Origin of the sequence: Modicisalibacter sp. 'Wilcox' (assembly GCF_010993675.1) — a bacterium.
In the GTDB taxonomy this organism is placed as follows: Bacteria; Pseudomonadota; Gammaproteobacteria; order Pseudomonadales; family Halomonadaceae; genus Modicisalibacter; species Modicisalibacter tunisiensis.
Genome location: NZ_WNXF01000001.1, coordinates 57,337 through 114,281, shown reverse-complemented (window position 1 = coordinate 114,281; position 56,945 = coordinate 57,337). Strand labels below are relative to the sequence as shown.

The 56,945-nt window shown below is 67.7% G+C and carries 49 protein-coding genes and 1 tRNA gene (1 of these 50 running past the window's edge); 27 read left to right on the top strand and 23 right to left on the bottom strand.

Annotation, left to right across the window (positions count from 1 at the left end; translation table 11 throughout):
- The 3 genes from G7A98_RS00500 to leuA form a co-directional block, all read left to right on the top strand.
- Positions 1–1,294: the 3' portion of an HD domain-containing phosphohydrolase gene (locus G7A98_RS00500; protein WP_163647532.1), read on the top strand. The gene continues 419 nt to the left of window position 1, outside the view; 1,294 of the gene's 1,713 nt are visible here — the last part of the coding sequence; its start codon lies beyond the left edge, outside the window; it ends in the stop codon at positions 1,292–1,294.
- Positions 1,295–1,371: 77 nt separating this feature from the next.
- A complete protein-coding gene (locus tag G7A98_RS00495; RefSeq protein WP_163647531.1) occupies positions 1,372–1,623 on the top strand; it encodes a TIGR02647 family protein in 252 nt (83 codons plus the stop codon).
- A gap of 419 nt (positions 1,624–2,042) precedes the next feature.
- Positions 2,043–3,752, top strand: a complete 1,710-nt coding sequence (gene leuA, locus G7A98_RS00490) for a 2-isopropylmalate synthase (RefSeq protein WP_163647530.1) — start codon at positions 2,043–2,045, stop codon at positions 3,750–3,752.
- A gap of 90 nt (positions 3,753–3,842) precedes the next feature.
- Here leuA and epmB read toward each other — a convergent pair whose 3' ends face one another.
- Positions 3,843–4,883, bottom strand: a complete 1,041-nt coding sequence (gene epmB / locus G7A98_RS00485; protein ID WP_163647529.1) for an EF-P beta-lysylation protein EpmB — start codon at positions 4,881–4,883, stop codon at positions 3,843–3,845.
- Between the two features lie 97 nt (positions 4,884–4,980).
- Between epmB and efp the strand changes: the two genes are divergently transcribed.
- Both efp and epmA read left to right on the top strand, forming a co-directional pair.
- Entirely contained in the window at positions 4,981–5,547 is a 567-nt protein-coding gene (efp, locus tag G7A98_RS00480; RefSeq protein WP_163647528.1) for an elongation factor P, read from the top strand.
- A gap of 226 nt (positions 5,548–5,773) precedes the next feature.
- Complete coding sequence (epmA, locus tag G7A98_RS00475; RefSeq protein WP_163647527.1) at positions 5,774–6,742, top strand: EF-P lysine aminoacylase EpmA; 969 nt, start codon at positions 5,774–5,776, stop codon at positions 6,740–6,742.
- A 136-nt stretch (positions 6,743–6,878) separates the two neighbouring features.
- Here epmA and G7A98_RS00470 read toward each other — a convergent pair whose 3' ends face one another.
- The 5 genes from G7A98_RS00470 to rsgA form a co-directional block, all read right to left on the bottom strand.
- Entirely contained in the window at positions 6,879–7,991 is a 1,113-nt protein-coding gene (locus G7A98_RS00470) for an FAD-dependent oxidoreductase (RefSeq protein WP_163647526.1), read from the bottom strand.
- Positions 7,973–8,752 (bottom strand): cupin domain-containing protein, encoded by a 780-nt coding sequence (locus G7A98_RS00465; protein WP_240464638.1) that lies wholly within the window; start codon positions 8,750–8,752, stop codon positions 7,973–7,975. Before G7A98_RS00465 ends, G7A98_RS00470 begins: the two co-directional genes overlap by 19 nt.
- 195 nt (positions 8,753–8,947) lie before the next feature.
- Positions 8,948–9,838 (bottom strand): archaetidylserine decarboxylase, encoded by an 891-nt coding sequence (gene asd, locus G7A98_RS00460; RefSeq protein WP_240464637.1) that lies wholly within the window; start codon positions 9,836–9,838, stop codon positions 8,948–8,950.
- A gap of 78 nt (positions 9,839–9,916) precedes the next feature.
- Positions 9,917–10,750, bottom strand: a complete 834-nt coding sequence (locus G7A98_RS00455) for a rhodanese-like domain-containing protein (RefSeq protein ID WP_163647524.1) — start codon at positions 10,748–10,750, stop codon at positions 9,917–9,919.
- Between the two features lie 88 nt (positions 10,751–10,838).
- Complete coding sequence (gene rsgA / locus G7A98_RS00450; RefSeq protein ID WP_163647523.1) at positions 10,839–11,852, bottom strand: small ribosomal subunit biogenesis GTPase RsgA; 1,014 nt, start codon at positions 11,850–11,852, stop codon at positions 10,839–10,841.
- A 107-nt stretch (positions 11,853–11,959) separates the two neighbouring features.
- Between rsgA and orn the strand changes: the two genes are divergently transcribed.
- Entirely contained in the window at positions 11,960–12,544 is a 585-nt protein-coding gene (orn, locus tag G7A98_RS00445) for an oligoribonuclease (protein WP_163647522.1), read from the top strand.
- Between the two features lie 158 nt (positions 12,545–12,702).
- On the opposite strand, the gene queG is transcribed toward orn, so the two are convergent.
- Positions 12,703–13,818: a tRNA epoxyqueuosine(34) reductase QueG gene (gene queG, locus G7A98_RS00440; protein WP_163647521.1), complete on the bottom strand. Its 1,116-nt coding sequence runs from the start codon at positions 13,816–13,818 to the stop codon at positions 12,703–12,705.
- Positions 13,819–13,932: 114 nt separating this feature from the next.
- On the opposite strand from queG, the gene G7A98_RS00435 reads away from it, so the two are divergent.
- The 11 genes from G7A98_RS00435 to G7A98_RS00385 all read left to right on the top strand — a co-directional run bounded on the left by G7A98_RS00435 (position 13,933) and on the right by G7A98_RS00385 (position 26,871).
- Positions 13,933–15,435, top strand: coding sequence for an NAD(P)H-hydrate dehydratase (locus tag G7A98_RS00435; protein ID WP_163647520.1), 1,503 nt, complete (start codon positions 13,933–13,935; stop codon positions 15,433–15,435).
- A 13-nt stretch (positions 15,436–15,448) separates the two neighbouring features.
- On the top strand, positions 15,449–15,928 hold the full coding sequence (gene tsaE, locus G7A98_RS00430) for a tRNA (adenosine(37)-N6)-threonylcarbamoyltransferase complex ATPase subunit type 1 TsaE (protein WP_163647519.1): 480 nt from the start codon (positions 15,449–15,451) through the stop codon (positions 15,926–15,928).
- A gap of 44 nt (positions 15,929–15,972) precedes the next feature.
- A complete protein-coding gene (locus G7A98_RS00425) occupies positions 15,973–17,394 on the top strand; it encodes an N-acetylmuramoyl-L-alanine amidase (protein ID WP_163647801.1) in 1,422 nt (473 codons plus the stop codon).
- A complete protein-coding gene (gene mutL, locus G7A98_RS00420; RefSeq protein ID WP_163647518.1) occupies positions 17,394–19,352 on the top strand; it encodes a DNA mismatch repair endonuclease MutL in 1,959 nt (652 codons plus the stop codon). Before G7A98_RS00425 ends, mutL begins: the two co-directional genes overlap by 1 nt.
- A gap of 5 nt (positions 19,353–19,357) precedes the next feature.
- Positions 19,358–20,314, top strand: a complete 957-nt coding sequence (gene miaA / locus G7A98_RS00415; RefSeq protein WP_163647517.1) for a tRNA (adenosine(37)-N6)-dimethylallyltransferase MiaA — start codon at positions 19,358–19,360, stop codon at positions 20,312–20,314.
- Between the two features lie 109 nt (positions 20,315–20,423).
- Positions 20,424–20,669: an RNA chaperone Hfq gene (gene hfq / locus G7A98_RS00410; RefSeq protein WP_129141100.1), complete on the top strand. Its 246-nt coding sequence runs from the start codon at positions 20,424–20,426 to the stop codon at positions 20,667–20,669.
- A 14-nt stretch (positions 20,670–20,683) separates the two neighbouring features.
- A complete protein-coding gene (gene hflX / locus G7A98_RS00405; RefSeq protein WP_163647516.1) occupies positions 20,684–22,012 on the top strand; it encodes a ribosome rescue GTPase HflX in 1,329 nt (442 codons plus the stop codon).
- 68 nt (positions 22,013–22,080) lie between these two features.
- Positions 22,081–23,304 carry an FtsH protease activity modulator HflK gene (gene hflK, locus G7A98_RS00400; RefSeq protein ID WP_163647515.1) on the top strand — a complete coding sequence of 408 codons (1,224 nt, stop codon included), beginning with the start codon at positions 22,081–22,083 and terminating at the stop codon, positions 23,302–23,304.
- Positions 23,304–24,203 carry a protease modulator HflC gene (hflC, locus tag G7A98_RS00395; protein ID WP_163647514.1) on the top strand — a complete coding sequence of 300 codons (900 nt, stop codon included), beginning with the start codon at positions 23,304–23,306 and terminating at the stop codon, positions 24,201–24,203. The genes hflK and hflC overlap by 1 nt, the downstream gene beginning before the upstream one ends.
- A gap of 108 nt (positions 24,204–24,311) precedes the next feature.
- Positions 24,312–25,511 carry an ATP phosphoribosyltransferase regulatory subunit gene (locus G7A98_RS00390; RefSeq protein WP_163647513.1) on the top strand — a complete coding sequence of 400 codons (1,200 nt, stop codon included), beginning with the start codon at positions 24,312–24,314 and terminating at the stop codon, positions 25,509–25,511.
- Positions 25,512–25,575: 64 nt separating this feature from the next.
- Entirely contained in the window at positions 25,576–26,871 is a 1,296-nt protein-coding gene (locus G7A98_RS00385; RefSeq protein ID WP_163647512.1) for an adenylosuccinate synthase, read from the top strand.
- 127 nt (positions 26,872–26,998) lie between these two features.
- Here G7A98_RS00385 and G7A98_RS00380 read toward each other — a convergent pair whose 3' ends face one another.
- From G7A98_RS00380 to G7A98_RS00355, 6 genes are all read right to left on the bottom strand, one after another.
- Entirely contained in the window at positions 26,999–29,782 is a 2,784-nt protein-coding gene (locus tag G7A98_RS00380) for a tetratricopeptide repeat protein (protein ID WP_163647511.1), read from the bottom strand.
- A gap of 45 nt (positions 29,783–29,827) precedes the next feature.
- Positions 29,828–31,075: an alginate lyase family protein gene (locus G7A98_RS00375; RefSeq protein ID WP_240464636.1), complete on the bottom strand. Its 1,248-nt coding sequence runs from the start codon at positions 31,073–31,075 to the stop codon at positions 29,828–29,830.
- A gap of 43 nt (positions 31,076–31,118) precedes the next feature.
- Positions 31,119–32,012, bottom strand: a complete 894-nt coding sequence (locus G7A98_RS00370; protein WP_205596177.1) for a polysaccharide lyase — start codon at positions 32,010–32,012, stop codon at positions 31,119–31,121.
- A gap of 61 nt (positions 32,013–32,073) precedes the next feature.
- Positions 32,074–33,654: a PilZ domain-containing protein gene (locus G7A98_RS00365; RefSeq protein WP_163647510.1), complete on the bottom strand. Its 1,581-nt coding sequence runs from the start codon at positions 33,652–33,654 to the stop codon at positions 32,074–32,076.
- A 36-nt stretch (positions 33,655–33,690) separates the two neighbouring features.
- A complete protein-coding gene (locus G7A98_RS00360; protein WP_163647509.1) occupies positions 33,691–35,634 on the bottom strand; it encodes a glycosyltransferase in 1,944 nt (647 codons plus the stop codon).
- A 203-nt stretch (positions 35,635–35,837) separates the two neighbouring features.
- Positions 35,838–37,199, bottom strand: a complete 1,362-nt coding sequence (locus G7A98_RS00355) for a UDP-glucose/GDP-mannose dehydrogenase family protein (protein WP_163647508.1) — start codon at positions 37,197–37,199, stop codon at positions 35,838–35,840.
- A gap of 420 nt (positions 37,200–37,619) precedes the next feature.
- Between G7A98_RS00355 and G7A98_RS00350 the strand changes: the two genes are divergently transcribed.
- From G7A98_RS00350 to G7A98_RS00320, 7 genes are all read left to right on the top strand, one after another.
- The gene (locus tag G7A98_RS00350) at positions 37,620–38,087 is read left to right on the top strand and encodes an SUF system Fe-S cluster assembly regulator (protein ID WP_163647507.1); all 468 of its coding nucleotides are present in this window, start codon (positions 37,620–37,622) and stop codon (positions 38,085–38,087) included.
- Between the two features lie 55 nt (positions 38,088–38,142).
- Positions 38,143–39,585, top strand: coding sequence for a Fe-S cluster assembly protein SufB (gene sufB / locus G7A98_RS00345; RefSeq protein WP_163647506.1), 1,443 nt, complete (start codon positions 38,143–38,145; stop codon positions 39,583–39,585).
- Positions 39,586–39,783: 198 nt separating this feature from the next.
- Positions 39,784–40,536 carry a Fe-S cluster assembly ATPase SufC gene (gene sufC, locus G7A98_RS00340; RefSeq protein ID WP_163647505.1) on the top strand — a complete coding sequence of 251 codons (753 nt, stop codon included), beginning with the start codon at positions 39,784–39,786 and terminating at the stop codon, positions 40,534–40,536.
- The gene (gene sufD, locus G7A98_RS00335) at positions 40,533–41,930 is read left to right on the top strand and encodes a Fe-S cluster assembly protein SufD (protein ID WP_240464635.1); all 1,398 of its coding nucleotides are present in this window, start codon (positions 40,533–40,535) and stop codon (positions 41,928–41,930) included. Before sufC ends, sufD begins: the two co-directional genes overlap by 4 nt.
- A complete protein-coding gene (locus G7A98_RS00330; RefSeq protein WP_163647503.1) occupies positions 41,914–43,155 on the top strand; it encodes a cysteine desulfurase in 1,242 nt (413 codons plus the stop codon). Before sufD ends, G7A98_RS00330 begins: the two co-directional genes overlap by 17 nt.
- Before the next feature lie 14 nt (positions 43,156–43,169).
- A complete protein-coding gene (gene sufT, locus G7A98_RS00325) occupies positions 43,170–43,739 on the top strand; it encodes a putative Fe-S cluster assembly protein SufT (RefSeq protein WP_163647502.1) in 570 nt (189 codons plus the stop codon).
- A gap of 112 nt (positions 43,740–43,851) precedes the next feature.
- Entirely contained in the window at positions 43,852–44,511 is a 660-nt protein-coding gene (locus G7A98_RS00320) for an ElyC/SanA/YdcF family protein (RefSeq protein ID WP_240464634.1), read from the top strand.
- A 3-nt stretch (positions 44,512–44,514) separates the two neighbouring features.
- Here the strand turns inward: G7A98_RS00320 and G7A98_RS00315 are convergent, their stop codons facing one another.
- From G7A98_RS00315 to G7A98_RS00300, 4 genes are all read right to left on the bottom strand, one after another.
- On the bottom strand, positions 44,515–44,961 hold the full coding sequence (locus tag G7A98_RS00315) for a hypothetical protein (protein ID WP_163647500.1): 447 nt from the start codon (positions 44,959–44,961) through the stop codon (positions 44,515–44,517).
- A 140-nt stretch (positions 44,962–45,101) separates the two neighbouring features.
- Positions 45,102–46,010, bottom strand: a complete 909-nt coding sequence (rimK, locus tag G7A98_RS00310; RefSeq protein ID WP_163647499.1) for a 30S ribosomal protein S6--L-glutamate ligase — start codon at positions 46,008–46,010, stop codon at positions 45,102–45,104.
- Positions 46,011–46,051: 41 nt separating this feature from the next.
- Positions 46,052–46,489 carry a RimK/LysX family protein gene (locus G7A98_RS00305; RefSeq protein ID WP_163647498.1) on the bottom strand — a complete coding sequence of 146 codons (438 nt, stop codon included), beginning with the start codon at positions 46,487–46,489 and terminating at the stop codon, positions 46,052–46,054.
- A gap of 16 nt (positions 46,490–46,505) precedes the next feature.
- Complete coding sequence (locus G7A98_RS00300) at positions 46,506–47,546, bottom strand: DUF3549 family protein (RefSeq protein ID WP_163647497.1); 1,041 nt, start codon at positions 47,544–47,546, stop codon at positions 46,506–46,508.
- Between the two features lie 246 nt (positions 47,547–47,792).
- On the opposite strand from G7A98_RS00300, the gene G7A98_RS00295 reads away from it, so the two are divergent.
- Both G7A98_RS00295 and G7A98_RS00290 read left to right on the top strand, forming a co-directional pair.
- The gene (locus G7A98_RS00295) at positions 47,793–48,119 is read left to right on the top strand and encodes a YqcC family protein (RefSeq protein WP_163647496.1); all 327 of its coding nucleotides are present in this window, start codon (positions 47,793–47,795) and stop codon (positions 48,117–48,119) included.
- A 1-nt stretch (position 48,120) separates the two neighbouring features.
- On the top strand, positions 48,121–48,621 hold the full coding sequence (locus G7A98_RS00290) for a gamma-glutamylcyclotransferase family protein (protein WP_163647495.1): 501 nt from the start codon (positions 48,121–48,123) through the stop codon (positions 48,619–48,621).
- A gap of 82 nt (positions 48,622–48,703) precedes the next feature.
- Here the strand turns inward: G7A98_RS00290 and G7A98_RS00285 are convergent, their stop codons facing one another.
- Complete coding sequence (locus G7A98_RS00285; protein WP_163647494.1) at positions 48,704–49,288, bottom strand: OmpW family outer membrane protein; 585 nt, start codon at positions 49,286–49,288, stop codon at positions 48,704–48,706.
- Between the two features lie 247 nt (positions 49,289–49,535).
- On the opposite strand from G7A98_RS00285, the gene G7A98_RS00280 reads away from it, so the two are divergent.
- Positions 49,536–49,814 (top strand): hypothetical protein, encoded by a 279-nt coding sequence (locus tag G7A98_RS00280; RefSeq protein ID WP_163647493.1) that lies wholly within the window; start codon positions 49,536–49,538, stop codon positions 49,812–49,814.
- Positions 49,815–49,914: 100 nt separating this feature from the next.
- On the opposite strand, the gene putP is transcribed toward G7A98_RS00280, so the two are convergent.
- The 5 genes from putP to G7A98_RS00255 all read right to left on the bottom strand — a co-directional run bounded on the left by putP (position 49,915) and on the right by G7A98_RS00255 (position 56,769).
- Positions 49,915–51,405, bottom strand: coding sequence for a sodium/proline symporter PutP (putP, locus tag G7A98_RS00275; protein ID WP_163647492.1), 1,491 nt, complete (start codon positions 51,403–51,405; stop codon positions 49,915–49,917).
- Between the two features lie 328 nt (positions 51,406–51,733).
- Positions 51,734–54,925, bottom strand: coding sequence for a bifunctional proline dehydrogenase/L-glutamate gamma-semialdehyde dehydrogenase PutA (gene putA, locus G7A98_RS00270; protein ID WP_163647491.1), 3,192 nt, complete (start codon positions 54,923–54,925; stop codon positions 51,734–51,736).
- Between the two features lie 332 nt (positions 54,926–55,257).
- Positions 55,258–56,058: an AraC family transcriptional regulator gene (locus tag G7A98_RS00265; protein ID WP_163647490.1), complete on the bottom strand. Its 801-nt coding sequence runs from the start codon at positions 56,056–56,058 to the stop codon at positions 55,258–55,260.
- Between the two features lie 60 nt (positions 56,059–56,118).
- Positions 56,119–56,490: a hypothetical protein gene (locus G7A98_RS00260; protein WP_163647489.1), complete on the bottom strand. Its 372-nt coding sequence runs from the start codon at positions 56,488–56,490 to the stop codon at positions 56,119–56,121.
- Between the two features lie 203 nt (positions 56,491–56,693).
- Positions 56,694–56,769, bottom strand: a tRNA-Gly gene (locus G7A98_RS00255).
- Positions 56,770–56,945: the final 176 nt, after the last annotated feature.

Here is a 56,945-nt window from a genome sequence, read left to right as displayed (position 1 = left end):
CACCGGCGAGACGACGCGCACGATCCGCGGTGAACTGCTGAATCTCTCGCTGGGCGGCTGCCTGCTGCAGCTGCCCCTCGGCGAGGCGGTGCACCTGGAGCAGGGCCAGACGCTCGATCAGGTCGTGGCGATCTTCCCCAGCGGCCAGCGCCTCGAGGCACGCGGCGAGGTGCGTCACGTCACCTCGGATGATCGCTGGCAGCGGGCGCTGGTCGGCTTTGCCTTCGACGACACGGCGCCGCGTTTCGAGCGTCTGGTGTGGTATCTGGTCAAGGAGATCGAGCGCGAGAGCGCCCGGGACGCCGTCAACGGCCGCAACCTGGCGCCGTCGCCGCTGTTCCAGGCGCCCGCCGACAAGGCGTCGCTGGCGGCCCAGACCGCCACCGAGACACGCTATGCCACGCCCATGGCGCGCCGTCTGGCCAAGGTGGCCGACCTGATCAATGCCCAGGTGCTCGAGCTCAAGCAGGGCCAGCGCGTGGACAGCGCCCGGCTGTCGAAGGCCAGCGACCTGCTGCTGAGCCTGCTGGAGCAGGACCGCGAGGCGGTACTGTTCGCGACCGGCTGCCTGCATCGCGAGCCGGTGATCGTGCAGCACGGCATCGCCGTGGCCGCGCGACTGGCCGACCTGGTGGCCAGCCGCCAGGTCCCGCGCGAGCTGCTCAAGGCGGTCGTGGCCACGGCGCTGGTGCACGACCTGGGCAAGGCGCTGCTGCCCGATGCGCTGCTGGCCGCCCGGCAGCTCGACGAGGCGCAGTACCGGCAGCTGACGGAACACGTCGAGACGCTGCGCGAGCGCCTCGGCGAGTGTCGCTGGCTGGCGCCGGACGTCATCAGGAGCGTGGTCGTCGAGATCAACGAGCGCCTCGACGGCAGCGGCTATCCGCGGGGGCTGTCGGGCGAGGCGCTGTCGACGCTGGGCCGGGCCGCCGCGGTGGTCGACGTCATGGATGCCATGGCGCGGCGCCGCCCGGACCGCCCCGCCCGGGGCATCGAGGCCATCTATCGCCACCTGCTGACCCACGGCGAGCAGTTCGATTCCCAGTGGGCGCAGCGCTATATCCGCCGCTTCGGCCTGCAGCCGATCGGCAGCCTGGTGGCCTATACCAGCGGCGCGGTCGGCTGGGTCCATCGGCTCGACGAGAAGGGCAACCCGGCGCTGGTGCACGTGGTGCGCAACCGCTTCACGCCTGACCGGCGCCTGGACCAGTGGGCCCGGGGGCGCGAGATCGAGCGCCTGGGGCGCTTCGAGCAGCTGCTCGACCCGGAGGGCGAAGGCTTGACCCCCTGCTAAGGCGCGGTCGCGATGGGCGAACCGGGGACGAGCAGGCTACAGTGAAGGCATCGCCACAGACTTTCCAAGAGGCTGCCATGACCTATTCGCCCGATGTTCTCGATGCGCTCAATCTGCTCTGCCTGTTCAATCTCGACACGCGCCAGGAGGGCCTCAAGGTCCACGGCTCGGCGGATCCGGACCGGGTGGCGGCGGCGTGTCGCCTGTACGATCAGGGGCTGGTGACCCAGGCCGACGGCGGTTACCTGACCGAGAGAGGGCGCGAGGCGGCGGAACAGGCGCAGGCGCTGTGGCGGTTGCTGGTGGCAGAGCCGGTGACCACGGGGTGAGGCCGGGCTGCCCCCCGACGCCCTCGTCAGGGCCGGCCGCGATTGCCTTGGCTGGGCGGGGTGGAGTTGACAAGCCCCGCGGGAATTGATTTCTTGAGGCCATGACACACGGTATTGCGACTTTCTCACTAGCGTCACGACTACGCCTGCGCGCCGGCCTCTGAAGCCGAAGCGAGGCGTGTTGCCGTCCGGACGTTCAGCCAATCACGAGAAAGCCCCATGCCGCTCCATCCTTTCCGATACCCCATGACGACCGTCACCCCGACGCCGAGCGCGGCCCCTGTCGCGCGCGTCGCCGGCCGGTGCGCGGAACGTGTCGAGCCCGCCAGCCACGCCCCGCCGACGATGCCGTCGGCGGGGCGTTGCCGTTGTGGCCCGGCTCGCGCGTCCCGTCGTCGTCACGCCGAGGAGACTACGCCATGATGTTGCCCGATCCGTCCGTCAAGTACCGTCCCTTCGAGGCCGTCGATCTGCCCGATCGCCAGTGGCCCAATCGCCGGCTGACGCAGCCGCCGCAGTGGTGCAGCGTCGACATGCGCGACGGCAATCAGGCACTGATCGATCCCATGGACCTGGAACGCAAGCGGCGCTTCTTCGAGCTGCTGGTGGATGTCGGCTTCAAGCAGATCGAGGTGGGCTTCCCGTCGGCCTCGCAGATCGACTTCGACTACGTGCGCGAGCTGATCGAGAACGACCGGGTGCCTGACGACGTGACCATCCAGGTGCTGACCCAGGCGCGTCCGCACCTGATCGATCGCACCTTCGAGGCGCTCAAGGGCGCCAGGCGGGCCATCGTCCACGTCTACAACGCCACCGACCCGGTGTTCCGGCGGGTGGTGTTCGGCGTCGACAAGGCCGAGTGCATCCAGATCGCCACCGACGCCACCACACTGATCAAGCAGCGCATGGCCGAGCATCCGGAGACCGAGTGGACCTTCCAGTACTCGCCGGAACTGTTCACTTCCACGGAGCTGGACTTCGCCGTGCAGATCGTCGACGCGGTCAGTGCCACCTACGGCCCGACCCCCGAGACGCCGATGATCGTCAACCTGCCGGCCACCGTGGAGATCGCCACGCCCAACCATTACGCCGACCAGATCGAGTGGTTCTGCCGGCATGTGGCGCGGCGCGACAGCCTGATCGTCAGCCTGCACCCGCACAACGACCGCGGCACCGGCGTCGCCGCGGCGGAGCTGGGGGTGATGGCCGGCGCCGATCGGGTCGAGGGTACGCTGTTCGGCAATGGCGAGCGGACCGGCAACGTCGACATCGTCACCCTGGCGATGAACCTCTACACCCAGGGCGTACACCCGGAGCTCGACTTCTCGAATATCACGCCGATCATGCGTGAGGTGGAGCACTGCAACCAGCTGCCGGTACACCCGCGTCACCCCTATGTGGGCGATCTGGTGTTCACCGCGTTCTCCGGTTCGCACCAGGACGCCATCAAGAAGGGCATGGCCGAGCGCCGCGACAACCCCGAGGGCATCTGGGCCGTGCCCTATCTGCCCATCGACCCGCTCGACGTGGGCCGCACCTACGAGGCGGTGATCCGCGTCAACAGCCAGTCGGGCAAGGGCGGCGTGGCCTATCTGCTCGAGGAGGAGTACGGCATCGAGCTGCCGCGCCGGCTGTCCATCGAGTTCAGCCAGGTGGTGCAGGCGGTGGCCGAGCGTACCGGCCGCGAGATCACCGCGGAGATGATCCACCAGGCCTTCGCCGACGAGTACCTGGCGGCGGATTCCCACTACCGCCTGCTGCATCATCGCCTGAGCTCCGAGGACGACGGGCCGCGCCTGCAGCTCGAGGCGACGCTGGCCGTCGACGGCGCCCCCCGCGAGGTGCGGGGCATCGCCAACGGGCCGCTGGATGCCTTCGTCAAGGCGCTGGCCGCCGACGGCCGCGACATCGAGATCATCGACTACCACGAGCACGCCCGCGGCCAGGGCTCCGACGCCGAGGCGATCGCCTACGTGGAAGTGCGCATCGCGGACCAGTCGGTGTTCGGCGTGGGCATCGACGAGAGCATCACCAGCGCCTCGATGAAGGCCGTGCTGGGGGCGATCAACCGCCACCTGACCGCCGACCGGGCCGTGGCCCCCAACGTCACCGCCGAGACGCTGGCCTGAGCCGAGTTCAGGCAGCGGTAAGCGGTAAGCGGTAAGCTGAAAGTAATGACCCCCAAGGCCTTGCCTGGGGGTTTTCTTGTCGCTCACGGCTTACAGGGGCGTCTTGCTTGCCTCGCCGGGGATCTCGCGCACCAGCCGCGGCAGCAGGAAGCCGGCCAGGCGATCGCGCAGGGCCCGGTGCAGGGCGCGCGCCTCGGCGTCGGGCACGTCGAAGTGTGCCGCGCCGGCCACCGGGTCCAGCACGTGCAGGTAGTAGGGCAGGATGCCGGCGGCGAACAGCGCCTCCGACAGCTCGGCAAGCACGGCCACGTCATCGTTGACGCCACGCAGCAGCACGCTCTGGTTGAGCAGGGTCACGCCGGCGTCCTTCAGCCGTGCGCAGGCGGCGATCACCGCGTCGTCGATCTCGGCGGGGTGGTTGATGTGCAGCACCATCACCGTCTGCAGGCGCGTGGCGGCCAGCCAGTCCAGCAGGGCGTCGTCGATCCGGTCGGGAATCACCACCGGCAGCCGGGTATGGAGGCGCAGCCGCTGCAGGTGCGGGATCGCCGCCAGCTGATCGACCAGCCACGCCAGGCGGGCATCGCTGGAGGCGAGCGGATCGCCACCCGAGAGGATCGCCTCGCGAATGCTCGGGTCCGCACGCAGGTAGTCGAGGCTTTCCTGCCACTGCGCGCGGGACGGCGAATTCTCGGCATACGGGAAGTGGCGGCGGAAGCAGTAGCGGCAGTTGATCGCGCAGGTCGGGCTGGTGATCAGCAGCACGCGCCCGGCATACTTGTGGATCAGCCCGCGCCGCGGGGTGTGCTCGGCCTCGGCCAGCGGGTCGGTGACGAAGCCCGGTGGTGTGCGGGTCTCGTCCGTCACCGGCAGCACCTGGCGCAGCAGCGGATCGGTGGGGTCATTGGGCCGGATGCGCCGCAGGTAGGCCTCGGGCACGCGCACCGCGAACAGCTCGTCACCGGCCTCGGCGCCGGGCAGCCAGCCGGCCTCGAGGCCGAGACGCGCGAGCAGTTCGCGCGGGTCGCGCACGGCATGGCTCAACTGGGTCTGCCAGGATCCGGTCCGGTGAATCGGGGCGGCGGGCACGGCGTCCGTGCGCTGCAAAAGACGCGGGCTTCGGGTTATCATTCGGGGCACCATTCGATGGGGCGAGGCCGTGCGGCCTGGCCGAAAACATTACGTGCGTGGCCGCCAGGCGGCGCGCCGAGATCATCAGCGAGGAATCATGGCGAGCTATTCTACCAACGAATTCAAGGGCGGTCTGAAGGTGATGCTGGACGGCGATCCCTGTGCCATCGTCGACAATGAATTCGTCAAGCCGGGCAAGGGCCAGGCCTTCAACCGCGTCAAGCTGCGCAACCTGATGACCGGCCGTGTCTGGGAGCGCACCTTCAAGTCCGGGGAATCGCTGGAAGCCGCCGACGTCCTCGAGCTGGAGATGGAGTACCTCTACAACGACGGCGAGATGTGGCACTTCATGAAGACCGACGGCTCCTTCGAGCAGTATGCGGTCGACAAGCGGGCGCTGGGCGACACCGAGAAGTGGCTCAAGGAACAGGTGGCCTACACGGTGACGCTGTGGAACGACAACCCGATCAGCGTCTCGGCGCCGAACTTCATCGAGCTGGAAGTCACCGAGACCGACCCCGGCCTGAAGGGCGACACCGCCCAGGGCGGCTCCAAGCCGGCGACGCTGTCCTCCGGCGCGGTGGTGCGGGTGCCGCTGTTCATCAACGAGGGCGAGGTGCTGAAGGTGGATACGCGCTCCGGCGAGTATGTCTCTAGAGCGTAATCGGCGCTATTGCGCTCGATGATACGGCGTTGAAGCCGGGCTCGGGCGCGAGTCCGATCGGCTTGCTCATTTACTGGAGTAAATTCCGCCGACTCGCCCGGCTTCGCCTTGTCTCATCGTCGCTCATGACGCGCCTGCCCAGGGGCTCTTCTCTGGGATGAGTTCTCCCGGTCATGAACAGTTATTGCCACGCTTACGGGCGTGGCTTTTGCGTTAGAGGAAGAGTATGGCAAGCGATTGGCAGCCCACGGCAGAGATCGCGACGCTGCGCGAGCGGGCGCGGCTGCTGGCTCGGGTACGGGCGTTCTTCGCCGAGCGCGACGTGCTGGAGGTGGAGACGCCGGTGCTGGGCCACGGCGGCAGCACCGAAGTGCATCTGGATTCGCTGTGCACCGAGGCGAGGACGCCGGCGGGGCGTGAGCGACTGTGGCTGCAGACCTCACCGGAGTTCGCCATGAAGCGCCTGCTGGCGGCGGGCAGCGGGCCGATCTTCCAGCTGGCGCGCTGCTTCCGCGACGGCGAGACGGGAGCGCGGCACAATCTCGAGTTCACCATGCTCGAGTGGTACCGGCCGGGCTTCTCGCTGGCGGCGCTGATCGACGAGACCGAGGCGTTGGTGAGAGCCCTGCTGCCCGGGCGCGGCGCCTGTCGCCGGCATCGCTACCGCTCGCTGTTTCGCGAGATGCTGACTGTCGATCCATTCACCACGCCACTCGAAGACCTGCGCCAGTTGGCCGGGGAGCGGGGCGGTCTGGACATGCGTGACGCCGATCGCGACGGCTGTCTGGACCTGCTGATGAGCTTCTGCATCGAGCCGTATCTGGGGCGCGAGGGTATCGACGTGGTGGTGGACTACCCGGCCAGCCAGGCGGCGCTGGCGCGCCACGGCGTCGATGACGAGGGCGACGCTGTGGCCGCGCGCTTCGAGCTCTACGTCGACGGCCTGGAGCTGGCCAACGGTTACGATGAACTCGTTGATGCCGACGAGCAGGCCGCCCGCTTCGCCGCCGACAACGCCGCCCGTGAGGCCGCCGGCAAGCCCGCGGTGGACGTCGACCAGCGCCTGATCGCCGCGCTCGAGGCGGGCATGCCCGAAGGCAGCGGGGTGGCACTGGGCATCGATCGGCTGATCCAGCTGGTGCTGGGCCACCGCGAGCTGGCCGAGGTGCTGGCTTTTCCCGCGTCGCGCTGCTGAGTCTGATTCAGAACGCTTCTCGCTCCGGCAACAAGACCTGGCGCGGCCTGGGCGCTACCCTTGCCATCTGACCGCCATGAAGGGTGGACGTGCCGGAATGGAAGGAAGTGCTTTAGCCCGAGACTGCCGGGTTGGCTCACTTGCGGAACTCGGGCAATGCCTGTACGCCCAGATCGGCAGCCTCAATGGCGCCGGCGAGGTAGCCCGGGAACCGGGGTGACCACTCGCTGGCGATACCGGTCAGGCGTTCATGCCAGGGCCCGGTCGTGGCCGTGGCGTCGGGTGCTGCGGCGTGCTGGGCGGTCGGTTGCCGGTCGGCGACGGTGGCCGTGCAGGAATCCTGAGCCCAGTCCTTGATGAAGTCGACTGCCGGTGTCGCGGCCCGAGGGCCGAACAGGCGCGCCATCTGAACGCGACAGTGCAGGCGGAGTTGATCATCGGGAACGCTTTTTCGGGTCTGTGCAGGCACGCCAAGGAAGCCGAACAGCGCCGCATGGCCGCCTGGCACGGATGCGTCGTGGATCTCGCCCAGCGGGCCGAGGGCGCTGCGGGCCTCGCCGGAGAGTCCCTGTTCGCGCCAGAACGGCTGATCATCGTAGAGGGCGATGTATTTGGCGTGGGGCGCCATCCAGGTGGGCGTCCCGCGCCACTGCCGGGCAAGTGCCCGCGGCAGGGAGGGGGAGAAGGTGATGCTGTCCTCGGCCAGTCGCGGCGGCACTGCCAGCAGCACCCTCTCGGCACGCTGGATCATGGTTCGCCCGGATGCGTCTTCGCTGTCCAGCTCGATGTGCGATGCTGTCGCGCGCAGGTGATGAACCCTCTGGCCGGTGAGGATACGTGCCGTATCCAGTCGCCGGTGGAGGGCATCGGCCAGCGCGCCCATCCCACCGATCAGGCGCATCGAGGGGGGTGAGTTCGCGAAGCCTTGCAGCCGCGTGGGAGGCTCGTCGGGCGAGCGCTCCATCAGCATGTCTCCGGTCTCGAACTGCGCGAAACGCTCCAGGCCCAGCTCCTCGACGAGACAGCCCAGCCGATGCTGGAAGCCGGGCCAGAACCAGGTCGGTCCGAGATCGAAGTGGTCGACCGTTTCCGGCGATGTCCCTGATGCGGACGCCGATTCAATGCGGCCTCCGAGGCGGTCACGGGCCTCGAGGAGCAGGTAGTCTCGAATGCCTGATTTCTCGAGCAGGAAAGCGGCATACAGGCCCGCCAGTCCCGCCCCGACGATGGCTATACGCGTGGTGCGCATTCAGAGGCCTCTGCTGTTATCCGGCTCAGATGACCGGTCTTCAGATAGAAGGTGGCACCCTCCGGGCCGGCAATTAGCCGTGGCTGATCGCCGACGGGCAGGCGGATCCAGCTATCCGGCGGATGGCCTTGCCCCCCGATGACCAGTTCACCTTTCAGTACCAGCAGTTCGGCGCCGCCCGCTGTCTCGTCGGGAAAGGCAGCGTTCGGCGCCAGGCGCTGCAGGCTGACGCGCTCGGTGCCACGGGAGAACAGAGGGCAGACGTCGCGACCCTCTTGACGGTGCCAGTTCGTCGAATCGCCAGTATCGATGCGCACCTGGCTGTCATCATCCGGCGACATCTGCCGCAGCTTGACGAAGATAGTGGCTCCCTCGTGGCTGAAGGGCTGGTGGGATGAGCCTGGCGGATTGCGTATATACCAGCCGGATGGATAGTCGCCACCCTCATCGGAGAAGATGCCGGAAAGCACCAGGATTTCTTCGCCACCGGGGTGCCGGTGAGCCGGGAAGTGGGAGCTGGCGGCGTAACGCACGAGGCTGGTGGCACGGGCCTGTTCGGCCCCGATGCGGTCGAGCATCACCCGCTCGACACCGCCCTGGGGCGAGGTGACCCACCGGTGCTGGTCCGGAGTCACGTTGACGCGACGCGTGAAGTCGGCATTGACGAGCATGATCGTTCCTCCAGGCATGGGAAGAGGGGCGGCCCCCGGCGATTCGGGAAGCCGGTCGCAGTACCACTGGCTTTTGGTGGCGGCGGCCATGACGCCGCCATCCACGTTTCAGGTAGCTTCGGCGGTTCAACCTGTCCAGCCTGACAGCAGGCAGGCGATCCCCTCGGCGACGTCCTGCGGGGTGCCGATGCGGCCGACCGGAAGACGGGGCGGGCTTTCCCGGCGTCAAGCCCCGAGGGATCTACGCGCTGACTTCTCGTGCCGCCCCTGGCCTGGTACAGGCTCTCAGTCCGCGGTGCCGGGCAGGCGCTCGGCTTGATCGGCGGCGGCCGGCGTGCCCGGCAGCTCGCCCAGCGACTGGCCCATGCGCACCAGGCTGGCATTGGCCTGCAGGTCCTGGCGGAATGCCACCGGCTCGGCGGTGCACAGGATGACCGTCGAGCCCAGCTTGAAGCGGCCCATCTCCGCGCCGCGGGCCAGCTCCACCGGGGTGTCGAAGCGGGTGCTCTGGATGCGTCCGGCCAGGGGCGTGATCTGCCCGGCCCACACGGTCTCGATCGCCGCCACGATCATCGCCCCGACCAGCACCATCGCCAGCGGCCCCTGGGGCGTGTCGAAGAAGCACACCAGGCGCTCGTTGCGGGCGAACAGGTCGGGGACATGCTCGGCGGTGGCCAGATTGACCGAGAACAGCCGGCCGGGGACGTAGACCATCTCGCGCAGGGTGGCGTCCAGCGGCATGTGCACGCGGTGGTAGTCGCGCGGCGAGAGGTAGATGGTGGCGAAGCTGCCGCCGCGGAAGGCCGCCGCCCGGTCGGCGTCGCCGCCGAGCAGCGTGGTCAGCGAGTAGTGCCGTCCCTTGGCCTGGACCAGGGTGCCGTCCTCGAGGCGCCCGGACTGCGAGAGCAGGCCGTCGGCGGGCGAGACCAGCCCCTCGCCGAGCGGCCGGGCATCGTCGCGCAGCGCACGGGTGAAGAAGTCGTTGAAGCACGGGTAGGCGCGCGGATCGGGTTCGCGGGCCTGGCTCATGTCGACGTCGAAGGTGCGGATGAAGCGCCGGATCAGCCGGTCCTTCAGCCACGGCGTGCGGCATTCGGCGACGCGGCCGATCAGGCGCGACAGCCCGTGATGGGGCAGAGGGTACTGGCTCAGGGCGAACAGCTGGGCGCGATCCACGGCAGGCATCCACGGCTGGAAAACGAAGCCGCCACGATAGTCGTGGCGGCCGGGGAGCGCAATATGCGGGCTTCGGGCTCAGGGTGTCTCGACCGGGGTGTCGTCGCGGTTCCCCCATTCCTTCCAGGAGCCGGCGTAGCCGCGCATGTGCTCGAAGCCCAGCGCCTTGCCGACCAGCCAGGTGAAGCCGCTGCGGTGATGGCTCTGGCAGTGGGTCGCCACTTCCATGTCCGGGGTCAGCCCCAGGGCCTCGAGCTCGGTGACCAGCTCGGCGTAGTCGCGGATGCGCAGACCACGCTCGGGGTCCATGGCGCGGGTCCACTCCAGGTTGACGGCGCCGGGGATATGCCCGAGGCGGCGGTTCTGGCCCTTCTCGCCACGGTACTCCTCGGGAGAGCGGGCGTCCCAGACGGCCAGCGTCCGGTCGTCGAAGCGCTCGAGCAGCTCGTCGCGGGTGATCAGTGCCTCGGGGTGGCGGATCTCGGCCTGATAGTCGCTGGGGTGCGGCAGGCTCGGTTCGCGGCTGGTCTCGAGCCCGTCGGCGCGCCAGGCCCGGATGCCGCCGTTGAGGTAGGAGTAGCGGGTGTGGCCGATCAGCTCGAGGGTCCACAGCAGGCGTCCGGCCCAGCCGCCGCCCTCGTCGTCGTAGGCCACGACATGGGTGTCGCGGGTCAGGCCCAGCGACGCGAACAGCTCGGACAGCGCGGCCTCGTCGGGCACGTCGTTGGGCACGTCGCCGCTGCCGGCCATCAGCCGGCGGTGATCGAGGAAGACCGCGCCGGGCACGTGTCCCTCGTCGTAGCTCTCGGCCTTGAGCGGCACGTCGATGATCAGCAGCTGGGGGGCGTCGAGCTGCTCGGCGAGCCGGGCAGGCTCCACGATCAGCGGCAGCAGGTTGTCTTCAGAGCTCATCGGCGACTCCTTTCGGTCAGCGGATGTCCGGATGATGTCACAGCCGCCGGCGGCTGGCGACCGCCGTGGCGCGGCGTGCCGTCGCGGCTCAGCGACCGGCCTGTTCGTCGAGGATGCGGCGGTAGCTGGCGAAGCGCTCGGCGCTGATCTCGCCGGCGTCGATCGCCGCCTGCAGGGCGCAGCCGGGTTCGTCGCGATGGCGGCAGTCGCGGAACCGGCAGCGGCCCAGGTAGTCGCGAAACTCGACGAAGCCGTCGGTGATCTGTGCGGCGTCGAGGTGGCCGAGACCGAACTCGCGGATGCCCGGCGAGTCGATCAGCTCGCCGCCGGCGGGCAGGGCGTAGAGCCGGGCGGTGGTGGTGGTATGGGTGCCCTTGCGCGAGTCCTCGGAGAGCGCGCCGATGCGCAGCGCCTGGTCCGGCAGCAGGCGGTCGATGAGCGAGGACTTGCCCACGCCGCTCTGGCCGACGAACACCGAGGTGCGTCCGGTGAGCTGAGCGTGCAGGGCGTCGAGGCCGGTGTCGCCCCGGGTAGTGGCGCGTACCACCGTGTAGCCGAGGCTGCGGTAGCGCTCGAGCAGGTGCGCGAGGGCGCCGCCGTCCTCGGGCAGCAGGTCGGTCTTGTTGAGCACCAGCACCGGCGTGATGCCGGTGGCCTCGGCGGCCACCAGGTAGCGGTCGATCAGGTTGGCGAAGGGCGCGGGCTCGACCGCGAAGACGATCAGGATCTGGTCGATGTTGGCCGCCACCGGCTTGAGCAGGCCGCGGGCGTCGGGGCGCTCGAGGACGTTGTCGCGTGAGTCGCGGGCCACCACCACGCCGCTGTCGTCGGCGGCCCGGCGCCAGACCACCCGGTCGCCGGTGACCAGGCCCTCGAGGTTGGCGCGCAGGTGACAGCGATGCAGGCTCGCCCCGGTGTCGCCGCGAACGTCCAGCGTGCGGCCGAAGTGGGCGATCACGCGCCCGGGCTGTTCCGGACCGTATTCGCCGGCCTCCAGCGACCGGGTCTCGCGCTCGGCCTGGCGCTCGGCACGGGCCGCGCGTTCGGCCTGGATCTTCTCGACGCGCCAGCGCTGCTGACGGGATAGCTTGCGTTTGCTCATGGGGCCTCGGCGAAGCGTACAATGGCAGGCATTGTAACCAGCCACGCCGCCGCTGTCCGACCCCTTCGCCGGATCGGGCAGCGCCGCCACCGATCAAGGAGTCCCCGATGGCCGACGCCGCCGCCCCGCGCAACGATTGCCTGGTATGGATCGATCTCGAGATGACCGGGCTCGACCCCGATCGGGAGCGCATCATCGAGATCGCCACCCTGATCACCGACAACGAGCTGAACCCGATCGCCGAGGGGCCGGTGATCGCCGTCAGGCAGTCCGATGCCCTGCTGGCGGGCATGGATGACTGGAATACCAAGACCCACGGCGACTCGGGGCTGATCGACCGGGTCAAGGCCAGCACGGTGGATACCGCCGAGGCCGAACGCCAGACGCTGGCCTTTCTCAAGCAGCACGTGGAAGCCAGCTCCTCGCCGATGTGCGGCAACAGCATCCATCAGGACCGGCGCTTCCTGGAGCGGGAGATGCCCGAACTGCTGGCGTTCTTCCACTATCGCAACCTCGACGTCTCGACCCTCAAGGAACTGGCCAAGCGCTGGAATCCGGCGGCGCTCAAGGGCTTCGAGAAGCGCGCCAGCCATCAGGCTATGGACGACATTCGCGAGTCGGTCGCCGAGCTGCGCCACTATCGGCGCACCTTCCTCAACCTCGAGGCGCCGAGGCACGACGAGGAGGAGTGAGGGCTCAGGTGTCGCGGGAGTGCGTTTATTCGCGATGAGTCGACGGCGGAAACGCCGTTGTCGGGAATGAATCCCCTCCCACAAGGGCAAGGTGGCTACTGGCTGTCTCGGAGAGTCGATCCTTGTGTGGGAGCGACTTCAGTCGCGACTGAGTGGAATCAGCCGCTGGCGATCCGTGCCTGCCGCTTGTCGCGCTGGCGCGCGAGGGCCCAGCGCACATGCTCGCGAACCAGCTCCGAGGGGTAGGCGAGCCGGGCGCGCAGCGCGGCCTCGACGGCGCGGCTCCAGGGCGCGTTGCCCAGCCCCACGGCGAGGTTGCGCAGCCAGCGTTCATAGCCGATGCGGCGAATCGCGCTGCCCGCGGTCCTGTCGAGGAACTCCGCCTCGCTCCAGGCGAACAGGGTCAGCAGGTCGGCGCGGTCCAGGTCGTGGCGGGGGGCGAAGTCGCCCTCGCGGCTGACCCGGGTGAAGCGGGTGAAGGGGCAGACCAGCTGGCAGTCGTCGCAGCCGTAGACGCGATTGCCGATCGCCTCGCGGTACTGCTCGGGAATGCTGCCATGCAGTTCGATGGTCAGGTACGAGATGCAGCGCCGCGAGTCGACCACCTTGTCGTCGACGATCGCCCCGGTGGGGCAGGCCGTACGGCAGGCGCTGCAACTGCCGCAGTGCTCGCCCTCGAAGGGCGCATCCACCGGCAGCGGCAGGTCGGTGTAGAGCTCGCCGAGGAAGAACAGTGAGCCGGCCCGGGGGTTGAGCAGCATGGCGTTCTTGCCGAACCAGCCCAGCCCGGCCTTCTGGGCCAGGGCGCGCTCCATTACCGGCGCCGAGTCGACGAAGGCACGGTAGCCGAAGGCGCCGACCTCGGCCTCGATGCGTCTTGCCAGCTCGGCCAGGCGCTTGCGAATCAGCTTGTGGTAGTCGCGACCCAGCGCATAGCGCGAGACATAGGCCTTCTCGGGTCGGCCGAGCATCTTCGTCGTCTCGACCTCGGGCGGCAGGTAGTCCATGCGCGCGCTGATCACCCGCAGCGTGCCGGGCACCAGTTCGGCCGGGCGAGTGCGCTTGGTGCCGTGCCGGGCCATGTAGTCCATCTCGCCGTGATGGCCGGCGGCCAGCCAGCGCTCGAGATGGTGCTCGTGGCTTTCCAGGTCGGTGTCGGTGATACCGACCTGCTGGAAACCCAGTTCGCGGCCCCATTGCTTGATGCGTGCGGCCAGATCGCTCGGGTCGGCCAGGTCGCGGGCGTCGGGCTGTCGGGGATGGCTGACGGTCATGAGTCCACGTCGGGTCGCTGGTGCTGCAGGAAGGCTGCAGGTGCAGGAAGAAAGAGCCGCAGCCTACACTATTCGCCAGATTCGCCAAACCATGGTCCTACCGCGGAGGAGACAATGTCGAGCCATTCCTGTCGTTCGCTCTATCTGGCCGATCAGGTGCGTGAAATCGATCGGCGGGTGATCGCTGCCAGCGCCGAGCCCGGTGATGACGCGGCGGGCTTCGCGTTGATGCGCCGGGCGGGGCAGGCCGCCTATGCCGAGCTGCGTCGCCGCTGGCCCGAGGCGCGACGGTTGAGCGTCCTCTGTGGTTCCGGCAACAACGCCGGCGACGGCTACGTGATCGCCGCGCTCGCCGCCTGCGAGGGGCTTTCGGTGCAGCTGCTCGCGGTGCGCGAGCCCGAGGCGCTCAAGGGCGAGGCGGCCCGCGCCCACGAGATGGCGGTGCTGGCCGGGCTGCGCGCCGAGCCGTGGCAGGCCGATACCTCGCTGGACGGCGAGGTGGTGGTCGATGCCCTGCTCGGCACCGGGCTGGGCGGCGAGGTGCGCGAGCCCTATGCCGGGGTGATCGAAGCCATCAACGCCAGCGGCCGGGCGGTGATGGCCGTCGACATCCCCTCGGGGCTGGCGGCGGATAGCGGGGCGGTGCTGGGCTGCGCGGTGCGGGCCGATCTCACGGTCACCTTCATCGCCGACAAGCTGGGGCTGCACACCGGCCAGGCCGCGGATCAGGTCGGCGAGCTGGCCTTCCGCGATCTGGGCGTGCCGGCCGAGGCCCACGAGAATCTGACGCCGGCCGCCGAGTATCTGGGCGCCGGGATCGTCGGCGAGGCGCTGCCGCCGCGCGCGCGAGGCAGCCACAAGGGCGATTTCGGCCATGTGCTGGTCGTCGGCGGGGCGCCGGGCTTCGGCGGTGCCGCCCTGCTGGCCAGCCAGGCCGCGGCCCGGCTGGGGGCCGGCAAGGTCAGCCTGGCCACCGCGCCCGAGCATGTCAGCGCCAGCCTGACGCGCACGCCGGAGGTGATGGCTCGCGGCGTGCGCGGCGTCGGAGACGCGACGGCACTGCTCGACGGCGCGGATGTGATCGTCGTCGGCCCCGGGCTGGGGCAGGGCGCCTGGGGGCAGGGGCTGCTGCAGGCGGCGCTGGAGGCGGGCAAGCCGCTGGTGGTGGATGCCGATGCCCTCAATCTGCTGGTGACGTGCTGGCCCGGCACGCGCCGCGACGACTGGCTGCTCACGCCGCACCCGGGCGAGGCCGGGCGACTGCTGGGCTGCTCGGGGCGTGAAATCCAGATCGACCGGCTGGCGGCGGTGAAGCGCCTGCAGGCCGAGCGCGGCGGCACGGTGATCCTCAAGGGCGCCGGCAGCCTGGTGGCCGGCCCGGAGGGGGTCGGGCTCTGCCCTTTCGGCAACCCCGGCATGGCCAGCGGCGGCATGGGCGATGTGCTCTCGGGGTTGCTGGGGGCGCTGGTCGCCCAGGGACTGACGCTGGAGGTAGCAGGGCGGGTCGGCGTGGTGCTGCATGCCCGCGCCGCCGACCGGGCGGTGGCCGAGCGGGGTGAGCGTGGCCTGCTGGCGGGTGATCTGGCATCCTATGCGCGAATCTTGGCGAATGGCTGATCCCGTGACGACGATGGATATCTCACTGCCCGACGAAGCCGCCCAGGTAGCCTTCGGCGAGGCCCTGGGGCGGGCCCTGGCCGGCCGGGGGCGCCTCTACCTGGAGGGCGAGCTGGGCGCCGGCAAGACCACCCTGACGCGCGGTATCCTGCGGGCCTACGGTCATCAGGGAGCGGTCAAGAGCCCCACCTATACCCTGGTGGAGCCCTACACCCTGCCCACGGCCCGGGTGAATCACTTCGACCTCTATCGCCTGGGCGATCCCGAGGAGCTGGAGTTCATCGGCGGGCGCGAGCTGCTCGACGACGAGGGGGTGAGCGTGGTCGAGTGGCCGAGCCGTGGCGAGGGTTTCCTGCCCGCGGCGGATCTCATCGTCACCCTGCGGGTGGCCGCGACGGGGCGCAGTGCCCGGTTGCAGGCGGGTACCGAGCGTGGGCGAGCGGTGCTTGCCCGGCTTGGGGATGACGAGGTCGAGGGCCGGCAATCGCCATGAGGGAGCGTGTCGCCACATTCCGTGCCCGCCTGTCTCGTCTGGCCATGACGCTGCTCGTCGGCGCCGTGGTGCTGGGTGCCATGCCCGCCGAGGCCAACACGCTCGACAACCTGCGTTTGTGGGCGGCGCCCGACCACGTGCGTCTGGTGTTCGACCTCAGTGCGGCGCCCGACGCCAACATCTTCTCGCTCGACAACCCGCGGCGACTGGTCGTCGATCTGGATGACACCCGGCTGGCCTCGGGGGCGGGCACGCCCGACGTCAGCGACAGCGCCATCGACGACATCCGTACCGGCGTACGCCATGGCAAGGACCTGCGGGTCGTGCTGGATCTCAATCGTCGGGTCGAGCAGCGTCACTTCACCCTGCCGCCCAACGAGCAGTACGGCCACCGTCTGGTGGTGGATCTCGAGTATCCCGGCGAGAGCGCGGTCAAGGATCCGATCGACCCCATCGAGGCGATGATCCGTGACCAGGAAATCTCCGCCGGGCTGGCCAAGACCCAGGCGAAGGCGGGCGGCAAGGCCGAACCGGCCACGGTCGGCGCCCGGGAGAAGGCCAAGCCGCATCCCAAGCGCGATATCATCATCGCCGTGGATGCCGGTCACGGCGGCGAGGACCCGGGGGCCATCGGTTCAGGGGGCGTGCGCGAGAAGACCGTCACGCTGGCCATCGCCCGTCGGCTCAAGCAGATCATCGATGCCGCGCCGGGCTTCAAGGCGGTACTGATTCGTGACGGCGACTATTACGTGGGGCTGCGCCAGCGCACCCTGCTGGCCCGCGACCAGAAGGCGGATTTCTTCGTCTCGATTCACGCCGATGCCTTCAAGAGCCCGCGCCCCCACGGCAGCTCGGTCTTCGCCCTATCGCAAAGCGGCGCGACCTCCGAGACCGCCAAGTGGCTGGCCGCCAGCGAGAACCGTTCCGACCTGATTGGCGGGGTCGACGGCAACCTCAACCTGGCCGACAAGGATCGCGTGCTGCGCGGGGTGCTGCTGGACCTGACGATGACCGCCACGCTCAACGACTCGCTGGCTGCCGGCAGCCAGGTGCTCGACCGGCTCGACCGCATCAACGACCTGCACAAGTCGCGGGTCGAGCAGGCCGGCTTCGTGGTGCTCAAGTCGCCGGACATTCCCTCGCTGCTGGTGGAGACCGGCTTCATCTCCAATCCGAACGAGGCGCGGCGGCTGACCAGCAGCGCCTATCAGCGCAAGCTGGCGCAGGCGATCTTCGCCGGGCTCGACGCGCACTTCCACCAGAATCCGCCGCCCAACAGCCTGCTGGCCTGGCAGCGTGATCAGCAGCGTGGCCGACAGGCCAACGAGTATCGCATTCAGCCCGGCGATACCCTCTCCGAGATCGCCTCGCGCCACCAGGTGTCGCTCAGCGCCCTGCGCGAGGCCAACTCGCTGAAGGGCGACGCGATCCGGGTGGGGCAGGTACTGCGGATTCCCCGGGGGTGATGAGCGTGATGACTGTCGAAACGCCGCGACGCATACGGGTTCTCGACCCGCGTCTGGCCAACCAGATCGCCGCCGGCGAGGTGGTCGAGCGGCCCGCCTCGGTGCTCAAGGAGCTGGTCGAGAACGCCATCGACGCCGGCAGCCGGCGCATCGAGATCGAGCTCGAGGCCGGCGGCGCGCGGCTGATCAAGGTGCGCGACGATGGCGGCGGCATTACCGAGGATGACCTGCCGCTGGCGCTGTCGCGGCATGCCACCAGCAAGATCCTCTCCCTCGAGGAGCTCGAGGGGGTGGCCAGCCTCGGCTTTCGCGGCGAGGCGCTGGCCTCGATCAGTTCGGTGGCGCGTCTCGAGCTGGTGTCCAATGCCACCGACGATCCGCGCGGCGGCTGGCGTGTAGTCGCCGAAGGGCGGCAGATGGAGCCGCGAGTGTCGCCGGCGCCCCATCCCCGGGGTACCTCGGTGACGGTCCGCGACCTGTTCTTCAACACCCCCGCACGGCGCAAGTTCCTGCGTACCGAGAAGACCGAGTTCGGCCATCTCGAGGAAGCGTTCCGGCGCCTGGCGCTGTCGCGCTACGATATCGGCTGGGTGCTGCGCCACAACCAGAAGACCGTGCATCAGCTGCGACCCGCCGCTGGCGGCGAGGCCGGCGAGCGGCGGGTGTCGGCGCTGCTGGGCGGCAAGTTTCTCGACAACGCCCTGCACCTGGATATCGAGGCTTCGGGGATGCGGCTGTGGGGCTGGGTCGGCCTGCCCACCCATTCGCGGGCCCAGGCCGATCAGCAGTATTTCTTCGTCAACGGTCGGGTGGTGCGCGACCGGCTGGTGGCCCATGCCATACGCCAGGCCTATCGGGACGTGCTCTTTCATGGTCGCCACCCGGTGTTCGTGCTCTATCTGGAGCTCGATCCCGCGGTGGTCGACGTCAATGTCCACCCGACCAAGCATGAAGTGCGCTTCCGCGACGGCCGCCTGGTTCACGATTTCCTGTTCTCGAGCCTGCACCGGGCGCTGGGCGAGGTGCGTCCCGAGGCACAGGACGAGGCGGGTGGCGAGCCGTCATCGACGGCAGCCGGCGCGCCGGATCCGGCGGCCGAGGCCGCCGAGCAGCCGTCCGTGTCACCGGCCTGGCGCCAGCAGCCCATGGCGCTGCGGGGCGTTGGCGAGCATGCCCGGGAATCGCGCCCCGGGGCCGATCGGGTGCGCGAGTTCATGGCCGGTTATCGGGCGTTGCATCCCGATCACGAGACGCAGTTGCTGACCCCCCAGACCGAGCCGGAAGTGGGCGGGGCGGCGGCCGGTGTGGCGCTCGACGAGCGGCGGCAGGCCGCGGATGCCCGGCAGGCACTGCCCGAGGACGATCCGACCGGGACGCCGCCGCTGGGCTATGCCGTCGCCCAGCTGCACGGGGTCTATATCCTCTCGCAGACCACGCGCGGACTGGTGGTGGTCGACATGCACGCCGCCCACGAGCGGATCACCTACGAGCACATGAAGACCCAGGTGCATGGCGGGGCCCTCGACGCCCAGCCCTTGCTGGTGCCGGTGTCGCTGGCGGTGAGCGCCAATGCGGTGGAAACCGCCGAGCAGTGCCACGACGCCTTCCGGCGATTGGGCGTGGAGCTCGATGTGGCCGGACCGGAGACCCTGCTGGTGCGCCAGGTGCCGGCCCTGCTGGCCCAGGCCGACGTCGAGCCGCTGGTTCGCGACATGCTCGGCGACCTGGAACGCTACGGCCGTTCCGACCGGCTCGAGGCCCACATCAACGAGCTGCTGGCGACCATGGCCTGCCATGGCAGCGTACGCGCCAACCGCCGGCTGACGATCCCCGAGATGAACGCGCTGCTGCGCGACATGGAGCGCACCGAGCGCAGCGGCCAGTGCAATCACGGTCGGCCGACCTGGACCGAGATGTCGATGCACGACCTGGACAAACTGTTCTTGCGGGGACAATGACACACATGCACGAGCACCCCCCGGCGGCGGCGCGCCGCCCGACCATCCTGCTGCTGATGGGCCCTACCGCCTCCGGCAAGACCGACCTGGCGATGGCGCTGCGCGAGCGGCTCGATGCCGAGTTGATCAGCGTCGACTCGGCGATGGTCTATCGCGGCATGGACATCGGCACCGCCAAGCCGTCGCCGGCCGAGCTGGCCCGCGCTCCGCACCGGCTGATCGATATCCGCGACCCGGCCGAACCCTATTCGGCCGCCGAGTTCCGCGATGACGCCCGTCGCGCCATCGACGAGATCCTGGCCGCCGGCCGGTTGCCGCTGCTGGTCGGCGGAACCATGCTCTATTTCCGCAGCTTGCTCGGTGGGGTGGGTGAGCTGCCCGCCGCCGATCCGGCGGTGCGTGCCGAACTGGAGGAATGGGCGGCGCGCGACGGACTCGGGGCGCTGCACGCCGAGCTGGCGCGTGTCGATGCCGAGTCGGCGGCGCGCATCCACCCCAACGACCCGCAGCGTCTGCTGCGCGCCCTCGAGGTCCAGCGCCTGAGCGGGCGGCCGATGAGCGTGCTGTGGCGTGAGCAGCAGGCCGAGCCATTGCCCTGGCGCGTCATTCCCATCGGCCTGGCGCCGGCCGAGCGGGCGGTGCTGCATCGCCGCATCGCCGTACGCTTCGAGGCGATGCTCGAGGCCGGGTTCCTCGACGAGGTACGTGCGCTGAAATGTCGCAGTGACCTGCATGCCGATCTTCCGGCGATCAAGAGTGTCGGCTATCGTCAGGCATGGATGCATCTCGACGGCCGCCTGAGCGCCGAGGAGCTGCATCACCGCGGGGTCGTGGCCACCCGTCAGCTGGCCAAGCGACAGCTGACCTGGCTGCGTTCCTGGGCGGGGTTGCACTGGGTCGATGCCCTGTCCGCCGACCCGCTCGGCGAGACCTTGAAAATCGTGCGCCGGTGCAGCACTTAGCGTAGTATGGAGCCTTGTTCTGACGCTGGCGGCGTGCCCGGCGTGAGGGCGGGCCATGCAAGGCCAACCATTAAAATGACATTAACGAGAGACAGTTAGGGAGAGCAAAATGTCCAAAGGGCAGTCCCTCCAGGACCCGTACCTGAACATCCTGCGCAAGGAGCGCATTCCGGTGTCCATCTTCCTGGTCAACGGCATCAAGCTGCAGGGTCAGATCGAGTCCTTCGACCAGTTCGTCATCCTGCTGCGCAACACGGTCAGCCAGATGGTCTACAAGCATGCCATCTCTACCGTGGTGCCGTCGCGCAACGTGCGCTTGCCGGCCCAGGATCCCAACGCGGCCCAGGAAAGCTGATCGCGAGGCATTGATTGTTTTTCGAACGTCCCGACGCCGGTGAAACGGCGGTACTCGTCCATATCGACTTCCAGGACGAACAGGAGCGCGAAGACCCGGGTGAGTTCCTGGAGCTTGTGCGTTCCGCCGGGGCCGAGCCGGCGACCCTCATGCAGGGGAGCCGGCGGCGTCCCGATCCACGTACCTTCATCGGCAGCGGCAAGGTGGAGGAGCTGCGCGAGTTGCTCGCGATCCATCACGCCGAGCTGGTGATCTTCAATCATGGCCTGAGTCCGTCCCAGGAGCGCAACCTCGAGCGCGCCCTGAAATGTCGCGTGCTCGACCGAACCGGGCTGATTCTGGATATCTTCGCCCAGCGGGCGCGCACCCACGAGGGCAAGCTGCAGGTCGAACTGGCCCAGCTGGAATACATGTCCACCCGCCTGGTGCGCGGCTGGACCCACCTCGAGCGCCAGAAGGGCGGCATCGGCCTGCGCGGGCCGGGCGAGACCCAGCTCGAGACCGACCGCCGCCTGCTGCGCGGTCGCATCAAGGCGATCCACAAGCGCCTGGACAAGGTGCGCAGCCAGCGCGAGCAGAACCGTCGTGCCCGCGCGCGTGCCGAGATTCCCAGTGTCTCGCTGGTGGGCTACACCAACGCCGGGAAGTCGACGCTGTTCAACGCCCTGACCGCCTCCGAGGTCTATGCCGCCGACCAGCTGTTCGCGACCCTGGACCCGACCCTGCGCCGGCTGGAGATTCCCGACGTGGGCCCGGTGGTGATGGCCGATACCGTGGGCTTCATCCGTCATCTGCCGCACAAGCTGGTCGAGGCCTTCCAGGCCACCCTGCAGGAGGCGGCCGAGGCGACGCTGCTGGTGCATGTCATCGACTGTGCCGATCCCGACCGCGAGCAGAACGTGGCCGAGGTCAACAAGGTGCTCGCCGAGATCGGCGCCGACCAGGTGCCCTGCCTGCGTGTCATGAACAAGGTCGACCTGTTCGACAGCGCGCCGCGCATCGAGCGCGACGGCCACGGCATGCCCGAGGAGGTCTGGCTGTCCGCCCGCGACGGCCAGGGCCTCGAGCTGTTTGCCCAGGCGCTGTCCGAACGCCTGGCCGAGGATCTGCTCGAGCTGGACCTGACGCTGGCGCCCGAACAGGGTAGGCTACGGGCGGGGCTGCACGCACTGGACGCGGTCCGGGAAGAGCGCTTCGACGAGCGGGGACACACCCTGCTGTCGGTGCGTCTGCCCCGGCGCGAGTTCCTGCAGCTGCTCGCCCGCCAGGGCGAGAACGCCGAGGATTACCTGCCACCGGAGGAGCTCGCGCCGCCGGCCTGGGCCGACGGCATCCGGGACTGATTCGATTGGGCGGCCGGAGCCGACCGACCATCGATGCCTATCGCAACCTTGCTTAGTGGAGACGACGTATGGCTTGGAACGAGCCAGGTGGGGGCGGCAATCAGCATGACCCCTGGAGCGGTGGCGGCCGACGCGGAGGCGGCGGCGGCAACGGCAATGGCGGCAACAACCAGGGGCCGCCCGACCTCGACGAGGCGCTGAAGAAGTTTCAGGACAAGCTCAACCGCATGCTCGGCGGTCGCGGCAAGCGCGGTGGCAGTGGCAGTGGCGGGGGGGGCGGCGGCAAGCGCAGCACCTTCGCCCTGCCGGGCCTGCTGGCGGTGGTCGCACTGGCGATCTGGGCGGCCTCCGGCTTCTATCTGGTCGACCAGTCCGAACGTGGCGTGGTGCTGCGCTTCGGCAAGTTCCAGGACGTGGTCAATCCCGGCCTGCACTGGAACGCGCCGATCGTCGATGACGTGCGCATGGTCAACGTGACCCGGGTCCGCTCGATCTCCCAGACCAAGTCGATGCTCACCAAGGACGAGAACATCGTCCAGGTCGAGATCTCCGCCCAGTACCAGGTAGCCAACCCGCGCGACTACCTCCTCAATGTGCGCACGCCGGAGCTGTCCATCGAGAACGCCCTCGATTCGGCGCTGCGCCATGTGGTCGGCGGCACCGAGATGGACGACATCCTGACCTCGGGTCGCGAGCTGCTGGCGGACACCGTCTCCAGCCGGCTGCAGTCGTACCTCAACAACTACGGCATCGGTGTGCGCATCCAGGCGATCAACGTCGAGTCCACCTCGGCGCCGGATGCTGTGCAGGATGCCTTCGACGATGTGATCAAGGCGCGCGAGGACCGTCAGCGCATGATCAACGACGCCATCGGCTACGCCAACGCCATCATCCCCGAGGCCCAGGGTCAGGCTCAGCGCATGATCGAGCAGGCCCAGGGGTATCGCGAATCGGTGGTGGCCAAGTCGCAGGGTCAGACCAACCGCTTCAACTCGCTGCTCGGCGAATACCGCCAGGCACCGCAGGTCATGCGCGACCGCATGTATCTGGACACCATGTCCGAGGTGCTGTCGAAGACCAGCAAGGTGCTGTTGGACATCGACAAGGGCAGCCCGCTGATGGTGCTGCCGCTGGACAAGCTGGGGCTGAATGGCGACAAGGCGGCATCCTCGGATGCCAAGGTCGATGTCTCGCCGTCGCTGCTCGAGCAGATGCGCAATGACGACACCGGCAGCCGTTCGAGCCGCAGCACCACCACGCAGTCGCAGGGTATCCGCAGGGAGGGCCGCTGATGATCAATAACCGTTCCCTGCTCATCGTCGCCGGCGTCGCCGTACTCGCCTGGGTGGGCAGCAACAGCCTCTACATCGTCGACGAGACCCAGCGGGCCATCAAGCTGCGCTTCGGCGAGATCGTCGAGGCCAACATCCAGCCGGGGCTGCATTTCAAGGTGCCGGTCACCAACACGGTGCGCACCTTCGACGCCCGGGTGCTGACGCTGGACACCGACACCAGCCGCTACCTGACGCTGGAGAAGAAGGCGGTGATCGTCGACTCCTACGTCAAGTGGAAGATCGTCGACCCGGCCCGCTACTATGAGGCGACCTCCGGCAACGAGCAGAGTGCCGAACGGCTGATTTCGCCGCGGGTCGACGAGGCGCTGCGCAACCAGTTCGGCAAGCTCGAGCTCCAGGAGATTATCGCCGAGAAGCGCGACCAGCTGATGTCGGAGCCCACCCACGAGCTTGACCAGATCATGCGCAAGGAGCTCGGGGTGGCGATCCTCGACATCCGTATCAAGCGCATCGACCTGCCCGACGAGGTGACCCAGGCGGTCTACGAGCGGATGCGTACCGAGCGCCACCGCGAGGCGCGCGAGTACCGCGCCCAGGGACAGGAGCAGGCCGAGAAGATCCGTGCCAATGCCGAGCGTCGCCGTCAGGTGTTGCTCGCCGAGGCACAGTCCAAGGCCGAGACGCTGCGCGGTCAGGGCGATGCCGAGGCGGCGTCGATCTACGCCAAGGCCTATCAGCAGGACACCGAGTTCTTCCGCTTCTATCGCAGCCTCAACGCCTACAAGGACAGCTTCGATGGCAAGCAGGACCTGCTGGTGCTCGATCCGAACAGCGACTTCTTCCGCTACCTGAACAGCCCGACCCCGTCCGGGGCCGGGCAGGCCGGCGGTTCCTGAGGCCGCGGCCGCCCCCCGGGGTACACCCGGGGGGCAAACATGGTAGAATCCATCAACCGGGCGTGGCCCGGTTTTTTTGTGGCCATTCATCTCTGGCAGGACAGGCAAATGACCATCGCAGATCGCTGGCTGCTACCTGACGGCATGGACGAAGTGCTCCCGCCGCAGGCGAGTCGCATGGAGGAGTTGCGCCGGGCGCTGCTCGACCTCTACCACCGCTGGGGCTATGACCTGGTGGTACCGCCTCCCGTCGAGTTCCTCGACTCGCTGCTGACCGGCACGGGCACCGACCTGGATCTGCAGACCTTCAAGCTCACCGATCAGCTCACCGGCCGCATGATGGGCGCCAGCGCCGACGTCACGCCCCAGGTGGCGCGCATGGACGCCCACTCCCTGAAGCGTCGCGGCCCCGCCCGGCTGTGCTACTGCAGCCATGTGCTGCGCGCCAAGGCGGACCCGTATCAGGGCGGGCGCAGTCCGGTGCAGGTCGGCGTCGAGCTGTTCGGCCACGCCGGGCTCGAGGCGGATCTGGAGATCCTGCGCCTGGCGCTGGACAGCCTGGCGACGGCCGGCGCCGACGAGGTGCACCTGGCACTGGGGCATATCGGCATCTATCGCGCCCTGGTGCAGGCGGCGGACCTGTCGCGCGAGGCCGAGGCGGCGCTGTTCGAGGCGATCGAGCGCAAGTCGCCCGCGGAAACCGAGGCGCTGGTCGCCGCCCAGATTCACGATGGCGCGGTCGCCCGCATGCTGCGGGCACTGCCGCAGCTGCACGGCGACGTCGAGATGCTCGGCGAGGCCCGCCGGGTCTTCGCCGAGTCGCCGGCGGCGGTCGGTGACGCCCTCGACCAGCTCGAGGCGCTGTGCCGGGGTGTCGCCGATGCGCATCCGGATGTCACCCTGTACCTGGACCTGGCCGACCTGCGCGGTTACCAGTACCACACCGGCATGATGTTCGCCGCCTACGTGCCCGGTTACGGCCAGGCCCTGGCCAAGGGTGGGCGCTACGACGACACCGGTCAGGCCTTCGGTCGGGCGCGGCCGGCCACCGGCTTCTCGATGGACCTCAAGCTGCTGGCTACGCTGGTCACCGACGAGCCGGCGGTGGACGGCATCTGGGCGCCGGCGGTGGCCATCGACGATGCCGTGGCGCGCAGCCGGCTCGATGCCGTGGTGGCCCGCCTGCGGGCCGACGGCGAGCGCGTGGTGCGAGCCCTGCCGGGGCAGGCGACGGGTCCGGCCGAGCATCGCTGCAACCGGCAGCTGGTACGCATGGGCGACGACTGGCAGGTATCGCCCCTGGCGTGACGAGGGCCGGGGAGGGCATCGCCACGCCACGGCCAGCGGATTCTTCGATCAAGAGACGAGAGCAATGGGCAAGAACGTAGTCGTACTAGGTACCCAATGGGGTGACGAGGGCAAGGGCAAGGTCGTCGACCTGCTCACCGAGTCGGCGTCCGCGGTGGTGCGCTTCCAGGGCGGTCATAACGCCGGCCACACCCTGGTCATCGACGGCGAGAAGACCGTCCTGCACCTGATCCCCTCGGGGATCCTGCGTGACGACAAGACCTGTGTGATCGGCAACGGGGTGGTGCTGTCCCCGGAGGCCCTGATCAGCGAGATTCGCGAGCTGGAGGCCAAGGGCGTGCCGGTCCGCGAGCGCCTGCGCCTGTCGCCGGCCTGCCCGCTGATCCTGTCGTATCACGTGCGCCTCGACCAGGCCCGCGAGAAGGCGCGTGGCGTGGCCAAGATCGGCACCACCGGCCGCGGCATCGGCCCGGCCTACGAGGACAAGGTCGCGCGCCGTGGCCTGCGCCTGGGCGACCTGCTGCACCGCGAGCGCTTCGCCTCCAAGCTCGGCGAGGTGCTCGACTATCACAACTTCGTGCTGCAGCACTACCACGGTGAAGCCCCCGTCGACTTCCAGCAGGTGCTCGACGAGGCCATGACCATGGCCGAGGAGCTGCGGCCGATGGTCTGCGACACGGTGAGCCTGGTTCACGAGATCCGCAAGGCCGGCGACAACATCCTCTTCGAGGGCGCCCAGGGCTCGCTGCTCGACATCGACCACGGTACCTACCCGTACGTCACCAGCTCCAACACCACCGCCGGCGGCACGGCGACCGGTTCCGGTGTCGGCCCGCTGTACCTGGACTACGTGCTGGGCATCACCAAGGCCTACACCACCCGCGTCGGTTCCGGACCCTTCCCCACCGAGCTGTTCGACGAGTTCGGCCGCCATCTGGCCGAGAAGGGCCACGAGTTCGGCGCCACCACCGGCCGTCCGCGCCGCTGCGGCTGGTTCGATGCCGTGGCCCTGCGCCACGCCGTGCAGGTCAACTCGGTCTCCGGTATCTGCCTGACCAAGCTGGACGTGCTCGACGGCCTCGAGAACATCCGCGTCTGCGTGGGCTATCGCAGCAAGGACGGCGAGAAGCTCGACACCCCGGTGGATTCCGAGGGCTACGAGGCAGTCGAGCCGATCTACCAGGACCTGCCGGGCTGGAGCGAGTCGACGCTGGGCATCAAGCGCGTCGAGGACCTGCCCGCCAATGCACGTGCCTACATCAGCTTCCTCGAGGAGCAGACCGGCACGCCGATCGACATCATCTCCACCGGCCCGGATCGCAACGAGACCATCGTGCTGCGCAACCCGTTCTCCGACTGACGCCGCCGTGGGCTGGCCAGGCCAGTCCGCAGTGAACGAAAAGGACCCCGCCATGATGGCGGGGTCCTTGCGTTTGCGCATGCCGCGCGGCGGAGGGCACCGCCGCCGAGGCGGGGCGCCCGTGCCGTCAGGGCGACGCCGTGTCGCCGGCCACCTTGCTGGCGGCGGCCTGGGCGGCCTGGTCGTTCTGCAGCAGGTCGCGCATGGTACGCAGGGCGGCCTCGCCACGGCTCTCCAGAGTCTGGTCGAGCCACAGCAGCGCCTGATCCTGGTTGGCGTCTTCCAGCCCCTGCTGCCAGAGATAGGCCTTGGCCAGGGCCAGGCGCGCCGTGGGGTGGCCCTGGCGTGCCGCGCGGAACAGGTATTCCGCGCCCTTGGCGGCATCCTTCTCGACGCCTTCGCCGCGCAGGTAGGCGCGTCCCAGGGCGGCCTGGGCGCCGGCGTGGCCTTGATCCGCGGCCCGGGTCAGCAGCTTGATGCCTTTCTGTTCATCCTGGGTGATGCCGTCACGCCCGTAGAGCAGCGCGCGTCCCAGGTTGGCCAGTGAGGAGAGGCTGCCCGCATTGGCGGCGCGGGTCAGCCACTGCTTGGCCTCGGCCGGGTCCTTGGTGACGCCGGTGCCGTTGAGGTAGGCCTCGCCGAGCACCTGAGCGGCATAGGCGTTGCCCTGGCGCGCCGAGCGCTTGAGCAGCGCGATGCCTTTCTGCGGCTGACGCGACACGCCGTTGCCCTGCAGGTAGGCCTGCCCCAGGGTCTGCATGGCGCCCAGGTTGCCGCCGCGGATGGCCCGCTGGAGCAACTGGACGCCCCGCTGCGGGTCGGCGCTGACATTCTCGCCCTTGAGCAGCATGGTGCCGAGGTCGGCCATGGCGCCGGTGTGGCCGCGGGCGACGGCGATCTTCAGGTACTTGAGCCCCTTGTCGGTATTTTTCGGGAAGGGCGAGCCGTCGATGTAGGCGCGGCCCAGGCTGGCGGCGGCACCGCCGTGGCCGGCCCGGCTGGCCTTGGTCAGCCAGCGGTAGGCCTTCTGGGCATCCATGGGCACGCCGTTGCTGCCATCGAGATAGGCGCGCCCGAGATCGGCCATGGCCGCGGGATCGCCGAGCCGGGCGGCGTGGATGATGGCATCGATGTTGCCGGCACCCTTGCCATGCTTGCGGTAGAGCCGGGCCAGCGCCAGCTCCGCGGAGTCATGACCGGCATCGCGGGCCTTTTCCAGCCAGCGCTTGGCCTGGCGGAAGTCGCGGGGCACACCGGTGCCGTCGCGGTAGGCACGCCCCAGCACCACCATGGCGTAGTCGTCGCCCTGGCTGGCGGCCCGGGTCAGCAGGGAGACCGCCTTTTCGCTCTGCCCGCGATCCGCCAGTGGACCGTCGAGATAGGCCTTGCCGAGTGCGGTCATGGCAGTGGTATCGCCGGCCTCGACGGCCTTGCGCAGCCACCGCTCGGCAGCGTCGGGATCGGCGGGCAGGGTCTTGCCTTCCAGATAGGCTTCGCCGAGCAGGCGGGCAGCATAGTCCTGCCCCTGCCGGGCGGCCTGCTTCAGCAAGGTTTCCGCCTTCCGGGCGTCCGGTGCCACCCCGGTGCCCTTGAGATAAGCTTCGCCGAGCTGCGCGGTGGCGTAGCTGCTGCCGGCCTGCTGGCCACGCTGCAGGTAGTCGATCGCCTTGGCGGGCTGTGCCGGGAAGTCCTCCTTGCCGTTCAGATACAGGTCCCCCAGCACGGCCAGGGCCAGCGGGTCGCCCTTTTGTGCGGCACCCTGCAGCAGCTGGATGCCCTGGCGACGCGCCGGGGGCAGCGCGTCACCGGCGATGTAGGCGCGCCCCAGGGCGACGGCGGCATTGGTCGAGCCCTGATCGGCGGCCTTGGCCAGCCAGGATTCGGCCTCCTTGGGGCGCAGCGTGACCCCCTTGCCGTCGAGCAGCGCCGAGCCCAGGTGGTACATGGATTCGACATCGCCGGCCTTGGCGGCCTTCTCGAGCATGGCCAGGCCACGCTGGGTCTCGCCCTGCTCGAGCAGGGCCTGGCCGACCTTGCCCAGGGCATCCGGGTCGCCCGAGTCGGCGGCCTTCATCAGCCAGCGGCGCTGCTCCTCGGGCCGATAGCCGAGCAGGCCGTCCCGGGCATACAGGCTGGCCAGGTCGGTCATCGCCCCGACATCGCCCTGTTGGGCCAGGGTCCTGGCATGCTCGGCATAGCGCTGGGCGTAGTCCTTGGCCTTGGCCGAGTCGGTCTGGTACCAGCCGCCGGGGCGGTAGGCGTCGGCCAGCTCGCGCAGGGCGCTGCCGTCGCCGGCCTCGACGGCCTTGCGGTAGAGCGCGATCGCCCGCTGGGGATTGCGCTTGATACCCTCGCCCCGCGCCAGCATACCGGCGAGCTTGGCGGCGGCCTGGTCGGCTTCGCCGGCCTCGATGGCCTGGCGATACAGATAGAAGGCGAGGGTGGGGTTGCGTTCGACGCCGTCACCGTCCAGGTAGAGATCACCCAGTTTCACGGAGGCATTGCCCAGCGACGAGTTGGGGCGGTGCAGGGCCTTGGCATAGTACTTGGCGGCCAGTGCCGGATCCCGGGGAACGCCCTGGCCCTTGTCGTAGAGCTTGCCCAGGTCGTAGTAGGCGGGCAGCATGCCCTCGCGGCCCAGGGCCTTGAAGCTGGCGATGGCCTTCTCGTACTGGCCCTGTTCGGCGGCCTGACGAGCGAAATCCATGCGCCCCCAGTCCATGCCGCCCATGTCGACGGGGCGACCGCCGTCGAACCAGTCGACGTAGGCGTCCGGCACCGGCGGCACGGCGGCGTCGTTCTGTACCTCGTGCGTGGCACAGCCGGCCATCGCGAGCAGCAGCGGCGAGACGGTCATCAGGCGTTGCCATGGGGTGGCCCGGCGGCCTCGGCGAAGCGGATGTCCAAGCATGTCAGATTCCTCCGTGATGGTGGGCGTCGCGAGTCCGTCGAGACGTCATTCCTGCCCCCGGGACGAGCGGGCCCGGCGTTTCTGGCTGGCGGTATAGGGCTGCTGCTGGGCCGCAGGATCCATGAAGTACAGGGTCACGTAGCCGCCGGCGCCGCGATTCTCGATCGGGCGCATGGTGCGCAGAAACGGCTCCAGGCGCGGCTCGTCGAAGTGGCTCAGGTAGATCTCCATCCAGGCCAGGTACTGGTCGTCCTTCAGGAAGCCCTTGTACTGCTCGTGAGGTGCCAGGTCGCCGAGCTTGTCGGGATCCTCGAGGATCTCGATGTCGAAGTTCACGGCATCCTGGATGGTATGGCCGTCGACCTCGAGGTTGAAGACGTCGTAGCCCTGCCGCGAGATGATCTGCAGGTTGGGAATCAGGTAGAGCAGGGCATAGTTCTGGTAGTGGCTGGCGCGCCGACCCCGCTTCATCTCCAGCGGCAGGGCGCCTTCCTCGGTCATGTCATGCAGGGCCGAGTAGATGGCGCTGACACCGAAGCGAAACAGTTTATCGTCGTCGGTCAGCACGCCGACCATCGAGGCGTAGAGAGCACGTCGATAGAAGTGGTTGTTGCAGCAGCTGTTGTTGGGCTGGCCCGGGATCGCCTTGTGCTTGTAGGCGAGCTTGCTGAGCCACTGGTTGACGCGCTGCTTTTCCTCTTCCATGCCCTTTACCGCCGGGCGTACCACGGAGTAGGCCTCGGCGGCCGAGAAGATCATCGACTCGGTCGAGAACCACGCCTGGGGCTGGGAGGACTCGTAGTAGAACTTCAGCAGGGCATCGTGGCGTGCCCACTTGTCGAGAAAGCGGATCAGGCACTGGCCATAGTAGACGTCGCCGCTGGTGACGTAGGCACCGGCCAGCTTGGCGACGGCCTTCTCGAACTGGAACAGCGGCCCCGAGATCTTCCGCCAGGCCTTGGGGCTGGGGTAGAACCCGGGGATGCGGATTTCGGTGTCCAGCGGGGGAATGGCCAGCAGCTGCTGGCAGCTGGGCCCGGTGGAGAGGGCTTCCACCTGGGTCAGCAGCATGGGATTCTCGGTCTGCTGCAGCAGCTTCATGCGTGCCGGGACGTCGAAATAGGAAGCATTGGGGTCGTTGACCGTGTACTTCGACAGGTCGAGCTGATTGCGTTCCTTGATCGACATGCCCATGGCCGGCAGGGCCAGGGCCGCGATCAGCAGTGCCGCGAGCACCTGGCCGACGAGGCGGCGCCGCATGAGGCCCGAGAGGATTGCGGTGATGTTGGTCATGGCGACTCGTTCGCGTGGAATGGGGCGGTCGGGCGCCGGCCGGTCACGGCCGGTCGGCGTAGAAGCGGAAGTCGGCGAAGTCGACGTGCTGGTCCCGCGGGGTGCGCCAGCTCTTGCCGTGCCCGCCGAAGAAGGTCGAGAACATCAGGCCGTCGGCGTAGACCGTCGGCAATTTGCGGTAGACGATGCCGCGCTGTTCGAGAATCGGCCGGCCGTCGACCCAGACACGGGCGATGCCGTTGCGACGCTGCGGATCGTTGAGCACGATCTCCTGCTCGATAGTGACCCACTTCCCGGTGGGGAAGTGCCAGAGACCGCGTCCCACGGACTTGCCGTAGTGTTTCTTCTTGTTGACGATGTATTCGTAAAGCTCGCCCTTCCCGTCGCGACGCCACATGAAGCGCATGGAGTAGCCGTCACCGGTGACGGCATCGCCGCCGCTGGGCGCGTTGCCGCCGTAGAGGCCGGGCAGTTTGCCGCCCTTGACGAAATCGAAGCCCTCGGGGAAGCGAACCTGGTAGCTCAGGCAGGCCCGATCGGCGCCATGCAGTGCGGGAATGGTGGCATAGAAGCCGGCGCCCCCCTCCGCCTTGTCGCCCGGCGAGGAGGTGCCCGCGGGATAGGCGACGCGCATGCCGGTTTCGCCGATGCCGGTCTGGGCGGGGGAGAGGATGGTCACGTTCTTGTCGGTGGCCCAGTCGTCATGGGTACCGAAAGCCTGGCGGATGGCTTCCTTGCTATCGGCCAGCTGCGGCGGCGCCGGGTCGGCGACCTCGGTGTAGCGCTCGGAGCAGGGCGACAGCTGGGGGATCGGCAGGTCGGGCTTGCCGGCCACGGCCTGGGCCGCGAAGACGCTCAGGGAAAGGCCGAGCGCCAGGCTCAGGCCGATGCGTTGCCGATAGTGGAATGCGGTCTTGCTGCTGTGACGTTCCAGCATTAGAGGCTCTCCTGGCCCGGGCGCGCCGTGGCGGCGGCCCGGGCGTTGGCAATGGCTCGATTCAGCTCGATGTCTGCTTGACGGGCTGGCCGTTGGCGACGCTGCTGGCCGGCTTGTCGGCCTCGGCGTCGTCGCCCGAGCCGGTCACCGCGGCGAACAGGTCCGCGAACTCCTGGTAGACTGCGCGGCCCCCCTGCCAGATCCATTCCGCCGTGGTGTCGATCACCGGGGCCTCGCTGAAGCGCACGTCCACGGGCACCCCCACGGCGCTGGCCGGCAGCGGCGACTCCGGCACCAACAGCACGCTGGCGACGTTCTGCTGCTGGCGCACCCACTTCGGGAAGCCGGCGCGCGGCTGACGCTCGACGTCCAGCGAGACGCTGCGTACCTGGGCGGCGATCGGCTCGGAGGCGTTGGGCAGGGCGATGTAGGCGCGCTGGTGCGGCTCGATGCGATCGATGTCGTCCATGTGGACCAGGGCTTCCACCATGACGTCGTTCTCACCGGTCTGTATGAGGGTCATGATGCGTTCACTCTGGTTGATGAAGGTCTCGCCGGCGCTGCTGCGGGCCCAGGCGACCAGGCAGTTGCAGGGACTGTAGATGGTGTTTTCCGACATCCTGGCTTCGAGCGCGTCGATCCGCGAACGCTGGTAGTCGTTGGCGGTCTCGAACTGCTTCATGCGCACCCGGGCGACTTCCGGCGGCACACTCTCGAAGTTGGTCGGCGTGCCGCTGGCGCCGCTGTCGCCGGACGGGATGTAGACTTCCTTGGTGCCGGGCGCCTCGATGCGCTCCTTGAGGTTCTTGATCAGCTGGCTGTTGTAGTTCAGTGAGGCCTTGGCCAGGATCAGGTCGGTCTTGAGCTCGCTGTTCTTGACACGGACCAGCTCCTGGTCGCGCTCGACGCGGTCACCGGCATGGAAGCCGTGTTCGGCGAGGATGCCGGAGCCGGGCGCGCGGATATCGATGCGCGGGGCCGTCACCGCGGCAAAGTCGGGCTCGATGAGCATGAAGTTGCGGTAGGCGGTGGCGGCGATCACGGCCAGCAGGGTGACGGCGGCCAGCGCCAGGGCGGCGTAGCGCCCCCACGGGCGGCGTGGCTTGCCTTCCGCCTGGGGAGCCGTCCTGGCGGCCCGGCGCTTGCGTGGCGTCTGCGGATCCTCGCTGCTGACCAGACCTTCCACCGTGGCGTGGTTGCCGCTCAGGTAGGCGCGGATGATCCGCCGCAGCAGTTCACGGTGGCGCCGCTCGATGCGGGTGATCTCGAAGGCCACCTCGTGCTGCTGGCCGCCGCGCTCGCCATGATCGCGCAGCACCTTGGCATCGACGGGCACGATCAGTTCGGCGGTCCCGGCCGAAAGCAGCAGGGACACCGAGATCACCTGATCGGCCGGCATCGGGGTGTCGCTGTACACCGAGAAGCCGCCCATGGAGAGATCATGGCCGACCAGGGTGGCGCCGTCGGCGAAGCGGACCTCGAAGGGCACGTCGACGCGCACGTGGCGGCGTTCGTCGCGGCGCTCGTGGTGAAGCTGGTCGCCGGTGGCGGGGCGCGAGGCATCGTCGCGTCGCTCGTCGCGCGGGTGACCGGCGAGGGTCGGTTCGGTCCGGCCCGGGTCGTGATTGTCGTCGTGGGTCATTCGGGGATCCTCCTTGTCCTGTAGATCCATGTCCGGTTACTGGCGACGCTCGGGAGAGGCGCGGCGGACGTCCATATCGTCGAGGGTGACCGTGCCGGAGGCGGTGTCCAGACGGCAGGGATTGTCGGCCCGGCAGGTCAGTGTCCGGTTGTCGCTCAGGGTGCGGCCCCGGGCGTCGTGAAGGCGGCCGGCCAGGCTGGCATTGACATACCAGGTGGTGGGCCGCTTGCCGCCGTGGCCTCGGAAGGTGCGGGCACGCACGTCGCCGACCTCGAAGAGCTTTTCGGTGAAACGCTTGCCGACCCGCATGTTGCCCGCCGGCAGCTGCACGGTGCCGCCTTCCGGCGCGTCGGCCAGGGCCAGCGCGAGCCAGTAGCCGTCATCGCGCTCGGGAGCAGGGCCGTCATCGTCGGCCAGCATGGCGCTCTGGTCCTCGAGCACGGCAAAGGCCATCCGGTCCGGCGGAGCCACCACGCCGACCGCCAGGGCCAGGATGAGCATCAGTGAGCCGACATACACGGCGTGCATGAAATGCCCCATGCGGCGCTGGCGACGCGCGGCCCTGGGGTCGCTGGGCTCGCCCGCCGAGATGCCCTGGCGCGACCAGGACTGGCGATTGAAGCGGAAGCTGACATAGGTCTTCAGCAGGGCACCGCCGACCTGGTTGTAGTACAGCATGGGAATCCACAGCAGGCTGAACCGGCCGTGCTGCAGAGCCAGCACGGTGGCGGTGACGCTGCGCGTGAACAGGATCCACAGCAGGTAGGCGAAGATGAACGAGGGACGCACGAACAGCGTCAGCATGATCGCCACCGAGGGGCCGATCAGCGTGGTCCACATCGACAGCCGCTGGTCGACCAGGCTCCACCAGGTGAAGAGGCCCATCGTCTTGGGACCCAGGGCGATGGCACGTCCGCTGGTACGCAGCATGTTGCCGTACCAGCGCTTCATCAGATCGAGGCTCGACGCAAAGAAGCGATCCTTGTCGGGCAGTTCCTCGAACCCCGAGACATAGACGTCCGGAATGTAGAGCATCTTCCAGCCGTTCTTGAGCAGCCAGAACCAGGTCGACTTGTCGTCGCCGGAGAGAAACTTGAAGTTGCCGAAGCGCCAGTGCTCGATGTGGTCGTTCTCGACCAGTTCGATGAAGCCGGGATCCGTGGCCAGCTCGGCACGGAAGGCGCTGTAGCGCCCGGTCAGCACCAGCAGGCGTTCGGAAACCGACCCCGAGCTCATCACCAGGTGACGCTGGGCATAGCGCAGGTCGTACCACTCCTTGGTGACGTCGCCGCCGTTGACGATGGCGCTGTTGTTGGTGGTCAGCGCGCCCAGGTCGTCCTTGACGAAGAAGAACGACAGCGAGCGGGCCAGCGTGCCGGGCTCGATGCGGATATCGCCGTCCATGGAGACCAGCAGCGAGCGATGGCTGGGCATGCGCCGCGAGATGGCGCGCAGCACTTCGGCCATCGCCGAGCGCTTGCCGTCGCCCTTCTGGAACATGTAGCTGATCTCGACATTGGCGGGCCAGCCGTTTTCCGCCATGACGTGGTCGATCACGTCGACATCGCTGCGATCGGAGATCGCCGCGAAGATGGTGGTGGGTACGCCGTAGTCGGCGGCGTCGCGGATCAGCGCGTCATAGACGGCAAAGCTGACCTCGGGCTCGATGCGGAACGAGGTACACAGCACATACAGCGCATCGGGCTTTTCGCGGGCGTCGGCGGCATCCGCCTGCCGGCGCAGCCGGGGAAACACGCGGCGGTTGTACCACACCGAGCGGATCGCGATGGTGAACCACCAGGAATAACGCCAGGCGCCGATGACGCCGATGGCGAGAATGAAGCTCTTGGAGCCGGGCGAGAAGACTTCCGGCGGCAGCTCGAAGACGAGGACGACGATCAGCGCCAGCAGGAACAGCAGCGTCGTCAATTCCGTGATCCGGCTGGCACGTGAGCCGCCGGTAAGCTCGTTCAGCGACATGACGAACCTTCCTCATCGAACGGTGGCGCGACGCGTGATGCCTGATGGTCTCGCGTGGCCCCGTTTTCTGATGGGGCGCCGCCGTGGCGGCGCCGTGACAACATGTGGTCATCCGCGCTGGACTGCCGGCCGTAGAGGTCGGCTATCGCGGGAAGACCGGGAGCGGCGGGCCACGCCAGGCGCGGCCCGCCGGGGACGGCGGCTCAGGCGGCCGCGCGTCTTGCCTGTTGCCGGTTCAGGGATTCGCCGCGACCGATGGCGTAGTAGAGCAGGCCGGCGTCCTTGACGATCTCGGGATCGAAGAGGTTGCGGCCGTCGACGACCACCGGGGTACGCAGGGTCTGACGCAGGTTGTCGAAGTCGATCGCGCGGAAGATCTTCCATTCCGTGCAGATCACCAGGGCGTCGGCACCTTCCAGGGCAGCATCGCGCCGGTCGACCAGCGTCAGGTCATCGCGGTCGCCGTAGATGCGGCGGCACTCGTCGATGGCTTCGGGGTCGAAGGCCTGGACCCGGGCGCCGCTGTCCCACAGCGCTTCCATCAGCTCGCGGCTGGGGGCCTCGCGCATGTCGTCGGTGTTGGGCTTGAAGGCCAGGCCCCACACGGCGATGGTCTTGCCCTTGAGGTCGCCGTCGAAGGCCTGGTCGAGCTTTTCGAAGAGGCGTGTCTTCTGGCGCAGGTTGACGGATTCGACCGCGCCCAGCAGCTGGGCATCGTAGCCGATGTCCGCGGCGGTCTGGCCGAGTGCCTTGACGTCCTTGGGGAAGCAGGAACCGCCATAGCCGCAGCCGGGGTAGATGAAGTGATAGCCGATGCGCGGATCCGAGCCGATCCCGTGGCGCACATGTTCGATATCGGCCCCCAGGCGCTCGGCCAGGTTGGCGATCTCGTTCATGAAGCTGATCTTGGTGGCGAGCATGGCGTTGGCCGCGTACTTGGTCAGCTCGGCACTCTTCACATCCATGAACATCAGCTTTTCATGGTTGCGGTTGTAGGGGGCGTAACACTCGCGCATCGCCTTGCGCACGGCGTCCGAATCGGTGCCGACGATGATGCGCGCGCCCTTCGAGAAGTCCTCGATCGCCGCGCCTTCCTTGAGGAATTCCGGGTTGGAGCAGACATCGAAGTCGATGTCGGCGCCACGGGCCTCGAGGGTGCGCCGCAGGGTGTCGCGGACCTTGTCGGCGGTGCCCACCGGCACGGTGGACTTGTCGATCACCACCTTGTACTCGCCCATGTGCTGGCCGATGGTTTCGGCGACCTTGAGGACGTACTTGAGGTCGGCGCTGCCGTCCTCGTCGGACGGGGTGCCCACGGCGATGAACTGCAGCTTGCCGAAGCGCACCGCTTCCTCGGCGTCGGTGGTGAAGCGCAGGCGCCCGGCGTCGCGGTTTTCCGCGATCATCGACTCCAGGCCGGGTTCGTAGATGGGAATCTCGCCACGGTTCAACCGCGCGATCTTGTCGGCGTCCACATCGACGCAGACGACGTCATGGCCGACATCGGCCAAACAGGTACCGGTGACCAGGCCGACATAGCCTGACCCGAAGATGGTAATTCGCATCTTGCACCTCTCCATGGTGGTTGTCTGGTGTCACGATCTGCAATGCGTCTGGCCGCTGGGCCAAATGCCACGCGAGCGTGCCGGGCTGCGACTGAAATCCATTCCTTGGGCCCGGGGCGAGAACGGCATGCCTGCCTGGCTCTCGCCGGTATTGTGTCATTGTCGGGCAGCACCGTTACCGGGGGGTGACATACTGCCGCGGCCTGGCGATCTTTTCTAAATTAGCAAGGTTAAGTTTTGTAATCGCCGGGTAACGTCAAATAGCGTAGAGGCTCCATCGACAAAGGTCAACATGGATCCGGGTGAATTTTTGCACACTGTTTTCTTACTCGGTGGCCGTGCCGGCATGCCGGGGCGCTTCACAGGGCCGTCATAGAGGACTAAAATGGTCCCCAATTGCCGACAGGCTGGAGACTCGTGATGCTCAAGCTGTCAAAGCTGACCGATTACGCCGCCGTGGTGATGGCGCAGATCGCCCGTCACCCCGAGCGGGCGCATGCGGCGGCCGACCTGGCCAGTGCCGTGCAGCTGCCGCATCCCACCGTGAGCAAGACGCTGAAGATGCTGGTGCGGGCCGGGCTGCTGACCTCGCGGCGGGGCGCGCAGGGCGGCTATCGCCTGTCGCGGGCCCCCGGCGAGATCACCGCCAGCGACATCATCGCCGCCATCGAGGGGCCGGTCGCCATGACGGAGTGCAGCCAGGCCGACGGGGACTGTGACCTGGCCAGCAGCTGCGGTGTCGCCGACAACTGGCAACGGGTCACCGTGGGCGTGCGCACCCTGCTCGACAGCGTGACCCTGGCGCATCTGGCGCGCGCCGAGCCGCTCAAGTTACCGGTGCAGTTACCCATACAGAGCGTGACCCTGGCCGCCACGGCCGAGGGCTGACGTCGACCAAGGCTTGATGACAGGGTGCAGTGCGATGCGCCCGGAGGGGAGAATCATGGCAACAGAGGAAATGGAGCGACTCGTTCGTCGCGAGTACACCCAGGGCTTCGTGACCGACATCGAGAGCGACACGGTGCCGCCGGGCCTCGACGAGAGCGTCATCGCCTTCATCTCGCAGAAGAAGGGCGAGCCGCAGTGGATGCTCGACTGGCGGCTCGAGGCCTACCACCAGTGGCTGAAGATGAAGACGCCCTCCTGGGCGCACCTCGACTACCCGCCGATCGACTACCAGGCGATCTCCTACTATAGTGCGCCCAAGAAGCCCGAGGATCGTCCCCAGAGCCTCGACGAGGTCGACCCCAAGCTGCTCGAGACCTACGAGAAGCTGGGCATTCCGCTGCACGAGCGGGCGGCACTGGCCGGTGTCGCGGTCGATGCGGTCTTCGATTCGGTGTCGGTGACCACCACCTTCAAGGAGAAGCTGGCCGAGGCGGGCGTGATCTTCTGTTCGATCTCCGAGGCGATCCGCGACTACCCGGAGCTGGTCAAGCAGTACCTGGGCAGCGTGGTTCCGCAGGGCGACAACTACTTCGCCGCGCTCAACTCGGCGGTGTTCACCGACGGCTCCTTCGTCTACGTGCCCGAGGGCGTGACCTGCCCGATGGAGCTGTCCACCTACTTCCGCATCAACGCCGCCAACACCGGCCAGTTCGAGCGCACCCTGATCGTCTGCGACAAGCGCGCCCAGGTCTCCTATCTGGAGGGCTGCACGGCGCCCCAGCGCGACGAGAACCAGCTGCACGCCGCGGTGGTCGAGCTGGTGGCGCTGGAAGACGCCTACATCAAGTACTCCACGGTGCAGAACTGGTATCCGGGGGACGAGGACGGCAAGGGCGGCATCTACAACTTCGTCACCAAGCGCGCCGACTGCCGCGGTGACCGCTCGAAGGTGTCCTGGACCCAGGTCGAGACCGGCTCGGCGATCACCTGGAAGTACCCGTCGTGCATGCTGCGCGGCAAGGACAGCGTCGGCGAGTTCTACTCCGTGGCGGTGACCAACGGCCGCCAGCAGGCCGATACCGGCACCAAGATGATCCATATCGGCGAGAACACCAAGTCGACCATCGTCTCCAAGGGCATCGCCGCCGGGCGCAGCGACCAGGCCTACCGCGGGCTGGTCAAGGTCGGCCCGCGGGCGCGCAACGCCCGCAACTTCACCCAGTGCGACTCGCTGCTGATCGGCGATCGCTGCGGCGCGCATACCTTCCCGTATCAGGAGATCGGCAACAGCACGGCGACCGTCGAGCACGAGGCGACCACCTCGAAGATCGGCGAGGATCAGCTGTTCTACTGCCGGCAGCGCGGCATCGCCGAGGAGGATGCGGTGAACATGATCGTCAACGGCTTCTGCAAGGACGTCTTCCAGGAGCTGCCGATGGAGTTCGCGGTGGAGGCCGAGGCACTGCTGAACGTGACGCTCGAAGGCGCGGTGGGGTAAGGCGCTATTGCGCTCGGTCATCCTGCGTTGGAAACCTGGCTCGTCATGCTCATTGAGCAACAGTCAACTCCGCTGACTCGCCAGGTTTCCGCCTTGACTGACCTTCGCTCATGACGCGCCTGACGCAGTGGAAAGGTGACAACGTATTCGTCGGAGGGCGCGATGGCGTCCTCGAATCCAGATTGAAGGTGGCAACACATGCTCGAAGTCAAAGATCTGCACGTGTCGGTGGACGGCAAGGAAATCCTCAAGGGGCTGAGCCTGACGGTCAACGCCGGTGAGGTGCATGCCATCATGGGGCCCAACGGCGCGGGCAAGTCGACGCTGTCCTCGGTGATCGCGGGCAAGGACGGCTACGAGGTGACGGCCGGCTCGATCACCTTCGAGGGCCGCGATGTGCTGGAGATGGAGATCGAGGACCGCGCCCGGGCGGGGCTGCTGCTGGGCTTCCAGTACCCGGTGGAGATCCCCGGCGTCAAGAACATCTACCTGCTCAAGGCGGCGCTCAATGCCCAGCGGGCGGCGCGCGGTGAGGGTGAGATTCCGGCGCCGGAATTCATGAAGCGGGTCAAGGAGAAGCTGGCGTTCATGAAGATGGACCCGAGCTTCCTGCAGCGCGCTGTCAACGAAGGGTTCTCCGGCGGCGAGAAGAAGCGCAACGAGATCCTGCAGATGCTGGTGCTCGAGCCTCGGCTGGCGATGCTCGACGAGATCGATTCCGGCCTCGACATCGACGCCCTCAAGGTGGTGGCCGACGGTGTCAACTCGCTGCGCAGCGAGGAGCGTGCCGTGCTGATGGTGACCCACTACCAGCGCCTGCTCGACTACATCGTGCCCGACAAGGTTCACGTGCTGCTCGACGGCCGCATCGTCAAGTCCGGGGACAAGAACCTCGCGCTCGAGCTCGAGTCGCGGGGCTATGAATGGGTGCAGGAGGAGTCTGCGGCGTGAGCGACAACACCCAACCGAGTGCAGAACAGCGCTTTCTCGAGAGCCTGAAGGCGCGCGAGGCGACTCGCGGCGCCGAGCCGACCTGGATCGCCGCGCGGCGCCAGGCCGCGGCGGCACGCTTCGAGGCGATCGGCTTTCCCGACAAGCGGGTCGAGCAGTGGAAGTACACTGATGTACGGCGCATTCGTGACGGCGAGTTTGCACTGGCCGATGACGCCGACTTCTCGCCGGCGCAGGCCGCCGCCCTGACCCTGCCGATCGCGGCGATCCGTTTGAGCTTCGTCGATGGCGTGTTCGCGCCCGAGCTCTCCGATACTGGCGCGCTGCCCGCAGGTGCCAGCGTCGAGCCGCTGACCCGGGCGCTGGCCGATAACCACGAGGCCGTGGGCGCCGTGCTGGGCCGCCTGACCGGCGTCGAGTTCTCGCCGTTCGCCGCGCTCAACACCGCCTTCGCCGAGGAAGGCGCCGTCATCCGCCTGGCGCCGGGCACCGTGGTCGAGACCCCGATCCTTCTGCAGTTCCTCTCCCGGGCCGGCGAGCAGCCGGTGATGAGCCACCCGCGGGTGCTGGTTCAGGCCGGGGCGCGCAGCCAGGCCACGGTGCTCGAGCATTATGTCGGCGAGCCGGCGGCCGCCAACTTCACCAACGTGGTGGCCGAGGCCATCCTCGAGCGTGGCGCCCTGCTGACCCACTACACTCTGCAGGAATCCCCGCTCGACGACCTGCTGGTGCGCAGCCTGCAGGTCGAGCAGGGGCGCGACAGCCGCTTCACCTCGTTCACCGTCAACCTGGGTGGCGCACTGGTGCGCAACGACCTGGTGGCCGACCTCAACGCCCAGGGGGCAGAGGCCAACTACTACGGACTGTTCTTCGCCCAGGGGCGCCAGCATGTCGACAACCACACCCTGGTCAACCACAACGCGCCGCTGACGTTCTCCAACGAGAACTACAAGGGGGTGCTGGGTGATCGTGCTCGTGGCGTGTTCAACGGCAAGGTGGTGGTCAAGCGCGACAGCCAGAAGATCGAGGCGCACCAGAGCAACGCCAACCTGTTGCTGTCCGATCGCGCCGAGATCGACACCAAGCCGGAGCTGGAAATCTACGCCGACGACGTCAAGTGCTCCCATGGAGCGACCACCGGACAGCTTGACGAGGATGCCGTGTTCGCGCTGCGCACGCGCGGCATCGACGAACAGACCGCGCGGGGCCTGCTGACCCTGGCCTTCGCCGGTGAGGTGATGGAGCTGGTGGGGCTGGACGCCGTGGCCGAGCGGGTCGAGCTCACGGTGGCCGGCAAGCTGCCGGAACGCTTCAACCTCGGCGGGCTGGTCGAGGCGGCGCTGCTCGACGAGCAGGCATTCGAGGAGGAGCCGGGCCATGACCGCAATGACTGACCTGACCCTGGATGTCGTCAAGGTACGTCGCGACTTCCCGATCCTCGAGCGCCGGGTTCACGGCCATCCGCTGATCTACCTGGACAACGCGGCCACCAGCCAGACGCCGCGGCAGGTGATCGAGACGCTCGATCATTACTATCGGCACTACAACGCCAACATCCATCGCGGGCTTCACACCCTGGCGGACGAGGCGACGGCGGCCTACGAGGCCACGCGCGAGACCGTGCGCGGCTTCATCGGCGCCCGCGAGACCCGCGAGATCGTCTTCACCCGCGGCACCACCGAGGCGATCAACCTGGTCGCCAACAGCTGGGGGCGGGCCAACCTGGGGCCGGGGGACGAGGTGCTGATCTCGCGACTCGAACACCACTCCAATATCGTGCCTTGGCAGCTGCTCGCCGCGGAGTGCGGCTTCACCATCCGGGTGATTCCGGTCGACGAGCGTGGTGCGCTGGACATGGCCGCCTATCGCGAGCTGGTTGGCGAGCGCACCCGGCTGGTGGCCGTCAATCACGTCTCCAACGCCTTCGGCACCATCAACCCGGTGGCCGAGATGGCACGCATCGCCCATGCGCAGGGTGCGCTGATCCTGGTCGATGGCGCCCAGGCCGCGCCGCACGAGATCGTCGATGTCACCGCCCTCGATGCCGATTTTTATGCCTTCTCGGGGCACAAGGTCTATGGCCCGACGGGCGTCGGCGTGCTCTACGGCAAGGCGGCGCTGCTCGAGGCCATGCCGCCCTGGCAGGGTGGCGGCGAGATGATCCGTACGGTGTCCTTCGAGGCCGGCACCACCTATGCCGATATCCCCCACAAGTTCGAGGCGGGCACGCCGGCCATCGCCGAAGTGATCGCGCTGGGGCGCGCCCTGGAGTGGGTCGGCGAGATCGGCATCGGCCTGATCCGCGCCTGGGAGCACCGGCTGCTCGAGCACGCTCACCACGAGTTGACCGCGATCGACGGACTGCGCCTGCTGGGTACCGCGCCGCACAAGGCCGGGGTGGTCTCGTTCGTGGTGGAGGACGCGCACGCCCAGGATATCGCGCTGCTGATCGACCAGCTGGGCGTGGCGATCCGTACCGGCAACCATTGCGCGCAGCCGCTGCTCCAGCAGTTCGGTGTCGACGCTACCTGCCGAGCCTCGTTCGCCGCCTACAACACGCCCGAGGAGATCGACATCTTCGTCGCGGCACTCAAACGCGCCATCGAGATGGTTCGCTAGGGGAGGGAGAACGCGTGTCGATGGAGCAACTGGAGAGTCTCTACAAGGGGCAGGAAATGCCCCTGCAGCGGGACGTGAACGCGATCTCGATTCCCTTCGGCAAGAGCGTCACTCTGGTCGAGGATTCAGTGGTCGGGGTGATGCAGGCCAAGGGCAGCACCGTCAGTGTCACCTACGAGGGGCGGCTGTACCTGATCGAGGGCAGTGACCTGGATGCGCTGGGCCTCGAGCCGCTGCCACGGCCGACCCTGCCCGAAGACGCCGACGATGCCGCGCTCGAGCAGTTCGTCTGGGACCAGCTACGGACCTGCTTTGACCCCGAGATCCCCGTCAACATCGTCGATCTTGGCCTGGTCTACGGGTGTCGCATCGAGCACCTGCTCACCGGCGAGCGGGTGGTCACCGTGCGCATGACCCTGACCGCCCCCGGTTGCGGCATGGGAGATGTCATCGCCGAGGACGCCCGTCGCAAGATCCTCGGCGCGCCGCAGATATCACGGGTGCATATCGAGATTGTCTTCGACCTGCCGTGGAGCCGCGAGATGATGACCGAGGAAGCCCGGCTCGAGCTGGGGCTCTTCTGAGGTGCGTCCCGGACGCCGGCGTCGTGCATGCTTGTGACGGGGAGGGCCCCCGGGTAGGATTCGTGCGCTGATGACTCCTGCGGATGGAGAGACGATGGCGCCGAGGCGTGCAATGGGCTGGCTGAAACGCGTGACGCTGCTGGGTGGAGTGCTGCTGCTGCTGGCGGCCGGCGTGGTGCTGGCCGCCAATCTGTGGGTGCTCGCCCGCACGCGCGACCGTATTCAGGATGACCTGCTGCTGTGCCGCACGGCACCCATCGGCATCGTCTTCGGGACGTCCTACTGGTCCCGCGATGGAGAGCGCAACCCGCATTATGCCGCCCGGCTGCATGCCGCGGCCCGGCTGATGCGCCTGCATCGCGTTCGGCACCTGCTGCTGTCGGGCGACAACCGCACGCGCTACTACAACGAGCCCGTGACCATGTGGCGCGACCTGCGCCGTGCCAATATTCCCGACGCGGCCATGACGCTCGACTATGCAGGGTTCAGTACCTTCGATACCCTCGTGCGGGCCCACGAGGTCTTCGGCGTCGACCGGGCGTTGCTGATCACTCAGGACTGGCATCTGCCGCGGGCGCTGTATCTGGCGCTGGCGGCGGGCATCGAGGCTCAAGGGTGCGTGGCGCCCTCGTCCCCGGTGGCGGGCGAGTGGCGGCTGCGAATCCGGGAGTGGCTGGCGCGGGTGGCGATGCTGGGCGATCTCTACCTCTGGCACCGCAAGCCGCACTTTCTCGGCCCTCGCGAGCCGATTCGCCTCGTCGGCGGCGGCTGAGGCTCAGCGCCGCGAGCGGGGCTTCTGCAGCTTGTAGAGTTCGCGGATCAGCGCCCGGCAACCCTTCCAGCAGCGCTCGATGACCGGCTCCATCTCGTCGGGCAGCGGGTGGGTGTAGAGCGTCGACAGCGACTGCATGACCACGCGCTCCTGCTCGAGCAGCTCGCCGACCAGCACCTGGCTGTCGTCGCCGACGAAACTCTTCAGGCGGCTCCATAGCCAGAGATAGTCATCGCGCTCGACATCGGCGTCGCGCGGCAGGAGGTTGAGGTGCTGCTTGGCGAGCTTCTGCAGCTCACGCATCGCCTCGCCCCGCTCCTCGTAATGGGGCTTCAGAGCATCGCGCAGCGTGGGGCGCAGGCGCTCGAGGTTGTCCTGGAAGTAATCCAGGCTGTCGGCCAGCGCTTCCAGTACGTTGTCCATCGCCACCTGGCGATTATCGAGAAACATGGGCGGTCACCTCCTCCGGTGACGCAGATTGTGCGGCTCGAAACAGTGTTTTGCTACCCCCGGGACGAAGAAATTGTGTGTTTCCATTCCGGGGGCGTGACAGGGGTATCGGCCGACTGCGGCGCGGCTTTAATTCCGTGTCAGCCCTTGGGCTTGGGCGGTGCCTTGCGCGGCGTGGCGGCGTGCTTCTCGAGGTGCTCGATGATCAGGCCGGCGATGTCGCGTCCGGTGGCCGTCTCGATCCCCTGCAGCCCCGGCGACGAGTTGACTTCCATGATCACCGGCCCGTGGTTGGAGCGCAGCAGGTCGACGCCGGCCACCCGCAGGCCCATCGCCTTGGCGGCGCGGATCGCCGTGGAGCGTTCCTCCGGGGTGATGCGGATCACGCTGGCGCTGCCGCCGCGATGCAGGTTGGAGCGGAACTCGCCGTCGGCGGCCTGGCGCTTCATGGACGCCACGACCTTGTCGCCGATCACCAGACAGCGAATGTCGGCGCCGTTGGCTTCCTTGATGTATTCCTGAACCATGATGTTGGCCTTCATGCCCATGAAGGCCTGGATCACGCTTTCCGCCGCCTGGTTGGTTTCGGCCAGCACCACGCCGATACCCTGGGTGCCTTCCAGTAGCTTGATGACCAGCGGGGCGCCCTTGACCATGGTGATCAGGTCGGGGATGTCGTCGGGAGAGTGGGCGAAGCCGGTCACCGGCAGGCCGATGCCCTTGCGTGACAGCAGCTGCAGCGAACGCAGCTTGTCGCGGGAGCGGGTGATGGCCACGGAGTCGTTGAGCACGTAGGTGCTCATCATCTCGAACTGGCGCAGTACCGCGCAGCCGTAGAAGGTGACCGACGCGCCGATGCGCGGGATCACGGCGTCGAAGCGTTCCAGCTCACCGCCCTTGTAGTGGATCGAGGGCCGATGCGAGGCGATGTTCATGTAGCAGCGCAGGGTGTCGATCACCCGCACCGAATGCCCCCGTGCCTGCGCCGCCTCGATCAGTCGGCGCGAGGAGTACAAGTTGCGATTGCGAGAAAGCAGGGCGATATGCATGTTGTGACTCCGGAGCGGACGAAAGGGCAAGCGTGACGAGTTCAGGGCTCGCCGTGGAGAAAGGCGGCACCGGGCGCGACGAGCAGGCGTCGCATGGCGCGCCGACCCAGCAGCATGGGGTGGCGCATGTCGCTGCGGTCGGTCAGGCTCAGTTCGACCGGGTATTCGAGGTCGCCGAGCCGCATGAGCGTGCGAATCACATAGCGCCATTCGGCCTGGCCGTTGGAGCTGGTCACGCGACGGCGATCATGCAGGTGCAGGCGTACCGCGTGCGGCGGACTGTCGGGGCCGCTGCCACGGGTCAGAAAGCTGATCCAGACATGGCCGTGTTCCTCGAAGGTCTCGATCTCCTCGGCATGCAGGGCGGAGGTACGCGCTCCCGTATCGGCCTTGCAGCACAGCGTCAGGCCAATCTCCGGCAGGGTGACCATCTCGCGGCGGCCGATCACGGCCTTGGCATGATAGGGCAACGCTTTCATGGGCGAACACCGGGTTTCAGCGATTGAAGGCATGCAGACGGCGCCCGACCGGCGACTCGGGGTCGGCCTGGCGCAGCGTCATCAGCAACGGTAACCGCAGTCGCGGGATCAGGGCCAGATCGCGGACCACCTTCATGAAAGGGCCCTCGCCCTGGCCGGCGAGCACGTCGAGAAAGCGTGGCAGACGCTGGGCGTCTTCCAGATGCGCCCAGCCGCGCGCAGCGATCGCGGCGAGCAGGTCCGGCCCGGCGGCGGCCGCATCGCCCAGCAGGCCATCGTACCAGCGGCCGACCCGTTGCGTCTCGCCCTGACCCACGGCGCGCACGCAGGCGCAGAAGGTTTCCAGGTCGCCCTGCGCGGCGGCGGTCTCGCCCCTGGCGATCAGGGCGTCGGTCAGCGCGGGGGCGGGCACGACATGCTCCAGAGCGTGGCACAGCGGGCGCAGTACCGCCACCGGCAGGGCGGGCAGCTGCCGGGCGAGCTGGGCCGCCTGCTCGGCATCGTGGCGCACGCAGAAGTCGGCGATGCCCTGGAGGCCCAGCGCCTGCCAGCCGTCGGCCGCCAACTGGCCGGTCAGATAGGCTTCAGCCAATTCAAGATGCTCGCTGGCGCTCCGGTCGAGATCGGCACTGGCGCGGGCGTGCAGCACGGCGCGCTGGGTGATCTCCGGCGTGAAGGCCAGCGGGTTGTCCTGCATCAGGTTGTCGATGCGTTCGCCATCCCCCGTCTCGCTCCCTTCGGCGAGCCGCTCGGCGGTACGCCCCAGGGTCTCGAGGAGACGTTGCAGGAAGGCGTCTCTCGGCACCGGGTCGATATGTCCCTGCTCGTCGAGCGGGAGAGCCAGGAACCATACCAGGGGGTCGCTTTCCGGACTCAGCTGAAACACGCAGGCCAGCTGCGCCTGGCCGAGCCAGGGCTGCGGCCAGCCCTGTTCGCCGCTCTCGAAGGCAACCAGGGTTTCGGCCGGGCAGGGGGCGACACGGCGTCCCAGCGTGTAGAAATGCGTACGCGCGCCGGTGCGGGTGAAGAAGTCGCTAAGCGTATGTATCGGCTGCATGGCGTCCTCGTGGTTGGCGGCGCACTGTAGCGCGTCGCGGCCCGGCTTTCCAGCCTTGCGCCGTGCGGTTGATCATTCTTTGAACGATGCGCCGGAAACAGCATGAATCGGGCATCGGCGCGACTTTTCCCGCGGTTGTCCACAGGGTCTTTCAGGGCTTCTGTGCATTATCGCGATGGCGGGGTTCGGTTGGCCCCTCGGGGGTACGCGGGCGATAATGAAGTCAGGTTTCACCACGGAGTTGTCATGACCACTCATCAGGAACTCGAGCAGGCGCTCGAGAATCTCGAATCGACCCTGCGCAGTGTCGACCTCTGGAACACCGCCCGCCCCGACCCCGAGGCCTTCGACAGCCGCGAGCCGTTCTGCGTGGATACCATGGTGCTGCCCCAGTGGCTGCGCTACGTGTTCATTCCGCGCCTGCAGGCGCTGGTCGACGCCCGGGCCGCCATGCCGGCGACCTGCCAGGTGGCGCCGGCCGCCGAGGCCTACCTGAAGGACTCGCGGACCAGTACCCGCGTGCTGGTCGTCTCGGCGATCGCCGAGGTGGATCGCGTGGTCACGGAGGGCTGAGATGGCGTACTACTTCGCGTACGGCAGCAACATGAACGTGGCGCGGGTGGCCGCCCGGATCGGCGAGACGCGCCGGGCCTTGCCCGCGGTGCTCGAGGCGTATGCCCTGCGCTTCGACAAGGCCTCGCGGATTCCCGGCATCGCCCATGCCAACGTGGCGCCGTCACCGGAAGAACGGGTCGAGGGGGCGCTGTTCGAACTCTGCGAGCCGGAGCAGATCGAGCGCATGGATCCCTTCGAAGGGGTGCCGCACGACTATTGTCGCGAGCGCTGCATCGTGCAGACCGCCGAAGGGCCGATCGAGGCGTGGGTCTATATCGCCCGGCCGGAACGCACCAGGCCGTCACTCAAGCCGGCCCGGGAATACCTCGACCACCTGCTGGCCGGCAGACCGTTCCTGTCCCGCGACTACCATGACCGGCTGGCCGCGGTGGAGGCCGTCGACGGGCTGTGCGAGGCCACGCTGGCGGTACTCGGGCTGTCCCGACGCTCGCCGCGCTGAGTCGCCCCCCGACAACGCAGAACGCCGGCCCCGCAGGGGGCCGGCGTTGTCGTTGCGGCGCTCTGTAGCTGCCGGGGCAGGTTCAGAAGTTGAGCGTCACACCGCCGCCCACGATGACCGGGTCGGTGTCGAGTTCACCGCTGTTGCCGGCGTAGCTGTAGTCCGGGTCGACGTTGGCGTAGGACGCGAAACCGTTGAGCGACAGGTTCTTGGTGACCACCAGGTCGACACCCACTTCGCCCTTCGGTGCCCAGGTGTTGTCGACATTGAGGCCGCTGCTTTCCCCGGAGAAGCGCGTGTAGTTGGCGCCCACCCCGGCATAGGGCTGGATGCGGGAATCCAGGCCGCCCAGCGGGTAGTACTCGACCATCAGGTCGATCGGCTGGCTGTCGACATTGGCATCGACGCCCGGGCCGGTCAGCGAGTGCTCGAACTTGTCGCTGCCGCCGAGGGTGACGCCGACCTTGTCGTGCAGCATGTAACCGACGCTGCCCACGAAGGCGCTGTCGTCACCGATCTCGACGCTGCCATTGTCACTGTCGACATTGCTCTTGGCGTAGCCGCCGCGAATCAGCACATCACCGGCTTCATAGGCCAGGGCGGCCTGGGACGCGGCAACGAGACCACCGGCGAGCAGGATGGCGGAAAGCGATTTCAGCTGAGTCATGGGAATCTCCTTCTTTGCTGGGTAGGCGACGTCCGGTGTCCGAGTCGCTGTCGGTTCGTAAGGAAACGCTGTTTCCTAACTGTGGGTCGCAGTATAGGAAACGCTGTTCGAAATTGTCATGTAAAAAAATGTATATTTTTGAGCGAGTGATTTAACAGCGCCGCGAGTCACTACAGTGCCGCGGGCTGCTTGGCAAAAATCGCCCTGGAAGGCTTAACTGGAGGGGGAGGACTGGGGGGAGAACCGCATGGACAGGGCGATGTATCGTCAGCTGCCGCGATTGCTGGCGCTGGGCTGGGCCACGCTGATGGCACTGGTGCTGTTGTGGCATCCGGAGGTCATCCGGGGCATCGAGATGCCGTGGCGGCTGCCGCTGTGGCTGCTGGGCGTGGCGGCGCTGGGCATCGGCTTCGCCCATGGGGCCGGGCTCACGGCCGGGCGCGCACGCGGGCCACGGTACCTGGCAAGTCGCGGCTGCTGGGTACTGCTCGCCGTGTTCTCGCTGCTGGTGCTGTGGCGGCTCTAGGGCGGCCTGCAAGCGGTTTTCGTGTCGTCAGGCGTATCACAACGGAAAAGGGCTCCCGGAGGAGCCCTTTCAGACCGCGTGGCGTCGTCAGACGCTGCCTTCAGCGAGGAATCTGCTGATATTCTCCCGCGTCGGCCGTCACGCTGCTCACCACCAGAATGGCGAGGAAGGAAGCGATGAAGCCGGGGATGATCTCGTAGATGCCGGGGCCGCCCAGGAAGGAAGCGTCCCAGCCCAGGGAAATCCAGATCATGACGGTGACGGCGCCCGCGATCATGCCGGCGATGGCGCCCGTGCCGTTGGTGCGTGACCACATCAGCGACAGGATGATCAGCGGGCCGAAGGCGGCGCCGAAGCCGGCCCAGGCGTGACTGACCAGCCCCAGGACCTGAGAGTTCGGGTCGGAGGCGATGATGACGGCGACCACGCCCACCAGCACGACGCTGATCCGGCCCACGGTGACGGTTTCCTTGTCCGTGGCGTCCTTGCGCAGGAACAGCCGGTAGAAATCCTCGGTCAGCGAGGAGGAGGAGACCAGCAGCTGGCTGGAGATGGTGCTCATGATGGCCGCCAGCAGGGCGGCATAGAGGAAGCCGGTGATCAGCGGGTTGAACAGCAGGTCCGCGAGGATGATGAAGATTGTCTCGGGGTCTTCGACATTCATGCCGTTGCGAACCGCATAGGCCCGGCCGAAGATGCCCAGGGAGATTGCGCCGATCAGCGAAATGAGCATCCAGCTCATGCCGATGTTACGGGCAACCGGCACCTCCTTCAGGGTGCGGATGGCCATGAAGCGCACGATGATGTGCGGTTGCCCGAAATAGCCCAGCCCCCAGGTGACCGCCGAGAGCCAGCCGATAAAGGTCAGTCCCGAGGTCCACGAGAGCAGGTTGGGATCGACCTCGTTCAGGGTCTGCGAGGCCTGGGAGAACCCGCCGCCGCCTTCGCCGAAGAGGACGACCAGCGGCATGATCACCAGGGCCAGCATCATGATGCAGCCCTGCACGAAGTCCGTCATGCTCACGGCCAGGAAGCCGCCGACCACGGTATAGGCCAGCACCACGCCGAGGGTGAGGATGACGCCCGTCGCATAGTCGCTCAGGCCGCCGATGTTGATGACCCCCGCGAACGCGCTTTCGAACAGCTTGCCGCCCGCTACCAGCCCAGAAGCCGTGTACACCGCGAAGAACACCACGATGACGATGGCGGATACCGTGCGCAGCGATAGCGCCCGGGTCGGGAACCGGTTGGCGAGGAATTCCGGAATGGTAATGGCATTACCGTAGTGAACCGTCTGCTCGCGAAGGCGGGGGGCCACCAGGGTCCAGTTGAAGAAGGCCCCCACGAGCAGGCCGATGCCGATCCAGGCCGATCCCAGACCGGACACGAACAGCGCCCCGGGCAGGCCCAGCAGCAGCCAGCCGCTCATGTCCGAGGCGCCGGCCGACAGGGCCGCCACCTTGGGACTCAGGCCGCGGCCCCCGAGCATGTAATCTTCCGATGAAGAGGTCGCCTTGCGCATTGCATAGATGCCGATGGCAATCATGAGCACAAAGTAAGCAATTAGACTGATCCAAACACCAATAGCCATGGAGCGTCTCCAGTTAATCAGGACGGACTAGCGTCGACCGGTCAGCGGGTTTCCCGTGCAGAATCCGGCAGTGGCAAGCATTGTTTCTTTAAGCCTTTTGCGATTCAAGACAGGCGATGACGCCGGTCCGGTTTCACCGCCGGGAGGCGCATGGAGGTAGTGTCGGTAGTCAGCTTTTTTTTAACCATGGTGAGTCGTCCTTCTTCCGTTATTGTTGTCAAGCGCCGAAAGGATCCTGCGTTTCGGGAAGGCGATCGGCAAGACCTTTTCGCACGCCCCCGTCCAGCGGGCGAGGCACGGGGCCCCGCCCGACGGCCTGTCGCTCGGGTCAGTCATCACCCAGCGCGAGCAGGGACGCATTGCCGCCCAGGGCGGCGGTATTGATGGTCAGCGCCTTTTCGGTGGCGAAGCGCAGCAGGTAATGCGGCCCGCCGGCCTTGGGGCCGGTTCCGGACAGCCCCTGCCCCCCGAAGGGCTGGACGCCGACCACGGCCCCGATGATATTACGGTTCACGTACACATTGCCTACCCGAACCTTCTGCGCGATGGCTTCGGCGAAGGATTCGTTGCGGCTGTGCACCCCGAATGTCAGGCCGTACTGCTTGGCGTTGATCGATTCGATGACCCCTTCGATGTCGCTGGCCCGGTAGCGCACGATGTGCAGGATCGGGCCGAACTGCTCGCGCTCCAGCGCGTCGATGCCGTCGATCTCGAAGGCGGTCGGCGCGACGAAGGTGCCCTCGGCGGTCTTCGCCGGGTCCAGCTCGGTCTCGGCGATCAGCCGGTTCTCGCCCTTGAGCCGCTCGATGTGGGCCTGCAGCCCCTGGCGGGCGTCGTCGTCGATCACCGGGCCGACATCGGTGCCCAGGTGGCGGGGGTCGCCGACGTGCAGCTCGGCCATCGCGCCCTTGAGGATCTGGATCACCCGGTCGGCGATATCTTCCTGGAGGTAGAGCACGCGGAGCGCCGAGCAGCGCTGACCGGCGCTCTGGAACGCCGAGCGGATGACGTCGGCCACCACCTGTTCGGGCAGAGCGGTGGAGTCGACGATCATGGCGTTGAGGCCCCCGGTCTCGGCGATCAGCGTGGGCAGCGGCGCGCCTTCACGGTCGGCCAGCGAGCGGTTGATGAGCTGCGCGGTATCGGTGCCGCCGGTGAAGGCCACGCCGGTGATGCGGGCATCCGAGGTCAGCACGCTGCCCACGGTGGGACCGTCGCCGGGGAGCAGCTGCACCACGTCGCGCGGCATGCCGGCTTCGTACAGCAGCTCGACGACGCGGTGGGCGACCAGCGAGGTCTGTTCGGCGGGCTTGGCCAGCACACTGTTGCCGGAAACCGCCGCGGCGACCATCTGGCCGCAGAAGATCGCCACCGGAAAGTTCCACGGGCTGATGCAGGCGAAGACCCCCTTGCCGCCCATGATCAGCTGGTTGGATTCGCCGGTGGGGCCGGGCAGCGCCATGGGTTCGGCGAACAGCTCGCGGGCCCGGTTGGCGTAGTAGCGACAGAAATCCACCGCCTCGCGGATCTCGTCGACGCCGTCGGTGAGCAGCTTGCCCCCCTCGCGGGAACACAGCGTCATCAGCTCGGCGAGGTTGGCCTCCATCAGGTCGGCAAAGCGTTCGAGAATCTGCGCGCGCTCCTCGACCGGCGTGGCCTCCCAGCGCGGGAAGGCCGCCCAGGCGGCCTCCACGGCCTGCTTCGCCTGCTCGGCGGTGGTCCACTGCACGCTGCCCACCACCTGACGCCGATCGTAGGGGCTGAGTACCTCATGGCGCTGGGCATCGAGGGTATCGACCTCGAAGGCCAGCAGCGGCTTGACGTGGTACTGCGTGTCCATGAAGCCGTCCATGGCGCTGGTCAGCGGCCGGTAGTGGCTCCAGATATTGAGGTTCACGCCGTGGGAGTTGCGCCGGCCGGCGCCATAGATGTCCCTGGGCAGCGGAATGCGCGGGTTGGCATAGGTGTCGTACTGGCGCAGGCTTTCCACCGGATGCACGCACAGCGATTCGACAGGCACCCGCGGGTCGACCAGCTGGTGAACGAACGAGGAGTTGGCGCCGTTTTCCAGCAGCCGGCGCACCAGGTAGGGCAGCAGGTCCTTGTGGGCACCGACCGGCGCGTAGATGCGGCAGTAGGTGCCCTTGGGGGCGCGTTTCAGGGCGGCGTCGTAGAGCGCCTCGCCCATGCCGTGCAGGCGCTGGAACTCGAAGGCGCGGTCGGCGTCGTTGGCCAGCTCCAGGATGGTGCTGATGGTGTGGGCATTGTGCGTGGCGAACTGCGGGAAGATCCGCCCGCGGGTGTTCTCCGAGAGCAGGAAGTGGGCACAGACCAGGTAGGCGACATCGGTGTTGGCCTTGCGGGTGTAGACCGGATAGCCGTCGATGCCCAGCTGCTGGGACTCCTTGACCTCGGTGTCCCAGTAGGCGCCCTTGACCAGGCGCAGCGGAATCTCGTCGCCCTGCTGGTCGGCGAGGCGGTTGATGTAGTGCAGCACCGGCAGCGCGCGCTTGGCGTAGCCCTGCACCACCAGGCCGAAGTGACCCCAGCCCTTGGCGGCGTCGCTCTCGTAGACGGCGCGGAAGACCTCCAGGGACAGCTCGAGGCGGTCCACTTCCTCGGCATCGATGGTGACCGCCACGTCACGCTCGCGGGCCATGGCGACCAGCTGCTTCACGCTGTCGACCAGCTCGACGAGGATCTGCTCGCGACGCCCGAACTCGTAGCGTGGATGCAGCGCCGAGAGCTTGATCGAGATCGACGGCGCCGGCGTCCTGGCGTCGAGCTTCTGGCTGACCGCGCCGACGCGCTCGATCGCCTTGGCGTAGTCGTCGAAGTAGCGCCGGGCGTCGTCGCGGGTGCGCGCCGCCTCGCCGAGCATGTCGTAGGAGTAGGTGTAGCCCTTGTCGAACAGCGGCTGGGAGCGCTTGAGCGCCTCGTCGACGGTGCGACCGAGCACGAACTGGCGGCCCATGATCTTCATCGCCTCGACCATGGCGCGGCGGATCACCGGCTCGCCCATGCGATTGACCAGCTTGTTGATGAAGGTGGCCGGCTTGCCCTCGCGGGGCTTGTCGAGCTGGATCACCCGGCCGGTCATCAGCAGGCCCCAGGTGGAGGCGTTGACGAACCAGGACTCGCTCTGGCCGACGTAGGATTTCCAGTCGGCCGGCCCCAGCTTGTCCTCGATCAGGGCATCGGCGGTGGCCTTGTCGGGGATGCGCAGCATGGCCTCGGCCAGGCACATCAGCATCAGCCCCTCGTGGGTATCGAGGCTGTACTGCTGGAGGAGTTCGTCGATGGAGTCGACGGCGGTGTCCATCTCGCGGACTTCCCGAACCAGGTCGGCGGTCTTGTCGGCGATGCGCTGGAAATCCTCGTCATCGGCCTGGAGGAAGGCGACCAGCTCGCGCATGAAGGCGTCTTCGTCGACGATGTAATGCTCGCTCACTCGGTCGAGCAGCGCGTTCAGGTCCTGTTGCCAGGTCCGCTGGTCCAGCATGGTCTTGGCTTCGAGCATGAGAAGACCCCGTTATCAGGTAGTGACTCGGGCGCAGCCGGGCCCGACGGTGGCAGTGCCGTCCCCCGTCGTCCTTGACGAGCTCTGCAACGCCGGAATCCCCGGCTGCGAACACCAGGGTGCGAGAAGCAATTCTGTAATGGCTTGAATTTAGAGTGGGAGAGATTGCGGCGTCTTGCCAATTTCTTGGCCGGCATTGTCAAAAAGCCGGAAAGTTTGTCCTGTTGCGGCTTTTTTTAGACCAAGGTCGAAGATGATCGTGGCCGATCGCGCCGTATTCCCGACGGGAAGGGCCGGGGCCCGGGCACGGTGGCAGCGGCTTGCGCGGCGACTCAGCGGCTCAGCCGCCTGGGCGAGGTGGTGGCGACTCGGGTCAGGCGCTGATGCCGGCGCAGGCGCCCCGGCGGCTCGTTGAAGACGCGCCGAAAGGCGCGGGAGAGGGCGCTCTGGCTGGCGAAGCCCGTGCGGGCGGCAATCTCGTTCAGCGGCAGGGGCGAGTCGGTCAGCAGCGTCCGGGCGGCCTGAAGGCGCTGACGCAGTACATACTGGTAGGGGGTGACGCCGGTCTGCTCGCGGAAGCACTCGCTGAAGTGGGCCACGCTCAGGCAGGCACGCTCGGCCAGATCGGCCACGGCGAGGCGCCGGTCGAGGTTGTGCTGGATGAAGGTATCGATGTCCGCCAGGTCGATGCGTCGCCGTGGCATGGGCACGGTGGCGGCTTCGGGGAGGCGGGCGCGCAGGCAGCCCAGGAAGGTCGCCGCCAGCAGGTCGCCCGGCGCCGGGCGGGGCTGCGTGAGTTCCTGGATCAGGAAGGTCAGGTAGGCGCGCAGGGGCTCGTCGAGCGCGAAGAAGCGCGGGGCGTCGAACAGCCGGGCGTGCTCGCGGTGGGCCCCGGACAGCGCCGGGGCATCGTCCGGCAGGTCGAGGATCAGCTGCCGGTTGGTGCCGATGCCCTCGTAGTAGTGCACGTAGTTGGCCGGCACGATGCAGCCGGAGAGTGCCTCGATGCGCCCGCCCAGGCCTTCGATCTCGAAGTCGGCGTGCCCGTCGAGGCCGATCACGATCTGGTGGAAGTCATGATCGTGATGCTTGATGGTGTTGTCGAGTGGCGTCAGTCGCAGCGTGCTGGTCATGGGCCGACCTCGTGACGACGGGAGTGCCATTGTAAGCGCTCGGCCGCGGCGACGGTAGGCTCAGAACTCGCGGCGGCCCTCCTCGAGGGCCAGGCGGGCGGCCAGGTGGTCGCGCAGCACGGTCAGCTCCTCGCGTCCGGTGCGCGACAGCAGCGAGCCGCCCTGCTGGGACCGCAGGGAGCGGCCGTGCTCTTCCATGATGCGCTGCGCGCTGCGGCGCACCCCCTCGAGATAGGCGTCGTGACGGATCGGATAGCCGACCACGGTATGCCATTCGGACTCGGAGGCCTGGCCGTTGAGCACGCGCTCGAACAGGCGCAGCAGGTGCTGCGGTTCGGTCCGGTAACGCGGAGTGCGCGCCAGCATCAGCATGGCGATGCTGCCGCCGACGACGAGCAGGGTGACGAGGAAGATCAGCAAATATAGCGCCATGGAGACAGGCCGAAAGGTTGAGAGCGGGCGACGGGAGTCGATCGGGTGGCGCACCACCGGGCTGGCGCACCACCGGGCTGGCGCACCAGATCGCGACCCTTGGGATTATGCAAGGAATCTGGAGCGGGCAACGAGATTCGATCGGATGGCGCACCACCGGGCTGGCGCACCAGATCGCGACCCTTGGGACTATGCAAGGAATCTGGAGCGGGCAACGAGATTCGAACTCGCGACCCTCAGCTTGGGAAGCTGATGCTCTACCAACTGAGCTATACCCGCTCGGCGGCTCGATCATAATGAAAGTACGCCCGCCAAGGCAAGCCCCGGTCGTCATGGTTACATTGCGATACAAAACAGTTCGTCCCGGGAGGGAGAAATCCGGCGAGGCTGTGGTCACAGGAATGAGCGCAATTTTCCAGCAGTCGCGGAAAATGGCGTCTTTGCTTACTTTATTC

Coding starts and splice junctions, on each gene's coding strand:
- G7A98_RS00465 (WP_240464638.1), bottom strand. CDS start 8,752: ATGGCCGCCGCCACCAAAAGCCAGTGGTACTGCGACCGGCTTCCCGAA.
- G7A98_RS00365 (WP_163647510.1), bottom strand. CDS start 33,654: ATGACCCACGACGACAATCACGACCCGGGCCGGACCGAACCGACCCTC.
- G7A98_RS00330 (WP_163647503.1), top strand. CDS start 41,914: ATGACCGCAATGACTGACCTGACCCTGGATGTCGTCAAGGTACGTCGC.
- efp (WP_163647528.1), top strand. CDS start 4,981: ATGGCGAGCTATTCTACCAACGAATTCAAGGGCGGTCTGAAGGTGATG.
- G7A98_RS00455 (WP_163647524.1), bottom strand. CDS start 10,750: ATGAGCTCTGAAGACAACCTGCTGCCGCTGATCGTGGAGCCTGCCCGG.
- G7A98_RS00355 (WP_163647508.1), bottom strand. CDS start 37,199: ATGCGAATTACCATCTTCGGGTCAGGCTATGTCGGCCTGGTCACCGGT.
- G7A98_RS00300 (WP_163647497.1), bottom strand. CDS start 47,546: ATGCAGCCGATACATACGCTTAGCGACTTCTTCACCCGCACCGGCGCG.
- sufB (WP_163647506.1), top strand. CDS start 38,143: ATGGCAACAGAGGAAATGGAGCGACTCGTTCGTCGCGAGTACACCCAG.
- G7A98_RS00495 (WP_163647531.1), top strand. CDS start 1,372: ATGACCTATTCGCCCGATGTTCTCGATGCGCTCAATCTGCTCTGCCTG.
- rsgA (WP_163647523.1), bottom strand. CDS start 11,852: ATGAGCAAACGCAAGCTATCCCGTCAGCAGCGCTGGCGCGTCGAGAAG.
- epmB (WP_163647529.1), bottom strand. CDS start 4,883: ATGATAACCCGAAGCCCGCGTCTTTTGCAGCGCACGGACGCCGTGCCC.
- tsaE (WP_163647519.1), top strand. CDS start 15,449: ATGGATATCTCACTGCCCGACGAAGCCGCCCAGGTAGCCTTCGGCGAG.
- G7A98_RS00260 (WP_163647489.1), bottom strand. CDS start 56,490: ATGGCGCTATATTTGCTGATCTTCCTCGTCACCCTGCTCGTCGTCGGC.
- epmA (WP_163647527.1), top strand. CDS start 5,774: ATGGCAAGCGATTGGCAGCCCACGGCAGAGATCGCGACGCTGCGCGAG.
- G7A98_RS00280 (WP_163647493.1), top strand. CDS start 49,536: ATGGACAGGGCGATGTATCGTCAGCTGCCGCGATTGCTGGCGCTGGGC.
- sufC (WP_163647505.1), top strand. CDS start 39,784: ATGCTCGAAGTCAAAGATCTGCACGTGTCGGTGGACGGCAAGGAAATC.
- G7A98_RS00425 (WP_163647801.1), top strand. CDS start 15,973: ATGACGCTGCTCGTCGGCGCCGTGGTGCTGGGTGCCATGCCCGCCGAG.
- G7A98_RS00320 (WP_240464634.1), top strand. CDS start 43,852: ATGGGCTGGCTGAAACGCGTGACGCTGCTGGGTGGAGTGCTGCTGCTG.
- hflK (WP_163647515.1), top strand. CDS start 22,081: ATGGCTTGGAACGAGCCAGGTGGGGGCGGCAATCAGCATGACCCCTGG.
- putP (WP_163647492.1), bottom strand. CDS start 51,405: ATGGCTATTGGTGTTTGGATCAGTCTAATTGCTTACTTTGTGCTCATG.
- G7A98_RS00315 (WP_163647500.1), bottom strand. CDS start 44,961: ATGTTTCTCGATAATCGCCAGGTGGCGATGGACAACGTACTGGAAGCG.
- leuA (WP_163647530.1), top strand. CDS start 2,043: ATGATGTTGCCCGATCCGTCCGTCAAGTACCGTCCCTTCGAGGCCGTC.
- queG (WP_163647521.1), bottom strand. CDS start 13,818: ATGACCGTCAGCCATCCCCGACAGCCCGACGCCCGCGACCTGGCCGAC.
- hfq (WP_129141100.1), top strand. CDS start 20,424: ATGTCCAAAGGGCAGTCCCTCCAGGACCCGTACCTGAACATCCTGCGC.
- rimK (WP_163647499.1), bottom strand. CDS start 46,010: ATGCATATCGCCCTGCTTTCTCGCAATCGCAACTTGTACTCCTCGCGC.
- G7A98_RS00370 (WP_205596177.1), bottom strand. CDS start 32,012: ATGCTGGAACGTCACAGCAGCAAGACCGCATTCCACTATCGGCAACGC.
- mutL (WP_163647518.1), top strand. CDS start 17,394: ATGAGCGTGATGACTGTCGAAACGCCGCGACGCATACGGGTTCTCGAC.
- G7A98_RS00375 (WP_240464636.1), bottom strand. CDS start 31,075: ATGACCAACATCACCGCAATCCTCTCGGGCCTCATGCGGCGCCGCCTC.
- miaA (WP_163647517.1), top strand. CDS start 19,358: ATGCACGAGCACCCCCCGGCGGCGGCGCGCCGCCCGACCATCCTGCTG.
- G7A98_RS00470 (WP_163647526.1), bottom strand. CDS start 7,991: ATGCGCACCACGCGTATAGCCATCGTCGGGGCGGGACTGGCGGGCCTG.
- hflC (WP_163647514.1), top strand. CDS start 23,304: ATGATCAATAACCGTTCCCTGCTCATCGTCGCCGGCGTCGCCGTACTC.
- G7A98_RS00305 (WP_163647498.1), bottom strand. CDS start 46,489: ATGAAAGCGTTGCCCTATCATGCCAAGGCCGTGATCGGCCGCCGCGAG.
- G7A98_RS00295 (WP_163647496.1), top strand. CDS start 47,793: ATGACCACTCATCAGGAACTCGAGCAGGCGCTCGAGAATCTCGAATCG.
- G7A98_RS00265 (WP_163647490.1), bottom strand. CDS start 56,058: ATGACCAGCACGCTGCGACTGACGCCACTCGACAACACCATCAAGCAT.
- G7A98_RS00390 (WP_163647513.1), top strand. CDS start 24,312: ATGACCATCGCAGATCGCTGGCTGCTACCTGACGGCATGGACGAAGTG.
- G7A98_RS00380 (WP_163647511.1), bottom strand. CDS start 29,782: ATGCTTGGACATCCGCTTCGCCGAGGCCGCCGGGCCACCCCATGGCAA.
- G7A98_RS00350 (WP_163647507.1), top strand. CDS start 37,620: ATGCTCAAGCTGTCAAAGCTGACCGATTACGCCGCCGTGGTGATGGCG.
- putA (WP_163647491.1), bottom strand. CDS start 54,925: ATGCTCGAAGCCAAGACCATGCTGGACCAGCGGACCTGGCAACAGGAC.
- G7A98_RS00360 (WP_163647509.1), bottom strand. CDS start 35,634: ATGTCGCTGAACGAGCTTACCGGCGGCTCACGTGCCAGCCGGATCACG.
- G7A98_RS00285 (WP_163647494.1), bottom strand. CDS start 49,288: ATGACTCAGCTGAAATCGCTTTCCGCCATCCTGCTCGCCGGTGGTCTC.
- orn (WP_163647522.1), top strand. CDS start 11,960: ATGGCCGACGCCGCCGCCCCGCGCAACGATTGCCTGGTATGGATCGAT.
- G7A98_RS00290 (WP_163647495.1), top strand. CDS start 48,121: ATGGCGTACTACTTCGCGTACGGCAGCAACATGAACGTGGCGCGGGTG.
- G7A98_RS00385 (WP_163647512.1), top strand. CDS start 25,576: ATGGGCAAGAACGTAGTCGTACTAGGTACCCAATGGGGTGACGAGGGC.
- G7A98_RS00435 (WP_163647520.1), top strand. CDS start 13,933: ATGTCGAGCCATTCCTGTCGTTCGCTCTATCTGGCCGATCAGGTGCGT.